The sequence below is a fragment of the Dorea acetigenes genome (assembly GCF_025567385.1).
Taxonomy (GTDB): domain Bacteria; phylum Bacillota; class Clostridia; order Lachnospirales; family Lachnospiraceae; genus Claveliimonas; species Claveliimonas acetigenes.
On record NZ_JAOQJU010000001.1, the window covers coordinates 173014 to 230684 of the forward strand.

Here is a 57671-nt window from a genome sequence, read left to right on the forward strand (position 1 = left end):
ATCACAGTGCATATCCGACATTTGCGTGAAAAATTAAAAGATACTTCTGATACCCCGAAATATATCAAAACAATTTGGGGAGTAGGTTATAAAATCTGAAAGGAGAACCCATGAAAAGAAAGCGAAAATTTGGGGTGTCAGTTCTTTTTTTGATTTATCTGGCACTTTTGGTTTGGATAATATTATTTAAGCTGCAATTCAATATCAATGATTTAGACACTGTAAGAAAGATAAATATTATTCCATTTTATTACGATAAAGAGATTGGAGTAGATTTTCACATAAAAGAAGTTCTTGAAAATTTATTGATTTTTGTCCCAATGGGCATATATCTGCAAATGCTTTTGTTTAAGAGCAAATCCTATTTGAAATTATTGATAATTGCTGGAATAAGTCTATTGCTGGAAATTACACAGTATATACTTGCTATTGGTAGTTCTGATATTACCGACCTGATTACTAACACAGCAGGCGGTCTTTTGGGTATTGCTTTATATTCTATTGTGGCTCGATTGCTAAAAAGTCGAGAAAAAGCAGATAAATTATTTTTGGTTATTGCTGTAATTGTGAGCACCTTCATAATCGGTCTGTTGGCACTTCTTTTATTTTTAAATTGATTGGAGGCGTGCTTATGAAAAAAAAGCAACTTACTACGGAAAAGCGGCTTGGAGTACAATTATATTTAGTACTATTTTTATATACTGTAACTGGTATAGGACTGGATATTTTGGCACAATTCATTTTTCCGAAATTCGATAGCAAAATTTTATCATGGCTATACTGGCGTATAGATATGATTTTTATTTTCTATCTAATCATTGGTTTTGTATGTATATTTAATTACTTCTGGAAAAAACCATGGGGATATTTGGATGAAGTTATTTCCGCAACACAGACAGTTTATGAGCAGAATGATCATCCTGTAGCATTGTCTGATCCCCTTAAAGAATTAGAGGAACAACTTAACCAGATTAAACTGTCTGTGTTGTTAAGCAAACAGGTAGCAAAAGAAGCTGAGGATAGGAAAAATGAAATTGTTATGTATCTGGCCCACGATATACGCACTCCCCTAACAACAGTGATTGGATATTTAAGTTTACTCCACGAAGCACCGGATATGCCTGAAAAACAGAAAGAAAAATATGTTCAAATTGCATTAAGTAAGGCTGAACGACTTGAAAAGCTTATCAATGAATTGTTTGAAATTACAAAATATAATGCACACACTGTCTCGTTAAAGAAAGAAAAGGTAGACTTACAGTGTTTGTTGGCACAGGTAGTTGATGAAATATATCCCTCTTTATCTGCAAAAGGCAATTCGGCTGCTTTTACGGTTGATGATGATTTAGTTGTATATGCTGATCCGGAAAAGCTGGCAAGGGTTTTTAGTAATCTTTTGAAAAATGCAGCGGCATACAGCTATCCTAATACAGAGATTATTATAACTGCAAAGCGTTGTGGTAATAGCGTTCAAATAAACTTTGAAAATCATGGGCGGACTATTGAACCTGAACAAATTTCTGGCATATTTGAAAAATTCAATCGCTTGGATGAAGCCCGCCTTTCTGATACAGGCGGTGCAGGATTAGGACTGTCGATTGCAGAGGAAATTATACGATTACATGGTGGAACCATTACTGCGTTTAGCGAAAATGAGATGGTGTCTTTTGTGATTATGCTTCCCATTTCTGATTAGGCATTTAGAAGTAAAATCTTAGGAATTTCTTAGGAGATTTTGTTCCATATCTTTGAGATTAAACTGTTTTTGTTCGGTACAATAGTTACTGAACAAGGACAGTTTTTTGTTTAAGAGAAAGGAGTACACCTATGGAATTAAAGATTGAACACATCAGCAAACAGTTCAAAGATAAAACTGCAGTCGATGATGTCAGCCTTACATTAACAACTGGCGTATGGGGATTATTGGGGGCAAATGGGGCTGGAAAAACCACTCTCATGCGAATACTTGCAGACATTATGACACCTAGTAGTGGTCGTATATCTTTGGATGGGAAAGACATTCATAAAATGGGAGCAGATTATCGCAATATCTTTGGCTTTTTGCCACAAGATTTTGGCTATTCCCGCGATTTTACGGTCAAAGACTATCTGGAATATGTTGCTGCACTAAAGGATGTGCCGCTCAGAGAAACCACAAAGAAAATCAACTATCTGTTGGATATTCTTACCCTTTCTGATGTGAAGCGAAAAAAAATTGCACAACTATCTGGTGGTATGAAACGTCGTGTAGGAATTGCACAGGCCATGCTGAATGACCCTAAAATTCTTGTTATGGATGAGCCAACAGCAGGACTTGACCCTGGAGAAAGAGTACGGTTTAGAAACTTCATTTCGGAATTTTCCCATGACCGTATTGTGTTGATTTCTACGCATATTGTTTCTGATATTGAATATATTGCAACTCGTAATGCGATTATGAAAGCTGGAAAGATTATTGATGTGGGAACAACAAGCGATTTGGTAAAACAGATTGAGGGGAAAGTATGGAGCTGTGCGATTCCTGCTCATAAGATGATGGACTATGAAATGCGTCTGAGGATTATCAATCAGCGAGGCGAGGACAATAATCAAATATCTATTCGTTATCTTGCAGAGCACTCCGAAGTAGAGGGTTCCATTCTTGCGGAGCCGCGTTTGGAAGATTTGTATTTATGGTTGTTTCCACAAGAAGATGTCGAAAGGGAGGAAAAATAATATGCGTTTATTTTGTTTAGAAGTAAAGCGTGTCCTGAAATCACGACGCACACTTATCTTAATTGCTGTGGCTCTGGTTATGTCTGTTGTTATGGCATATCTGCCGATTGCTTTTGAGTCCATAAATCGTCCAAACCCAGATGGAACAAAAACAGAACTTGATGGTATGGAGGCAATCGAATTTAAGCGTGATTTATATTCTGCTATAAATGGCGAAGTTACTCCAGAAAAAGTGAGTGAGGCTTTGAGAATTTATCAAAGTTTGATAAACGAATATGGTCCTATGGAAAGTGACACATTTCCGCTTTCTGTCAGTATTAAACAGATTGTACCTATTCGTCCATTGCTTAAAGCGTTGCCAGAACTATATGCTGATCCGTTAACTGGAATAGGACCTGATCTTATGGATATTGATCCAGAAGATGTTGCACAAAATTATTATCAGAAATGTGAAACTCATCTGGCAGATGTTATGAGGAATGAGCAACGCAATCATCCGGCCGCACAACAACAAGCCTTAGAACAATATAAAAAAGTCGATATGCCATTTCAACTTTATGCAGGATATTCCAAAGATGCGTTTGACTATGTTGAGCTTTATATTATGATTTTGGCAATTTTATGTGTTTCCATTATCACGCCTATTTTTTCTGGTGAATATCAATCAGGCGCGGATAGTATTTTGCGTTGTGCAAAGCATGGTCGTACCAGATTAGCTATTACAAAGATATTGGCTTCCAGTATGATTGTGATGGTTGTGTATACTATGTGTATTACACTGCACTTAGCAATTTCAGATATCACATTTGGAACAAATTGTTTACAATCTTCTGTTCAAATGTTGTTTTCTATTATTAACTTGCCAAACTGGGACTTAGCACAGATGCAGATTGTTATTTCGTTAGTAGGGTTGATATCTGTTTTAGCTTGTGTTTACTGTACTTTTTTTTTATCAGCAAAATGCAAAGATACATTGACGGTATTGTTGATTGCTATTGGCATAGTCCTTATTCCGACTTTTGCTTACACAGCATTAGGGGTAAATTGGATTTCAGCTATTTTTCCATCTGCGGGACTTGGTATGCAAAATAATTTTCTGTATCAACTTATCAATTTTAATTACCTACATATTGGGGGAATGAGTTTTTGGACACCGTATACTATATTAATTTCCGCATTGATTGAGATTCCTGTTTTCTTATTTCTTACAGTTCGAACTTATTGTAGGCACCAGATGTAAATATAAGGAAAAAGGGCTATATTCATAAAGTATAGAGGATTTATTACATCAAGTATCGAAATTGTTACATCAAAATATATTTTGGGGGATTTATTGATATAATCGGTTCATAATAAAAAATCCAAATGAAAGGAGTGTTTAGAGTGAAAGAGCAGAAAAAAATATCTTTAGAATCGCTGGTATCTGAAATCGAAAAAAATGGAAGAATTGGGCGCTTGGGTAAAGTTTTTAAGACAGAAAAAAATTATTATTTTTATGATACAGGAACTGGAAAAGTTGCCAAATTAAATTCGAACGTTTACATTGTACTGAAAAGTTTATTGGAGGGAATGCCAGTCGAAGATATTAAAAATCTTCAATTAAGTAAAAGTGAGTTTGAGGATGCAATTTCAGAAATTAAGTCGGCAATGGAAAATGAACATATTTTACAAGCTCCACCATTAAAAACGCTGACAGGTGATGCAGTAACAGAGTTAGATGATATTCTTGAAAATAAGGTTGAGAATGTTACTCTTGAAGTTACTGAAAAATGTAATTTACGTTGCAAATATTGTATTTATCATCCTTCTCATCCAGAATACAGGGCGTTCGGACATGAAAACATGAAATGGGATGTTGCAAAAAAAGCTATTGATTTTTTAAAAGAGCATTCCCAAAATGCAGAAAATAGGCACATTGGATTTTATGGTGGAGAACCTTTACTAAATTTTGAACTTATTGAAAGAGCAGTTGAATATGCTAAAAAATTATTTGGCGAGGATATGTCCTTTGCAATCACTACAAATGCAACATTGGTAAATGATAAGATCGCAGAGTATTTTGCCAAAAATAATTTCAATATTATTATTAGCTTGGATGGTCCTCAGGAAATGCACGATGCAAATCGGCTTATGGTTAATGGGACAGGTAGCTTTGAAAAAACAGTTATGGGAGCAAAAAAACTATTTGAAGCATTCCATAAGGAAGGAAAGAGTTCTAAGATTGGATTTAATATGGTTGTATCGGGACCAGGTTATCTTGAACAGTATACAAAAATTCAGGAGTTTATCGAAAAAAGTGAATGGATTCCCAAAGACGTTATGATTTTGACTGCAACGGTAGATCATGGACCGTCAGAGAGTGATTACTTTTTACCGCAAGGAAAAGAAGATAGATGGTTTATGGAAGAGTTTTATGAACCTTTAATGAAATGGGAAGAAGTGTATAAATCAAATCCAGATAATACAGAAAAAACTTTGTTTACGGATGGTTATATGGATAAGGGAATGATGATTATACACAAACGCTTGTTGACAGAAACACCTATTCAACAGTATGGAATGAATGGATGCTGCGTGCCGGGACAAAGAAGGATTTATGTCACTACAAAAGGTGAATTTTTACATTGTGAAAAAGTAGGAAATATACCTTGTTTAGGCAATGTGAATGAGGGATTTGATAAAGAAAAAATTAAGAAACTTTATGTTGAAGACTTTATAGAAGAAGCAAAAGAGTATTGTAAAGAATGTTGGGCAGTTAATTTATGTACATTATGTTATGTTAATTGCTACGATGCTAATGGATTACATCTTTCATATCGACATAATTCATGTCGAAACGAAAGAAAGTATTTGGAAGACAATTTAAGACGATATCATGCATTAATGGAGGCAAATCCAAGCGAATTGGAACAATATAATGAAATGGAAATTCATTAACAAAGGTAAATACGTTTATATTTACATAGATGTATTTAAATTACAAAGAAAGGAGGAATCGTTATGAAGTTTGTAAATCCAATTGGAAGAACACCTGGATCAGGAGTGCAGCCGAGAGCATGCATGTGTACTGATGGATATGCAGGTTACAGAGGCAATGATGATGGTTGTGTTCATTGTGGCTGTGGCTGTGGTGGCGAAGGAGAGTATCGTACAGGTAACAGAGTAAATGCTGTTGCTACATTCCGTTCTAGTACTCTCTAAGAGGTAGTAAAAACGAAGGCGTAGTACTATATGTGCTACGCCTTCACTATATAGGAGAAAAATCATGCTAAAAAAAATAAAAAGGAATATTTTTTTGATTTATTATACGATAAGATTAATTTGTAAAATATGTAAAGCAAAATTTATTCTGGCATTTATTTTGTCTATAATAAATGGAATTCTTCCTGTTTCGTCCTTATTGGTAATGCAACAGTTGTTAAATGAAATACAAAACAAGACACAATCATATCAATATGTGGTGTATCTTTTGATTTTATATTTCGGGCTAATTATCTCGGAATCGCTTTTACAGAATTTAGCAAGCTATAATTTAAACAATTTAAACAATCATTTAGTTTATGGAATAAATTACATTCTTATGAAAAAATGTGGGGATTTATCATTGGAAATGTTAGAGAGAACAGAAACATATGATATGATAAATCGTTTAGAACAAGAAATTGGAAATAAACCATATCAGACCATGCAAGGGGTATTAGGCTTAGCATCTAATTTAGTTTCGTTATTTTCAGCCGCAATGATACTACTTTCATGGAATCCAATTCTTGTGATTATAATGATTGCTGTGTCAATATTAATGTTTATAGGACAAATTTATGTTGGTAATAAAGAATTTCTAATGAGATATGAGCGCAGTGGAAAAGAAAGAAAAGCGTGGTATTATACATATTTACTTACACATGATACAGCATTTAAAGAGGTAAAAGCATATGGATTAAAAAAATATTTGCTGGATAAATATTGTAGCTTAGTCAAAACTTTCATAAAACAAGCCAATGAAATTGAAAAAACCAGAGCTGTTTTAAATATGATTATTTCGTTTATACAAGATATAGTTTGTATAATTATAATGATTATTGCAATATATTTGGCTTACGTAGGGAAAAAAATGATAGGAACCACTATGTCATATTTAAATGCTGTGTCCATGATGCAAAATGCTACAAATAGCATTGCCTCTAATGTTTATTCTATTTATAACGCAAATTTATATATACAATTACTAAAAGATTTTTTAGAAATAAAAGAAGGGGAGAATGCGTTAGGTGGTACAAAAGTAGATAATATAAAGACAATTGAACTAAGAAACGTATCTTTCGATTATCCTCAATGTAAAATGGCACTATCTACCATTAATTTAAAAATTAAATCAAACGAACAGATTGCAATTGTAGGAAAAAATGGATCTGGGAAAAGCACTTTATTTAAAATTTTATGTGGGTTATATAAACCTACTAGTGGGAAGCTATTTGTTAATAATCTTGATTTGGAGAATATTGATGTAAAGAGTTACAGGAATTGTATATCTGTTCTTTTTCAAGATTTTTTAAAGTATGAAGGTACATTGGAAGAGAACGTTTATATAGGAGATATTAGTACAGAAGTCGATGAAAATAAAATTAAAAATTCATTGTGCAAAGCAAACGTTGATTTTTTAAAAACCGAAAGAGGATACGAACTAAAAAGAGGATTAGGAAATTGGTTTGATGAAGGAGGTCAATTATCAGGTGGTCAATGGCAGAAAATAGCGTTAGCAAGAACCTATTATAAAAATGCAGATTTATATTTGTTGGATGAGCCTAGTTCCGCATTAGATGTAACAGCAGAAACCAAAATTTTTAAGAGTTTTTTTGAGGTGAGTAAAAATAAGATAGCAATATATATAACCCATAGAGTAAAAATTGCACAGGATGCTAATAAAATAATTGTATTAGATGGGGGTAAAATAGTAGGTATAGGAACACATGCAGAGTTATTGAAAAATTGTAGTGTATATCAAGATTTATATAATCAAGAGAACCTAAAAAATAAAGGGTAATGCATGATGCCTACTCTCCTTTTGGAAATAGAGAGAAATGCTGCTGTTCTAACATTTCCCAACAATTATTTATAGGATGAATATTCGGTGGATATGCACAACTTTAAAATTAGGCGCTTGCATAAAACGGAACATATCTAATCTGAAAAGTAAGAAGCATATTCATATTATTGTGAACTTCTGTGAAAATTAACGCTCGATTGAAACAACTGAGTGTTTTCAATGTTTCCATCGGATTTAAAGTAAAATTCTGAGAGTTAATTAACTCTACGAGGAATTATATAAAATTCACTGTAAACGGCTGAAATAAACTATTTTTAGAAAATGAGAGTTAATTTTTCAGGAAGTTCACAATTATAGAAAAGATGGCAGAGATAGAAATTATGTAAAAAGTAAAAATAACTAAAAAAGTGCCGGATGTTGGATATTTCGTTCGGTATTTCTTTCTGGAATGGGAACAGTTAGAAATTTATAAATCAAGAGGAGGCATACAGATGAAGTATGTTTTTCCAGAATATAAAGAGAATGTAGTTTTGGGCGATGGAAAACTGCAGTTAAATCCAATGTCCTATCAGGTTATTTACGAAGGAAAGGAAATAGATTTAACGCCCAGGGAATTTGAAGTTCTGTATCTTTTAGCCCAAAGGCCAAATTGGGTTATTCCAAAGAAGAATATCTATTGTTCGGTCTGGGAGAGTAATTATTATGATGATCAGATTCCGTACAAAACAGTGGAACACGTAGTATGGAAGATACGAAAAAAGATGGGGCATGATATTATAGAAACATTGATCAATGTAGGGTATAGACTAAAAAAGATGTAAAGGCAGGATAGTGTGAGTAAAAGTTTTTATATTCTGATTGAATTTTTGGGAGATACGCCATATAATATTGGCAACTATAAGAAAGCGCGTACATACGTCATTTGACTAAATATCACGTTGTAACTAGAAATTGAGATAAACTCTTACAGAGCTTTTGTGGACTATCCAAAGAAAAAGGAGGCTGACTATGAACGTATATGAAGAAATAGATCAGGAAACAATGATGTTGCTTTTAGATTCCTTGTGTAAACGGACAGTGGAGGGAAAACAGATATGGGAAAATATGGAGTATAATCCTATTTCCTTTTTACAGAAAGATATTTATGAAAAAGAAGGTACCTGTATATCACAAATGTTTGAAGCAACGACAGTGTTCAATAACATTGAATATGAATTAGAGCTTTCAGAGTCAATCGAACTTCCGTCTGGCAAGGGAGATATTTTTGGAACAATTTCTTATGAAACAGAAGACGGAAAAGAGAATACGTATGATTTCTCTTTGTCTTTTGATGTAGAGAAATATGATGATGCGAATGCGGAAGAATTGCAGGGGATTTTTGGGAGCTCAATCATTGTACAGTTTACAGATGCAATAGTGGGAATATTTGAAAATTCAGATGCGGTAGCTGAGGGATTTGCTTATGCAAGATACTATCATCAAACAGGAATTGATTCGGAATGGGAAACCAATCCTCTTGTGAAACTTGGTGAGAAACTGATGCAAGAGCACGCAATGCTGGATTTTCATAAAATAGTATTGGATACAGCTTCTAGGGAGCGTTTATTGAAACGGTAAGTAACGGGTTATAATAAGATACAACCAATCAATTTTTTGTGGAAACTATTGATATTTCTTAGGGTATCGCATATAATATAATTAAGCCAAAAGGTTTCGTGTAGCGGCACGTAAAAGCTGTACTGTGCCCGGGCAGGGTAATTACTGGGACTATTTGATACTCGGAAGGGTATTACGCCCACACCAGGGAGATACGGTGAGTCCGCGCCGGGGACTCAATGATACCGGCGACATTTTAGACATTCGGAAGGATGTCGCGGCTGACAGCCAGCATAAAACCGCTTTTTAAGATTATGGGCACTGGATAACAAAAAAGTTGTCCAGTGCTGTTTTTTTATACTATAGTGATGATTGGGAAAAGATAGATGGGAAAACAACAGGATAGAGAGAAAATTGTACAGGAGATTAAAGTAGCTGCTGATCTGTATAGGAAGCATTTAGTAGGTAAAAGATTTCTATATGTATTTGAAGGCAGATATATTGAGGTGCTTTATAAAGCTGCCAATTTTAGGCACTTGACAGGTGTGGCCACGAACCTTTCAGCAAAAAAGTTTTATAGTTATGCAGCAAAAAAAATGCTTCAGGCTTCGCAGATATTTTTTACACCGCAGCACCCTTTTTCATTGTGTAAGCGTAAGATTAAGCATATCGGACAGATTGCAATGCTGGCTGGCTCAGAAGGATTTATGCTGGAAGAGATTGTCACAGACACGAGAACTTATAAGTTTGGCACAACAGATCTTAATTTTACTCTATGCTTAAATAAAGAGTATGATGATAAGGGGCAGCAAAAGGGCGATTGCTTTGTAGTAGAATCGCTGCGAGATGAAGATTGCTTCTCTAAAAGTAGAACAGCATATACAGTAACTCATATTTTTTCAGCACCGAATGATGCGAAAAAATATACAAATTTACTGTTTTTAGATGAAAATGCAACGATAGACGGTCTTCCAGATGAAATTAAGAACATGCTGGATCAAACTTTATTACATAAATAAAAATGGAGCGTACAGGTCTTGGCGTATAGAAAATACTGCAGGATCTTTTTGCGAAAGAATTTTTAAGATATGAGAGAAAAGAGGTGCTTTCTATATGGCTACATCAAGTATCCTTACAGAGCTTGTGATTGAAGACCCCAAAAAGGCAGAAGCATTTATTAACGCACTGGAAATGTCCAGTCAAGAACCAGTATGTAGCCCGTCTGCCCCGTCCATTCCCATATTAGATAGTGTGGAAGATATACGGAGGTTCCTGGAAAGAAAAAACAAATAAGCCTATGTATTGGCAAATATCTTAGATGAATAGAAGCTATTGGAGAGGAGTCGATATGTGACGTTCTCTCCTTTTTTATGCCTAAATGAAGAGATAATGCAGTGCTTTTTCGTAAATGGTGCAAAAATCGTTTTCAACTCGTTCAGATATAATAAATCTCTAAAACCAAAAAAGGAAAGAAATGGTAATGAAACAGAAAAATCTTGCCTCCATAGTCCATTACCAGGGAAAGGATTTGTAATTATAATAGAGCCTGTAATCAACGAGGAGATAAAAGAATGCAGAATGAACTTTGTATTGTAGCAGATGCAATAAAAGCCTTGCGGGAAGCCAGGGGGCTGACCCAGGAGCAGCTTGCGGAAAAAGCAGATATTTCCGTATCCCATCTGGCAAAAATCGAAACACATGCCAGGGCCATGGGCATGAAAACTTATATCCGGCTGTTGGAAGCTATGGATATTCCCATAAAAGAACACTTCATGCACATGGGTACAGCGAAAAAAGATATGATGCTGAAGGAAAAGATCTGGTATCTGGTACAGGATTGTAATGAATGGGAAACCAGCCTTTTGATTTATTCGATAGAAGGAATTAAAAAAGGGTTAAAGGAATATCAGCAAGACAGCAGGAAGTGAGAATACAGACGGGGAGGAAAAGGGAAATGTTATCAAAAGAAAAGGTGGAAGCAGTATTATTTAAAATGGGAATGCCGGCCAATGTGAAAGGATTTGGCTATATTGTAGACAGTGTTTTGCTTCTGGAAGAAGACAGCAAGATTAAAACGACATATCTGTATTTTAAGGTGGCCCAGCAACATGGCACGACAGGACAGAGGGTAGAACGGGCAATCCGTCATGCGTTTGATATTGTCCGAAGCTGCAGAGGTGATTATGATGTGGTGAACCATTATATCGGTTTTATTAACTGTGCCAATTCTCCTTCCTTATCCATGCTTACAATGAAGATACGGGAAGAAGCACTGGAAGTACAGGAACCAAAACCGGAAAAGAAAGAAGAAAACGTAATTACAGGAATTACCGAAGCCCGGCTTCTGGAGTTAATGCGGCAGGCATACACAGAATTCTGGGCAGATATGATTATCCGGTTAAAGAAATAAAGAGAAATGCAGACAGAAAACAGTCTGCCAAAACACATCAGGGTTATGGTGTCTTTTGGCAGGCTGATGTTTTCAGCCGGAGAGAACCTTGAAAACTGAATATCGGTATGGTGATATTTTTTTGAAACAAACGTGTCATTTCTGACGCTAAAATATAGAAATATCTTAAAGGACACAAAACATTTCGGCACATTCTATTTTGTATGATGCAGGGTCAAGAGCTGTGCGAAGATACATTTGTCCGCAGTGGCAGCAAGTAAGGCAGAAAAGAAGCGGATCAAACAAGGAATCGTAGAAGATGAAGGAAAAGTGTGAGCAGCGCCCAGACATAGGCTGTTGGTGGCAGGCAGCCTGAAAGCCGAATGATAATGATACCTTTGCATAAAAACACTGCAACCAGGGTAGCGTCTGGGACATGCTGCAGCGAGAAAGGGGGCTGCAGGGTGTCAGGCGGCCAGCCGGGCCGGTCCTACATGCTCCCGTTCACACCGGGGTGAGAAAATGAAAAAATCATGCTGGCAGGGAAAGCCCTGCCGGTATGGTGTGTGAAACAGGTTCATTTTAGGGCTATGGGGAAACAACAGGTTTCCTCATAGCCCTGGAATGAAAACAGGAGCAAAAGAAAGAGGAGGCAGAGCAATGAAGAGAGAGAGGTTACAGAAACTGTTTTCAGAAGATAAAGAGATCTTTCAGGGAGGAATGCTGTTTCCTACATGGATCTGCAAAGGAAAAGAAGAGATAGAAAATAGGAATATTCCCCAGCGTGCGGCAGTGTATCTGGATATTCCCATTCCCTGTGCCGGGCTTTTGTATTATGAAAAAGAAAAAAGCCTGCATTACTGTGAACAGCAGACATACCAGGTGGTTACTTTGTTGGAAGGTGTAGGGTGTGATTATTCCATAGAAAAAGAAAACTGGCAGAGGCTGGCAGTGCTTGCACGAAAAGGCATGATTGATGTGATTGTGGTATCCGGACTCAGTAGGTTATCCTATTGTCCGGAAGAAATTTTACAGACAATGGAAATGCTCCAGTCTTTTCAGGTACAGATAGATTGTATCGGTTATGGAATTTTAGACTATGCCAGACTGAAACAGTATTTAATGCACACCTGGGAGAAACAGGAACAGTTTGAGCAGGAGTTAGATGCGTATCTGTGCAGTTGCTGTACTAGGGAAAGGATATAATGCTCTCGCGGGCAGAACTGCTGAAGATGCGGGAAATGACGTTTGAAGACATTGACCCGAAAGAGATACAAGATGTAGAGAAACTGAATATTGATGTAAAAAAGAGCAAACCGGAGAAGATCCGGGAAATCCTGGAGTCCGGAAAGAATCCTTATTTTCTGAAATATAAGGGGATCACCATAAAGATTGGGTTTGCTTCTACCAACCGTACCATAGAGGAAGCCATAGAAAGCCTTGTGCAGATGAAATGGTAAAGCCACGACAGGGATAGGGAAGAATGCGGATTGTTGGCAGATTACAGGGTGGACAAACCTTCTGGACTATGGTAGGATGATGGCAAGGACCCAGTAGCCTCTATCATTTAGGGAATCGGCTGACGAATCTAAATGATAGGAGCGAATACAATGAAAAATCAAATACTTAAAAAAATCTATCGTGCGGTTGTTTACCTGCGCCTTTCTGATGAAGACGGTGATAACAGGGAAAGCGACAGCATATCAAACCAGAGGATACTGATTCATAGCTTCCTGAAGAGCCACCCTGAAATTCAGGTGGTAAAAGAATGTGTGGATGATGGATATACCGGCACAAACTTTAACCGCCCTGGTTTTCAGGAAATGCTGCGTATGCTGGAAGAGGGGGAAGCAGACTGTATTATTGTCAAAGACCTTTCTCGCTATGGAAGGGACTTTTCCGGTGTTTTACAGTATGTGGAACGTATCCTGCCGAAAATGGGTGTGCGCCTGATCCTTGTCAATGACAATTATGACAGCCTCACGCCAAATCGTGATTTCCTTACCCTGAGATTTAAAAGTTTAATCAATGACCTTTATCCTGCGGATACTTCCAAAAGTGTGCGTTCCCATTTGTATGTCAAAATGACAGCCGGGCAGTGTGTAGCGCCTTTTGCTTTTTATGGTTATCTGAAATCCGAAGAGGATAAACATAAGCTGGTTATGGATGAAGTGGCAGCTTCTGTTGTACGGGATATTTACCACATGAAAATGCAGGGCTACAGCCTGACAGATATATCCGAAGAATTGAACCGGCGTGGGATCTTGACACCTCTTCGGTATAAGCAGGTGTATTTAAAACAGAAATTAAAGACAGGGTTCCGCTTGACGGAAAAACCGGTCTGGATGCCAACTATGGTACGTCGTATCCTTCTTGATGAACGCTATACCGGAGTGCTGATACAGGGAAAAACAACAACGCCAAACCATAAAGTAAAGGTTGTGATCCACAAAGAGGAAGCTGAGTGGATACGGTACGAAAATGCCTTTGAGCCGGTTATCAACAGACACCAATATGAAGTGGTAGGTAACCTGATGAAAATGGATACCATGAGAGGTGCAAAGGGGCTAGCGCTTCTTTCAGGCCTGGTAAAATGTGGGGACTGTAAAGAAAGCATGGTACTGAAAAGCCCAGATAAAGTTCACCACTATTATGTATGTTCGACTTCCCTTTATGAAAAGCAGTGCAGTTCCCATAGTATCAGTGAGAAAAAACTGGTAGGAGCTGTGACAGAGGCAATCCTGCATTATATTTCTGTTCTGATGGAGCTGAAAGAGATACTGGCGTATGTAAAAACTGCCTCAATCCCAAGACAGCGGCTTTTGGAAGAAGACAAAAAACTGGAGATGCTGGAAAAGGAGAGCCAGAGGATTTTAAACATTAAAGTAAAACTGTATGACAGTTTTGCAGAAGAAATCTTGGACCGGACAGAATTTGAAACCTTCAAAGCAAAGTATGACCAGTCTTTAGAGGAAATCCGGCAGGCAATGGAGTGCCAGCAAAAGGAAATCCGAAATTTGCAGGAAACCCTTGAAAAACAGCAGGAGTGGCTGGAATATTTTCTGGAATACCGAGACCGGACGGAAGTGGATCGCTTAATGCTGGTAAATCTGGTCAAACGGATTGAGGTATATGAGCAGAAGCGCATTATCATTCATTTTTGGTTTGAAGATGAATTTGAAAAGGTATTGGGACTACTGGAAACTGTAAACAGAGCAAAGCCGGACCGGAAAGTGGAAGCCTTCCTGAAAGGAAAGGGGGCGGAAGCAAGTGCCTAAGATAAGCAAAAGAGGACAGAAAAGACAAAGCAGCAAGCCGGAAATGAAGTATCTGAGAACCTATATTTATGTAAGGCTTTCCGAAAGGGACGGAGGGCATGGCAGAAGGGATTCCATTTATATCCAAAAACAGATCTGTGAAGACTACGCAAAGAAACACCCGGAAATGCTGGTGGTAAAAGTCTATGCGGATAATGGTGTGACAGGTACAACGTTCCAAAGGGACGCATTTGAAGAGTTGATGGAAGATGTGGCAAATAAAAAGGTTGACTGCATCATTGTAAAGGATTTTGCCCGTTTTGGAAGGGACGCCTTAGATGCTGTAGATTTGATTGATGTGATTTTCCCAACCTTAAATATCCGGTTTATTTCTGTTATGGACGAATATGACAGCGCAAACCCAGCTTGTGTAGAAAACAGGACCCCCAATATTTTGAAACACTTTATGAATGATTATTATGCCAGGGAAGTTTCAGAGAAACTGGTACAGGCACATCGGCTGTCCAGGGAACGGGGAGAGTTTTGGGGTTCCAGACCTCCTTATGGATACCAAAGAGCAGAGGAAAACAGTAAGAAGCTGGTGCCGGAACCAGAGGAATCAGAAATAATCCGGCAGATTTTTTACTGGTATGTGTTTGAAGAAATGTCAAGCTATGATATAGCAAGGGAACTGAATGGCAGAAAGGTATTAGGACCGGAAGACAGCTACCAGAAAAGGAAACAGGGAAAGGTGCCGGAAAAAAGGCGGTTATGGAGATCAGACGGTATCCGGAAGATTTTACAGAACCCCGTTTATATAGGTGCTGCTGTTTATGGGAAAACAAAACAGATGCTTGCGCAGAATATTCCCCTTCAGATGATACCAAAAGAGCAGTGGGAAGTGTGTGAAAATGCCTGGGAAGCAGTTGTTGAACGGGCGATTTATGAGGAAGCACAGAAAATTGCAAAGGAACGCTGGAAAGATACGTTGGATAACTGGGCTGCAAACCCAAAAGAAAAACAGGGGGCAGATGGTCCTTTTAAGGGAAGGATTTTCTGTGGACATTGCGGAAAACGCCTTGGAAGAAGCAGGAGCGGAGGCAATAAGAAACACAAATATATGGTTTATAAATGTCCTTCCTTTTCCCTTACAGATCATACGGAATGTTTCCGGACGGTGAATGAAATCTACATCAATCAGGCAGTCAAGGCAGCACTCCGTTACCAGATCCGGCTTGCTGTAGAAAGTAAGAAAACCTATGGTGCAGAGTTTTATCAAAAGCTGGAGCAGGAGGTGGCAGAAAAAGTAAAAAGTGCCAGACAGAAGTATGAGAAATATGGAAGAAAACTGGAAACCTTGTTTGAGCATTATGCTACCGGGCTGTTGGACTGCAAGGAATATCAGGAGATTAAATCAACCTATCAGGAAGAACAGCAAGCAGCCAGGCAGAATATGAAGCAGATACAGCTTCGTGGACAGCACCTGTTAGATCAAGTGAAGGCAAGAATGGACTGGACAGAGGAACTTCTAAAGTACCAAAGATTCCAGAAGATAGAGAAAGGGATTGCGGACCGTTTTATTGAAAAGATTACGGTATATTCCAAAGACTATGTGGAAATCGTGTTCTGGTTTGGGGATTTATTTGAAAAAGAGCTGGAAAAAGAACTGGCCAATATGGAAGGAGGCCTTCCGTATGCAGTGTGATTTTATTTTTGCTTATCTGCGTCTTTCCAGAGATGATAAAGAAAAAATGGAGGAAAGCAACAGCATTAAAAATCAAAGGCTCTTGATCCAGCATTTTGTAGAAAACCAGCCGGAGTTTGCAGGGGCAAAGCTTTTCTTCTTCGTAGATGACGGTTACAGCGGTACAACGTTTGACCGCCCGGAATTTAAGCGCATGATGGGGCTGATTACCAGGAGAAAACGGATCTGTATCATTGTCAAAGACTTGAGCCGCCTGGGAAGGGATACCATAGAAACACAAAACTATATCGAAAAAATATTTCCGTTCCTTGGGGTTCGCTTCATTTCAATCAATGATTTTTATGACAGCAGCCAGAAACCTTCCGAAAGAAAGGATACGGAGATTAAATTTAAGAACCTGATCAATGGGATTTATCCCCAGATTTGTTCCGACAATATCAAAAAAGTTATGAGGAAACAGGCTGAAATGGGACAATATCATGGTTCAATCCCAACATACGGATATTGCTTCCATGACGGTGTTCATACAAAACTTCATCTGGATACGGAGGCAGCTTCCGTTGTAAGGGGGATTTTCGACCAAAGGTTGGAAGGAAAGACCTATGCAGACATTGCCAGGGACCTGAATAAAAAAGAAGTTGAAACACCTACCGTATATCTTCAAAGGAAAGGCTGGGCGCCAGAAGCAAAGAAATCTGTGAAATTCTGGGACGGAAATTTAGTAAAGCTGATTTTGTTTAATCCGGTTTATGCAGGACTGACGGTAAGAGGGAAAACAGAAACCAGGGTTCCGTCAAAAAGAGAGTACCGATATATTTCAAGAGAGGATTGGATTTGCGTAAAAGGAGGACACGAAGCGATTGTGACGGAGCAGGAGCTTCAGAAGATCCAGGACATGGTACAGAAGGACAGAAAATATCATGGGTCTACACCGTCTTCTGAGAATATTTTTGCAGGCTTGATCCGCTGCGGGCATTGTGGTCGGAAAATGCGGATACGGACAGAATACAAAGAAAAGCCGATTTATTGTAAAAGTGTTACGACAGCCCCCAATGCTTCCTGTTATCCAAAGAAATATAAGCAGAAAGAGTTGGAAGAACTGGTGCTAATTATGATAAGACAGCAGGCAGCCCTTGCAGAGGATACCATAAAGCAGTTAAAGAAAGCCAATCAGACTTTGAATATTCCGAAACTCCGATATCGGAAAAAGCAATATGAAAAGAAGTTGGCGCTTTGTAAACAGGAGAAAATGGAATTGTATGAACAATATGCAGAAGAACAGATTTCCCTGAAGGATTACTTGGCACGAAAACAAACCTGTATGGAGAAGACAGCAGTTTATCAGCAAAAGATACAGGAGATAGAAGCAAAAATTTTAAAAGGGGAGGAGGAAAAACAAAAGGAGAAATCAGAGGGACTGCAACTTTTTGTAAAATATAAGGGATTGGAAGAGCTATCTTATGAAGTTCTGCATGAGCTGATTGAAGTCATAAATTTTTATGATCCGGAACATATTGAAATTGTATGGAAATACAGGGACGAATTTCTGGAAGCAGTAGGATAAGAAAGAACCGGGAGAGCTTATTGTCCTGGATTCTGGTAGAGAAAAAGATTTCATAAAAGAGGAGGAAAACGCTGCGGTGTCTTCCTCTTCTTTGTATTAGGAGAAAATTAGGCAAAGAAGATGGGGGAGGAGCCATGTATCTTGAAACATATTCTATGGAGGAACTGATGGAACTGATAGAAGAGAAAGGGTATTGCTCTGTGGAGGCAGTAGAAATCCTGAAAGAAATGGAACAGGCAAAAAAAGAGTATGATTTTTTACTCCGGGATTGTGAGGAAAAAGCATGGAAAACAGACCAGGTGGTAGTTGATTATTACCGGCATCTCTTAGAAGAATTGCGGAAAGCGTTGCCCTATGATGCTATGGGAGGGCAGAACACGATTCCGATTTTGGTGTTACAGGAGTTCCGTAAACCGGACATTGTAGAAAAGATCAGGGATTTTATTGGCTGTCAGGCTGGATTTTCTGATCATGATCTGTTACAGGAAATACAGAAATTTATGACCGTACATCTGGACCCGCAGGGAATTATTCTCTATATGGATGTACTGGGGAATCAGCCGGTGGCAAGGAATGCTTACAAACAGGGAGGACAAATGTGGTAAAAGAAAGAGTATTAGCGGTTTTTGACATCATTATGAAAATAAGATATAGGAAGATTATTGAAAAAGTGGTACAATAAAATATAAAGAAAAATAAGCATTAAAAGTAATATAAAAACCAAAGAAAATATGATAGGTTAATAATTTAACTTAGAAATAGAATACGAATGGAGATGTTTAAAATGGGTACATTGATACGTGAAAATAAAAGGAAAATAGCACTTAGTCTTAATATGGGTTTGTTGTTAATGGGATGTTTAATGTTAACGATTGGTGCATATCCAGCCTTATATAGTGGTGGAGCAAATGAAACACGTTTATCAATAGGAGCCACATGTATTGCATTTTGGTTTATTAGTTTTCCTGCTTTATCGAGAGAAACTAAAGAGAAAAAGATAGTTACAGTAAGCATCCATGCCATTACTGCATTTTCTGTTTTAATTATATTTTCTTGGGAGATACATTATATTCTTGTTAATTGGAAAAAGGGGTCTCACTTGGGAGATATAGGATTTTGCATAGGGGGCATAATCGTGTGTTCCTATTTGTGTTATATACTTATCTCGTTCATTAAAACATTTTATTTTTTAATACAGAAGGTAAGGAGATTACTGTTTCCTAATAGTACAAATCAAAATGTTTCCAGAATTGTACATCTGCTAGAAATGGCTTCTTCGTTAATAGTATCTTTAACAGCTTTTATCGGAAGTCTAACAGCTGCTTGTGTAGCAGTGCAAACATTTTTGGAACATATTTACTAGGAGAGAAAAGAAATTGGACAGATTGGTTATTATAGGAAATGGTTTTGATCGGGCACACAATTTGCCCACTTCGTATTATGATTTTAAGGAGTATTTGAGAATATATGCTCGTGAATTTTATGAAGCTATATGTAAATATATACCAGAAGAAGAATTGTGGTTTCAATTTGAAATGGCTTTAGGCGAATTAGATAAATATCAAGTGCAAGAAGAAAATGCTTCATATTATCTTGATTATGGTGATGAAAATTGGAAAGACAGTGCTAATCATGACTTTCAATTTATGGTTGAGCAGGATTTGGCATTTGCATCTTATATTCCATATTATTTTAAGAAATGGATTGAGCAAATAGATACAAACGTTTTACCTTTGGTATCAAAGCGTATAATAAATAATACGTGTAAGATTCTAAATTTTAATTATACGGATACATTAGAAAGAGCATATAAAGTACCTGCTGAGAATATTTTATACATTCATGGAAAAGCCCTGAGCAGTAAGAAACTTGTAGTGGGACATCATGATATTTCTACTTTTCAGTACGGAGCTGTTTCTCCATTTAATGCAGCGGAAGAACATGGAATATATATACAAGATGATGATGAAGATTTTAGAATAACTGAAACAAAAGAAATCATTAAAGCCTATTTTCAAAAGACATATAAAGATACGTTTGGTATTATACAAATGAATCAAAATTTTTTTGACTCTCTTATAAATATAAATGAAATATTTATATTAGGTCATTCGTTATCTTCTGTAGATATGGATTATTTTGTTGAGATTAGAAAGAGAGTATTACATTCGTGTAAATGGTATATTTCATATTTCTCAGAAAGTGATTTAGATAATATGGAATATTTTGCAAAAAGGTTAGATATTAAAAATTTTCAGCCGGTAATGCTAAGTAATTTATAATACGATTATACAGTCAGAAAAGACTAATAAAAGAAGAGGAAAACGCTGCGGTGTCTTCCTCTTCTTTTATTTAGAAGAAAATTTAGAAAAGAAAGAAGGGGAGAAGAGCCATGTATCTTGAAATATATTTTATGGAAAGACTGTGAAAAAGCTACCATATAATGCTATGGGAGGTCAGCACACGATTCCGATTCTGGTGTTACAAGAGTTCCGTAAACGGGATATTGTAGAAAAAATCAGGAATTTTATTGGCTACCAGGCTGGGTTTTCTGATCGTGATCTGTTACAGGAAATACAGAAATTTATTACCGTACATCTGGACTCGCAGGGAATTATCCTCTATATGGACGTACTGGGGAATTTGCCGCGTGCAAGAAATAGTTACAAGTAAGGAGGACAAATGTGGTAAAAGAAAGAGTATTAGCAGTTCCAGATACAAGCTTTTTTATTGCGGAGTTGCCGGAAGCAACCAGAAATATCATACGGAAAGATTTAGAGGAACATGCAAGGGAACATCATTACCGGCTGGAATGGGACCGGGAAAGTAAGGATTATGTGGCAATGAGCCGGAGATTTTGCGATATGGAAAACATTTATACGGATACATATCTGCATTTCTGCGAGACAGGCGAAGATATAGAACCCTATGAAAAAAGCCTGAAGCGGACTATTTCTATCAGGTTGTATCAAGATGAGGTAGAAGAGCTCTGTAGGAAGTCTGGAAAAGTTGGGCTATCAATCGGTGAACTATTTGAAAACTTTGTTGCAGATTTGATTTGTGGTACACATACCAATGGTTCTGATGAACGCATGTATATTGAGCAATGGTTTGACCGATGCTATTTCAGTATTATGCCAGAGGAAACATTTTTATCTTATCTGCTTGAAATGCAGGAGATAGACAGTGTTTTGGAATGTTGGGAAATCTTGCAGGAGTTGAAGGAGCTGGAAGAGCCGGATTGTTATGATAAAGAGGAACTGGAGATACAGCAGAACACTTTGGAAGAATATTTTCAGGAATATAGAACCTATACAAGAGAACCGACAGAAGACCAGTTGGAAGCTGCTATGGAAAAGGTGCTGGAATGGAATAAAGAAAGAGAGCATTTGTTGGAGGGAAATGTTCCAGAGAAGTCTTTGGGACGGTAGCCGGATTGGAGAAAGGAAGAAAACAGTGATAAGTAATGCGGAAAGAATTGTGTTAAGAAATATGTACCCACCGGGGTGTCGGGTAGAGTTGGAAGATATGGAAGCTGATCCGTATGTAAAACTGAGTCCCGGTGATTTAGGAACCGTACAGTTTGTAGATGATGCCGGACAGATTCATGTATCCTGGGATTGCGGACACAGCCTTGCTATGGTATTTGGTGTTGATCATTGCAGATGTATTATGAGAGAGGAACGTTTGCAGGAGATATTACAAAGAGTACAGGCTATGCCATTTGAGAGTTTGGAAAAAATGGAACTGTATATTACAGAAAAATTATCCGGAGCTTTCCCTAAAATCAGCTTTCAGGAGAAAGAAGGGCAGGAGGTTATTGCAGATATGGGAGTTGCCGCATTTATAAAGAAAGATCTTGGTGTAGCAATTCAATATGAAGCTGACAGTCAGCAACACATCTTTATAAAAAAGATGGAAATTCAAGGACAGGAATTGGAGAGGAAAAATCCTTTTCCAGTACAGAAGAAGCGATAAGAATGGTTTTCTTTAATTGCAAAAATCGACAATTTTTTTTGGATATTACTTGACAGGATAGGGGAAATCTACGCTGCTAAAGTCCATCAACCGTATGAACGATTTGGTAGAGGGATGCAGGATTGAAGGAGATATTCTGTTGGATGGACAGAATGTTTTTAAAGATATAGATGTGAATTTGCTGAGAAAGCGGGTAGGGATGGTGTTTCAGAAGCCGAATCCATTTCCTATGAGCATCTATGATAATATTGCATTTGGACCAAGAACCCATGGAATTCATTCCAAATCAAAACTGGATGAGATTGTGGAGAAATCTTTGCGTGATGCGGCTATTTGGGAAGAATGCAAGGATCGTCTGAAGAAAAGCGCACTTGGGATGTCCGGTGGACAGCAGCAAAGACTTTGTATTGCGAGAGCGCTGGCAGTCCAGCCGGAAGTGCTTTTAATGGATGAGCCGACGTCAGCGCTGGATCCGATCTCTACTTCCAAGATTGAAGACCTTGCGATGGAATTAAAAAAGGATTATACTATTGTCATGGTAACCCACAATATGCAGCAGGCAGTCCGAGTTTCCGATAATACGGCATTTTTCCTGTTGGGTGAAGTGGTAGAATATAACGATACGGAAAAGTTATTCTCCATTCCGGCGGATAAGAGAACAGAAGACTATATTACAGGGAGGTTTGGATAGAATGCGTAATAAATTTGATATGCAGCTGGAACTTTTGAATGAACAGCTTACCCATATGGGTGAATTGTGTGAGGTTGCCATTAACCGTGCGGTGAATGCACTGCAGGAAGGCAGTATGCAGCAGGCGTATGATGTGATAGAGGCAGATGAGGAAATCGATCATATAGAAAAAGATATTGAAAGACTTTGCCTGAGATTGCTTCTGCAGCAGCAGCCGGTGGCAAGAGATCTCCGGCAGATTTCTGCGGCGCTTAAGATGATTACCGATATGGAGCGTATCGGAGACCAGGCGTCGGATATTGCGGAAATTATTCTGACAGCGGGAGAATCTGAAGCAGTAAATGTAAAGAAGATTGGCGATATGGCTTCTGCGTCCGCCAGGATGGTGAGAGACAGTGTGTCTGCTTATGTAGAGAAGAATCTGGAGCTTGCCAGGAAGGTGATGGAAGCAGACGATATTGTAGATGAGCTGTTTGAAAATGTAAAGGAAGAAGTTATGCAGATGATTGTAGCAGGAAATAATGCGGGCAAAGCGATTGACCTGATTATGATTGCGAAATATCTGGAACGTATTGGAGATCATGCGACCAATATCGCAGAGTGGGTGGAATTTTCTATTACGGGAATCCACAAGGGACAGAAGAATGTTTAAGAGGAGAATCCGGCATGATATATTGTGTAGAAGATGACAGCAACATTCGGGAACTGGTAGTCTATACATTAGAGACCACGGGCTATAAGGCCCGTGGCTTTGAAGATGGAAAAGCATTCCTTGAGGCTTTGGCGCTTGAGACGCCAGAGCTTGTTTTGATGGATATTATGCTGCCGGGCGAGGACGGGATGGCGCTTCTTAAGCGCTTGAAGGCTTCTGCTAAAACCCAGGACATTCCGGTTATTATGATGACGGCGAAAGGTTCAGAATATGACAAGGTACTGGGACTTGATTCCGGAGCGGATGATTATGTGACGAAGCCATTTGGCATGATGGAGCTTATTTCCAGAATCAAGGCGGTTTTAAGACGTACAGAAAAGAATGCTATGAAAATAGAAGATAAGATTGTGTTGAACGGTCTGACGATAGATGTAAAGAAACATGAGGTGACGGTAGAGGGAGAGCCGGTAAGCCTTACATTGAAGGAGTTTGAACTTCTGAGAAGAATGATGAAGAATCTGGGGATTGTGCTGACGAGAGATCAGCTCCTGGAAGATATCTGGGGATATGATTTTGACGGAGAAACGCGGACGGTGGACGTGCATGTCCGTACCCTCAGGCAGAAGCTTGGAAAAGCAGGCGAACTGATTGAGACAGTACGCGGCGTGGGCTATAAGATGAGGGAGCAGGCATGAGACAGAAGATACAGCGGAGTATGGTGATTGTGATTGCAATTACGTTAGGGATCACGTATGTGCTGCTTACGGCAATCATTTACAGCAGAACGGTAAGACTGATGGAAGCAGAAATCAGGCAGGAAGCAGATTACATCTGCAAGGCAGTCGAAATATCCGGGCCGGGGTATCTGAAACAGTTGGATCTGGTACAGGAGAGTACCCGGATTACCTGGGTGGATGAAGAAGGAAATGTCCTGTATGATTCGGTAGATGAAGAAGGAAGGCTTGAGAATCATGCATCCAGACCGGAGGTGAAGAGAGCCTTTGAAGAAGGCAGCGGCCAGGATATCCGGAAATCGGATACGGTAGGTCAGAATATGTTCTATTATGCCAAGAAACTTTCGGACGGGACGGTGCTGCGTGTATCGAAGACGATTGATACAGTGGTTAGTTCGGCAATCCAGATTCTGCCGATTATGGCTGCTTTGGCAGTTCTGATGCTGATACTTGCGTGGATTCTGTCTAAGTGGCAGGTAGGGAGGCTGATTCGTCCGATTAATCAATTGGATCTGGAGCATCCGCTGAAGAATGAGATATATGGCGAACTAACGCCGCTGCTTGAGAGAATTGACCGGCAGAATCAGGAGAAGGATGCCGTTGCAAATATGAGGAAAGAATTTACGGCAAATGTATCCCATGAGCTGAAGACACCGCTGACTTCTATTTCAGGTTATGCAGAAATTATGATGAATGGTCTGGTAAGGCCGGAGGATATGGAAGGATTTTCCAGAAGAATTTACAATGAAGCAAGCCGGCTGATTGTATTGATTGAAGATATTATTAAGCTTTCACGGCTGGATGAAGGAAAAGTAGAGTTGGAGAAAGAAGAAGTCAATCTATACCGGCTGACAAGAGAAATTGTGCGCCGTCTTGCACCTCAGGCCGCTGCCAGAAATATTCAGATAGAGGTGATGGGAGAAGAAGTCCTGTATCATGGAATCCGGCAGGTTTTGGATGAGATGATTTATAATATTTGTGAAAATGCAATCAAATATAATAAAGTGGGCGGCAAGGTATCCGTGTGGGTGGGAAGTACCCTGAAAGGGAAGAAGATTATCGTAAGCGATACGGGAATCGGAATTCCGGAAGACCAGCAGGAACGTATTTTTGAAAGGTTTTACCGGGTGGATAAAAGCCATTCAAAGGAAAGCGGAGGAACCGGGCTTGGACTTTCTATTGTGAAGCATGGTGCAATGCTTCACAATGCGTCCATTCATGTAGAGAGTGAACTGAATAAAGGAACGAAGATGGAGCTGACCTTTTAAGGGCAGCTTTATTTTTTTGGGAATTATCGGGCATAGAGTCTGTACATTTTGGACAGATTTCGTTATAATTATCTATAGTGAAAGCAGGAAGACTGCGAAATGATGAGGAGGTTTTTTATGGAAATCAGAGAAGGGTATATGCCATACCTTGAGTACAAGACATACTACAGGATTGTAGGAAAGAAGACAGGGGATAAGAAGCCGCTTGTTTTATTACACGGCGGACCGGGATCTACACATAATTATTTTGAAGTGCTGGATCGCCTGGCAGAGGAAGATGGCAGAGAATTGATTATGTACGATCAGATTGGCTGCGGCGAGTCTTATGTTGAAAATCGTCCGGATTTGTGGAGACCGGAGGTATGGGTTGAAGAGCTGATTCAGCTTCGTAAGCATCTGGGACTTTCAGAGATGCATCTTCTGGGACAGTCCTGGGGAGGGATGCTTCTTTTGGATTATGTATGTAACTATAAGCCGGAGGGACTTAAGAGCCTGATTCTTTCCAGTACATTGCCTGCGTCCTGGATGTGGGGAGAAGAGCAGCACAGAATGATCAAGGAGCTTCCACAGGAAATGCAGGATGCTATTGAGAAGGCCACTTCTACCGGGGATTACAGCGATCCGGTCTATGTGACGGCTGAGACGGAGTATATGCTTCGCCATGCAGCAGGGGCAGTTACCGAAGACTCACCGGAGTGCTTAAGACGTCCGGTTAAGAAAGGCGGAGAAGCATATGTAGTAGGCTGGGGACCGAATGAATATACGCCGATGGGAACGCTTAAGGATTACGATGTAACAAAGCAGCTGAAGGATATTAAAGAACCTACGCTTGTAGTAAATGGCGGCAATGATCTGTGTACCCCTTATATAGCGAAGTATATGTATGACAGAATCCCCAATTCCAAGTGGGAATTATTCCAGTATTGCAGACATATGTGTTTTGTTGAAGACAATGATAAATATGTAGAAATGATGAAGGAATGGCTGAACGCTAACGACTAGAGAAAATGAATCTGAAGAATAACAGAGAGAGAATAAAAGGGTTTGTGCTGGCTTTTATGGCGGGGCTTTTATGGGGCGGCACAAGCCCTATTGCACAATTCCTGTTTGAGAGGAAGGGGGTCGTATCCTCCTGGCTTGTGCCATACAGGCTTCTTACAGCAGGAATTTTGCTTTTGGGATATGCGGTTGTGAAAAGGATGAATGTGACCGAGATGTGGAAGGATAAGAAAGATGCAGTTCGTCTGATTGCATTTGCGATTCTCGGAATGATGGGGATGCAGTATAGCTTTTTCAGTGCAGTGCAGGAGATGAATGCAGGAACTGCTACGATTTTCCAATATTTGAATCCGGCAATTCTGATTTTGTATTTTGCGGCCGTGTACCATGTAAAACCAAAGAAAAAAGAGATAGTGGCAGTACTGTGTTCCCTGGCAGGTATTTTCCTGGTGGCAACCCACGGGAATCTTCATGAGCTTACGGTTTCTCCGTTGGGAATTGTGCTGGGTCTGATTCTGGCAGTTACCACTTGTTGTTATGGAGTGATTCCTGTACCGCTCCTGAAGAAATTCCAGGCAGAGGCTGTGTGCGCATGGGCGATGCTGATCGGAGGAATTGTGCTGTCGGCAGCTATTCGCCCGTGGCGGTTCCGGACAGAGATTGATGCAGCGGTAGTAATTGGCTTCTTTGCCATTGTAGTGCTGGGAACAATTCTGCCATTTTGCTTTTATCTGGCTTCGCTGAAAAGCATTGGATCTGTCTATGCGGGACTTTTATCAGCAGTGGAACCGGTGGCGGCCACTGTTATTGCGTCTGTGTTTCTGGGAACATCTTTCCAGACAATAGATGTGGTTGGATTTGCACTGGTATTATCGACGATGTTTATATTGAATATCGGTTCTATGAAAGCATAGGGGAGGCTTTGCGGCATATACTTTTAAGTAAGAGTATAGTTTCGGAGTTCTTTATGCAAGAAAAAGAGAGTGGAAGATGGAAGCGTTACGGGACACTTACGCTGGTACTGATGATTGCGCTTATGGGTTCATTTAAATATTTGTCTGGCTTTCAGACAGTTTCCAGTAATGTAAACGGACGGGAGCTGCCGATATACAGCGTAGAGACAGATGAGAAAAAAGCAGCGTTGACATTTGACGTGGCGTGGGGAAATGAAGATACACAGAAAATCCTGGATATTTTAAAAAAATATAATGTGCATGCTGCATTTTTTATGACAGGAGAATGGGTAGAAAAATACCCGGATGAAGTAAAAGCAATTTATGCAGCAGGACATGATTTAGGCAATCACAGTGAGAACCATAAAAATATGAGCCGTTTGTCCGATGAGGAAAAAACGGAAGAAATTATGCGTGCACATCAGAGAGTCAAAGAATTGACCGGTGTGGAGATGAATTTGTTTCGTCCGCCCTATGGAGATTACAATGACGAAGTTATCCGGAATGCACAGGAGAATGGCTATTATACGATCCAGTGGAATGTAGATAGTCTGGACTGGAAAGATTATGGAGTGGACAGTATTGTTAAGGCGGTACTGGATAATAAAGAATTGAAAAACGGTTCCATTATTCTTTGTCATAATGGAGCAAAGTATACGGCTGACGCATTGGAAAGCGTGATTACAGGACTTCAGGAAAAAGGATATGAGTTGGTTTCGGTATCTGAGCTGATTTATAAAGATCATTATCATATGGATGTGACGGGAAGGCAGATAAAAGATTAAAGAAAGGGTATCCTATGGAAACAAGAATATCAGTAATCAGTATTATTATAAAAGATGACGAGGCGGCAACAGCCGTTAATGAATTGCTTCATGAGTACCGTCAATATATTGTAGGAAGGATGGGGATTCCATATCGTGACAGAGGTGTGTCAATCATCAGTGTTGTGATAGACGCGCCGGGAGAAGTAACCAGTGCTTTGTCAGGAAAGCTGGGAATGCAGCATGGAGTCAGTGCGAAGACATTAACGGCAAAATTATAGACAGAGAGTTTTTGTTAAATGATGCCAGGGTCAAAAGGTCTTTCCCACTTATGAGCAAGCTCACGTGGGTTCAGACCTTTTGACCCTGGCATCACTAAATCCTTGTAATTCCGTTTTGTAATTCTTCCGCCCATTTCTGCAAATTGTAAGTTCTTCCACCGAATAGTTTCAGGATTACTCCGGTGGGATGATTGTCATTCGCGAATGCATTAGCTTCGTCTGTGTCAACGTGCATTGCAAGAGCAAATTTAGGGCTGACTCTGACAACAACATCGGCGAATATCAGGGAACGCTCAAAGCTTTCCATTATGACAAAAACTTCGTCATTATCTTTTACGTTCATCTGGATTGCCTGAACCGGAGTCATGTGGATGTGCCGTTTGGCGACGATGACGCCGTGGTCAATATCCAGAGAACCGCAGGGACCGATCAGAGTACAGCCGGGAGTGCCTTCCGTGTCTCCTGACTGGCGGATCATGCCCTTGATTCCAAGTTTGCGGGAATCTGTCATGGAAATTTCCACCTGGGTTTCAGGCCGGTGAGGACCCAGAACCGCTACATTTTCAAAGGATCCTCTGGGACCCTTGACGGTGATTCTTTCCTCGCAGACATATTGTCCCGGCTGGCTTAAATCAGCCTTATAAGTAAGTTCTGCATCCTTGCCGAAGAGGATTTGGAAATCCTCTTCGCTGATATGTATATGCCTGGCGCTTGTTTCAATAGGTATCGCAATTCCCATTGTTGTAATACTCCTTTATAAATCGGATTATTTGCGGTATGCGAAAAGCGGAAGACCGTCTTTGGTCGGAAGTTCTACATGTCCCTGGGTCAGCGGACGTGCGTATTCAACGAATGCAGCGCTGATGTCAGAACCTTCGTTGATGATCCATTCAGCCGGAACAGGTTTTTCTTCATTGCAGATAATGTTCACATCTGCGGTGCCATAAGACAATTCATAAGGCTGGCTTCTGTGGCGGATAAATGTAATCATTTTTCCGGTCTCGCCTGCTAATGCTGCGTGGACGCCATAGCTTCCGGCATTGATGGATTCGTTAAGGTCAACACTTGAGAGCATTGAGCAGGAGCAGCGCTGGCATACGTTCAATTCGATAGAACGTACTTTTACACCCAGTTTTGCTTTTACAAGGTTCTCAAGATATTTGCCGGAACCAGTCAGCATCTTGTGGCCAAAGTTATCGGTACCAACTTCGCTTGCAAATTCACAGATAAAGGTTCCTTTGCCATCATTAATACCTTCGGAAATACATACAACGAGGTTTGGCGTGGTTTTCAGAGCTTCTTCCACTTTAGCGACAAATGCATCCTGGTCAAATGCAACTTCCGGGAGGTAAATTAATACCGGGTTGTCTCCCTCGAATTTGCGGGCAAGCACGCTGGCAGCCGTCAGCCATCCGGCATGTCTTCCCATGATTTCTACGATAGTTACGGATTTTTTGTTGTCATAAACAGAAGCGTCTGTTGCAATTTCTCTTACGGTTGTTGCAACGTATTTTGCTGCACTTCCGAATCCCGGGGTATGGTCTGTTTCTACCAGGTCATTGTCAATTGTCTTCGGAACACCGATAAAACGAATGCTGCTGTCAACCTTTTCTGCGTATCTGGATAACTTGCTTACAGTATCCATAGAATCATTTCCGCCGATATAGAAGAAATAGCCGATGTCCAGCGCTTCAAATTTCTGGAAAAGCGTCGGATATACTTCGTTATCCAGTTCTTCCGGGAGTTTATAACGGCAAGAACCTAAGAAAGCGCCCGGCGTGGTACGCAGAAGTTCTAATTCATTCGTTTCTTCTAAAGATTTCATGTCCATATAATTATCATTTAAGAAACCTTCAATACCATTTACCATACCATAGACATGTCCGATTTCATCGGTTTTCTTAAGTCCTTCCGAAACAACACCATACAGGCTTCCGTTAATAACTGCAGTCGGACCGCCTGATTGTCCGACAAGAAGATTTTTCTTTGTGCTCATGTTTGACCTCCAATTTTTTTCATATATTATTTACTATAACGGAAAATCTTCTAATTTACAATGATATACGAAAATATTTTACAAAGTTTAAGTTGGAAAAAAAGTAAGAATGCATTATACTGTAAGAGGTTATCGAACCAGGGAGGAGAAAATCATGAAGTATATTTCATTTGCAATTCCGTGCTACAATTCAGCCGCATATATGTCCCACGCTATTGAGAGCATTCTTCCGGGCGGAGATGATGTGGAAATTATCATTGTAAATGATGGTTCCAAAGACGATACGTCAAAAATAGCACATGAATACGAAGAAAAATATCCGGAGATTGTCCGGGTGGTTGATAAAGAAAACGGCGGCCATGGGGATGCTGTCAACTTTGGGCTTAAGAGTGCAGCCGGGAAATATTTTAAGGTAGTGGACAGCGATGACTGGGTAAAGGAAGAGTCGCTTCATCGCATTTTGCAGACATTGAGAAATCTCGAGGAAGAGGGCAAGGAAGTGGATATGCTGATTGCCAATTATGTGTATGAGAAGGAGGGAGCCGCGCATAAAAAGGTAATCCATTACCGGAATGTTTTGCCGCAGGATGAGATTTTCCGCTGGTCGGATATCGGGCATTTTCATATGGATCAGTATATTCTGATGCATTCTGTGATTTACCGTACAGATATGCTGAAGCTATGCCAGCTGAGTCTGCCGAAGCATACGTTCTATGTAGATAATATTTATGTGTATTATCCATTGCCGCACGTGCGGAAAATGTATTATATGGATGAGGATTTTTATCGTTATTATATAGGAAGAGAAGATCAGTCAGTTAATGAAAAAGTTATGATAAAGAGGATTGACCAGCAGATATTTGTGACAAAAACGATGATTGATATGTATCAGATGCGAGAGATTGCAAATAAAAAACTGAGGAACTATATGGTTAATTATCTTGCGATTATGATGACAGTTTCTTCTATATTGTTAATCCGTTCCAAAGAGCCGGAGAATCTGGAGAAGAAAAGAGAATTGTGGAAATATCTGAAAAAGAAGGATATGAAAACTTTCCTGCGCATCCGCTATGGGATTCTGGGGCAGACCATGAATCTTCCGGGAAAACCGGGAAGAAAAATTTCTTCTTTGGCTTATTCGGTGGCAAGAAGGCTGATAGGATTTAACTAAAGAAAGGAATATTTTGACCGTCATGGCATACACTACTGTTAGCGTTAATTCGTGTACAGAAGGAACGTCGTTTCCTGTACATGGATACGAAAAACAGGATAAGGAGTGTATATCATGGCGGTTGATTTTAAGTCAAGCAAAACGAAAGAGAATCTGATGAAAGCATTTGCAGGAGAGAGCCAGGCGAGGAACAGATATACCATTGCGGCAGAAACAGCAGAAAAACAGAATATGCAGGCGATAAGCAGTATTTTCCGTTTTACGGCAGAGCAGGAGCGCGCCCATGCGCAGCGATTTTACGAATTACTCAGAGAAATGGAGGGAACCACGGTTGAAATTTGCGGAGGATATCCGGTAGATACTTACGAGTCCATTTTGGAATTGTTGAAATCTGCAGAACACAACGAAATGGAAGAATTTGAAGATGTCTATCAGTCATTTGCCATAGATGCAAAGGAAGAAGGTTTTTTGGAGGCTGCCTCTGCATTTTTCCAGATAGCCGAGATTGAGCATATTCATGCAAAACGGTTTGGGAAATTAAAATCTTTGCTTGAAAATAACGAGTATTTTGAAGGAAATTACATGGGTGCCTGGATGTGCCTGAATTGCGGGTATATTCATGAAGGAGGAAAAGTGCCGGAAAAATGTCCGGTGTGCAGGCATGATAAGGGTTATTTTATTCCACTTGATATGGCGCCGTACACAGATTCGGATATGCTTTAACAGGAAGCAATTTGGTGATATGTCAAGAGGAAAATGAAAAAGATTTTTTTGGAAAAGGGTAACCTTAATAGACCTACGGTCTAAAAGAAACGTAAGTTCGATATATGGTGTGGATTACCTACTCTTTTCCGGAGAGTAGAGTTGGCCCTTGTCCAGCAGACCGAAGAGCAGACGTATAAATTTACGGGAAGTCAACGCGAGTGCTCGTTTATGCTGATGGTTTCTTGTTTCAGCATATTTCTTGTCATAGAAGGCTTTGTATTCGGGGCAGTGTCTTATTACGCTTCCGGTAGCTTCTATGATGTAGTAGCGCAGATATCTGTTGCCAGCTTTGCTCATGTGTTTGTCCTCCGCTACGAAGTCGCCAGAGTCATTATCGTTCCAAACGATACCGCAGTATTTTGCGAGAGCATTGGCATTCGGAAAAGCCTTAATGGAACCCATTTCGGCTAAGATACCGGCTGAATAAACCTTACCGATTCCGGGAATGGAATTCAGTACCGTGTACTCGTCAGGGTTTAGTCCCTGAACTGTTTGAAGGATTGCTTTATCAATCGCTTTCAGTTCTTTCTCAAAAGAACTGATACAGTTAAATGAAGAAGCGATTGAGATAGTAAGTGGCTCATAGAGGCATTTGTCAAGCCGGTATGAGTTGCGGGCTGCAGCCTGTAAGATTTTTGCTGTTTCTTCTGGATCAGCAATACGACCTTTGCTCTTAGAGTTGATAAAAGCGACGAGGCATTCTACTGATGAGTTTACGATATCTTCATTCGTTGTGTACTCAGTAAGAATAGCTTCGGCTGTGGCACCATATTTGTTAGCGAATGGATGTTGTCCATCACGAAGTAATGCATATTCACTGAACTTGAGATAAATGTTGTTAAGCATGTAGGTCTTTTCTCTTGCGATACATTCAGTGATATGCATACGGTGTCTGGTAAGCCGCTGTAGGGCAAGGTATTGGGAACCGCGCCATGGCTTGATTGCAATACGTCCTACACGTGCAAAATCAGCGATCACATAGGAATCTATGCCATCATTCTTTCCAATGTCGTTAAAGGACTTCTTGTAGTTCTTAACTTCCTTTGGATTGAGACAGTAAACCCTGACCGAGAATGGTGCAAGCAGGTCGCTGGCAGAAAGATAATTAGCCAGATGGACACCATAGAAACCAGTGGATTCCATACCGATAACAACGTATTTGAACGAATGGTTATGCGCTAACACATCAGAAATCATCCGTTCTATAAGAACTGCACCTTCCTGAGTGTTTTCTACAGGTTTCATCTTGATGTAGAACTTCTCATGGAAATCAAGTGCAGAAATAACATGAACACGGGATGCAATGTCAATCCCAACAAACAGAGTTGAGAGGTAATCAATATGTTCTTTCACGGATCATCACCACCTTTCGATAAAAATGAAGAAGAGTAATCATGGCTTATCCCAGATCACTACGCCGCCCTAAACCTCGCGTTATGAGCATTACCTGGCAGAAATACCCTGCTGGTGGCTAGATACCAGGATGCAGCATTTGTGTAATAAGTCTTAGCGTAGTATTAGGGTTGCATGCTTTCTTGGCAATAGCAAACGCTTTGCAGGAGTGACGAAGCAATAACCATAGCTACAGTTCTTATGGAACTTATTGTAACATCTGGGACCATGACTATAAAGTAACTTATTAACCAATAGACAGAGAATGGATGAACCAGCATGATTGAAGAAGAATCTTCGGAAAGGATGTTTAGAATTATCCTTCTGTCTAATCAAAAAAGAATAAGTCTGCAAGCTGTTTTCTTGCTTACAAACTTATTATACGAGGAGTAACGAAATATGGAGATTATAAAAACAACTAAGCTTACAAAATACTATGGTAAGGCAAGGGGCATCACCCAGCTTGACCTGACAGTAACACAGGGCGAGTTTTTTGGCTTTATCGGTCCGAATGGTGCAGGAAAATCCACGACAATCCGGACGTTGCTTGGGTTGATTGCCCCTACATCAGGTAGTGCAATGATATTTGGGAAAGATGTCACAAAAGAGAAGGAAACCATTTTGCAGAACATCGGTTATCTGCCCTCAGAGGCATTATTTTATCAAGGGATGAAAGTGAAAGATGTATTGAAACTGTCCGCTGATTTGCGGAAAAAGGATTGCACTGCTGAATCAAAGCTGCTCTGTGAGAGACTGCGGCTTGATACAGACCGAAAAAATGATGATCTGTCATTTGGAAATAGAAAGAAGGTCGCTATCGTCTGTGCTTTACAGCATCGGCCGAAGCTGCTTGTGCTGGACGAGCCGACAATCGGACTGGATCCGCTGATGCAAAAAGAGTTTTTTGACATTTTACGGGAAAGAAATAAGGAGGGTACAACGATTTTCCTGTCAAGCCACATTCTTTCGGAAATTCAGCACAATTGTACCCGCGCGGCAATTATCCGTGACGGCCGAATCATTGCGTGCAATAGTGTAGAAGCTCTCTCAAAAACAAGTGTAAAATGTATTACGGTTCATGGCAGCGTTCCCTTAGAGCGCTTGAGCGGCGTTCGGGATAGAAAGGATACTGAAGGCTCCGTTCGTTTCCTTTACAGTGGTGCTATGGACAGCTTGCTCCGCGTGCTATCCTCCGTTCAAGTGGACGATCTTACGATTACAGAGCCGGATCTTGAGGAAATATTTCTGCATTATTATGAAAAGGACGGTGAGACGGTATGACACTTGTAAAACACGAGCTGAAGCAAGGGAAAATTTTGTTTATGATATGGACGGCCGCTATTGGCTTTCTCCTTGTAATCTGCGTTTTTCTATTTCCGGAAATGAAGGGACAGATGGAGAGTGTTAATGATGTATTTGCTTCCATGGGGTCTTTCACCGAGGCATTCGGTATGGATCGTTTGAACTTTGGATCACTCGTTGGATTTTACGCTGTTGAATGCGGCAATGTTTTAGGCCTCGGCGGTGCATTTTATGCAGCACTTTGTGCAGCGGGTATTCTCAGCAAAGAAGAAAAAGATAAAACTGCGGAATTTCTGCTGACTCATCCTGTCAGCCGGAAAAGAATTATTACGGAAAAGTTGGTTGCTGTACTGCTCCAAATCACAGCGATGAATATCATTATCTATGCTGTTGCTGTCGGTTCCATAGCTGCTGTCGGTGAGGAAATTCCTCTAAAAGAAATTAGTCTGTTGCATCTTGCCTATTATCTGCTTCAGATTGAGCTGGCAGGGATTTGCTTTGGCATTTCGGCATTCCTTCGCAAAGGCAGTGCGGGTGCAGGACTTGGTATTGCCGCAATGATGTATTTTTTAAACCTGATTGCAAATATTGCTGATGTCGCTGAACTTTTGAAATATATAACACCGTTTGGATATTGTGATGGCGCTGATATCGTGACAAATGGCAGGCTGGACGGAGGAATGGTCGCCATTGGTGCCGGTATAGGAATTGGGGGAATCATGATTGCCTATCTGAAATACACGAAGAAAGATATCCATTAAAATACAACAGATAATTGGCAGCAAGAGAAAACGGTGTAACTCTTTTTACTGAGTTACACCGTACCTTACATAATTATTATTTCATAACCGGATGGGTTAAAATAGATTTTACGTGGTCGATTTCCTGCTGGGATGCCTTTTCAGCAGGAACATAGTAGCTTTTTTCCCGTGCGACCTGATAAAGTTTTTCCTGTGACATTTCACATTCATTGCGAAGCTGTTTCAGGCACTGTTTCAATTCCATGTTTTCTGTCTGCGGAATCATTTCGCCGAAACGTGTCAATTCGCCATTGACACCGGTCAATGCGTCGACAACCATAGTTTTTTCGTTTAACATGCTGTACCCTCCTTATAAAAATTTCATAAGATCTTGTTTGTTCTTCATTGCGGAATTTGCCGCATCCTGAAATAATTTTTTGATTTCCGGATCTTCAGTCTGACTTGCATATTCTGTCATTTTGCAGTGGGATGTGTCGTATCCGCCAATCAGATGGCGAAGGTTCTGTAAGTCGAGAACAGATAAATCTGCCATAGCGTATTCCTCCTTTAGCTGGTTGATATTTACCTGGTTAGTATCTCGGAAAAGGGAAAGAAATATACGGTGGAAAGAATTTTTTTTGAAATGAAAATATGATACAATGTTGATGAAATTCATACGAACGGAGGGAAACAGATGAATGTTGGAATATTAGGAGCAGGCCGTATCGCGGTAGCGATGGCACAGACATTAAATGGAATGGAGGATGCATGTGCTTATGCGGTTGCATCAAGGGATATCAGGCGTGCAGAAGAATTTGCAGAAAAGAATCATGTGGAGAAAGCCTATGGTTCTTACGCAGAAATGCTCATGGATGATAAGGTGGATCTGGTGTATATCGCCACTCCGCATTCTCACCATCTGGAGCATGGGAAGCTTTGTATTTCCTATGGAAAGCCGGTGCTTTGTGAGAAATCTTTTACGGCAAATGTGAAGCAGGCGAAGGAGCTTCTTGCTTATGCAAAGGAGAAAAATGTATTTATAACGGAAGCAATCTGGACCCGCTATATGCCTTCCAGAAAATTAATTGCAGATATTCTTAGCAGCGGTGAACTTGGTGAGTTGAAAGGACTCAGTGCAAATCTGGGCTATGACGTGGTGGATAAAGAGCGCATGGTAAAGCCGGAGCTTGCCGGAGGAGCGCTGCTGGATGTGGGAGTGTACCCGCTGAATTTCGCAAGTATGTGTTTTGGAAATGAGATTGAGAAGATTACATCTGCCTGTGTATGGTCGCCAACTGGCGTGGATGCTCAGGATGCTATGATTCTTACTTATAAAGACGGGCGTCTTGCAACGCTTCACGCAGGAATGCTGGCGGCGACAGAACAGTATGGAATCGTCTATGGGACGAAAGGCTATATGATTGCTTATAATATCAACAATGTGGACAGGATTGAGATTTTTTCATCTGACAGAAAATCTATCCGCACAGTGGAAGTGCCAAAACAGATTACCGGGTACGAATATGAAATCCGGGCATGCATGCGGGCGCTGGAAGCCGGAATGCTGGAATGTGAAGAGATGCCCCACAGTGAAACGCTTCAGATGATGGAATGGATGGATAACATCCGTGCCGACTGGGGACTTCGCTATCCCTTCGAGTAACCGGCAGCGACGAAACGAAGGAACAGATTCCGCATTTCCCGCGAAGTTTTGTACATGCATTCCGGATGCCATTGAACACCTACGGCAAAGGGATGATCTTCCACTTCGATGGCTTCAATGATTCCATCGGAAGTTCTTCCGCTGATGAGAATCTGGCCGCCGGGTGTGTGGACGGACTGGTGATGGAAGCTGTTGGTATAGGTAGTTTCTCCACAGATGCTATGAAGAATACTGCCGGGTTCAAAAGAAACTCTATGGGAGACGTCGCTGCGCCGGATGGAGCGCTGCATATGCGACAGCGTAGTTCTCGGAATAAGAGTGTTATCCTGATAAATGGTTCCGCCCAGGGCGGTATTTAATACCTGCATACCGCGGCAGATGGCTAGAACAGGTTTTTGCAGTGAAAGGACATATTCCATGAAAGAAAGCTGGAATATGTCCGTTTTTATGTCTGTGACGCCGGAGGCATCCAGCGGTTCTTCATCAAAGAAGATGGGAGTAATGTCGCCGCCGCCGCAGAAGAGAAAACCGTCGCAGACAGAGCCGTATTGCTGATAATCCAGATGGATGTCTGTGCTGTGGAAGGGGAGGATGGGAAGCAGGAGGGGAAGAGCGCCGGAGCGTTGGATTGCCTCGATGTAATTCTGGCTGACGAATTGTCTTTCATTTTCAAATCCGCAGGTGATAATTCCAATAACAGACTTCATAAATCTCCCTCCATGTAATATGATATAGAATGATAAATGATATGAGAAGGAAATGGAAAATATGAATCTGATTGATATGCACTGTGACACGTTATGGAAAATGATAGACTTAGACAAAAAAGGCAACTTATTGCATAATGATTGTGCGGTTTCTTTGAGTAAGCTAAAAGAAGCAGGCTCAATAGCGCAATTTTTTGCCTGCTTTGTGTATCTGCATGCTCTGCCGGGAGTGACGGCAGAAGAAAAATACGATGCTGGGTTCAGGCACGTGTTAGAAATGGCGGAATATCTGAAGAAGGAAGTGGGCGCCTGCCCGGAAAAAATGGTTTTCTTAAAGGAAAGAGCAGCGCTTGCCGGAATGCAAAGGGCAGAAGCGGAAGCAGAGGAGGAGAAAAAGATTGGAGCCTTTCTTACGGTGGAAGAAGGCGGCATTTTAAATGGGCGGATGGAAAGGCTGGAAGAGCTTAAGAAACAAGGGGTCAGTCTGATGACGATTCTGTGGAACTATGAAAATTGTATCGGATATCCTAACAGCAGAGATAGAAAAGAAATGGCGTCCGGGCTGAAACCTTTTGGAATAGAAGTGGTAGAAAGAATGGGCGAATTAGGGATGATTGTGGATGTATCCCACGCTTCTGACGGTACCTCATCGGATGTATTGAAATACGCGAAAGGTCCGGTCGTGGCGTCTCATTCTAACTGCCGTGCTGTCTGTAATCACCCAAGAAACCTTTCGGATGATATGATTCGCAGACTGGCGGAAAAAGGAGGCGTTGCAGGGCTTAATTTTTATGGCTGTTTTCTGGACGGAAGCAATGAATCCAGGATGGATGCCATGGTAGAGCATTTGAAACATATGGTAAAGGTGGGTGGAAGCGAGTTTCCTGCCATTGGTACCGATTTTGATGGTTTTGACGGTATGGAAAGAATGGAGATACCGGATATGGGACAAATGGGGTGCCTTGCGCGGGCGCTTGAGAAAGCCGGATTTACAACGAGGCAGATCGAGAAAATCTGGTCAGAAAATGTACTGCGGGTATTAAATGTGCAATGAGTTGCCTAAAAATAACGGTTGCAATTATGGAAACTATATGATATTATTGTGATACAAACGTGTGAGTCCTATGTATGAAAAAAGATATGTTTAGAGTATATGAAAGGGGGAGAAGACAGTGAACCAGATTATTGCAGAATATTTAAAGGTAGCAAGGAAAGCCGGAGGATATACGGAGGGTTCTATGGCAGAGCGTCTGGGAATTTCCCGGGCGGCATATATGAAATATGAGACGGGAGAGCAGATTCCGGATTTGGAAATGTTGTGCAGGATAGGAGAGATATTTCGTGTTGGCAGAAAAGAAGGGAAAAGATCGAATCCCTGTCGGGTAGCCGGAATGGTGGAAGAGTCAAAAGCACAGTATGGCTGTCAGGGAGAGGAATTATCAATTGAGGAGTATTTTGCGTTGGAACGCTGTGGGGAATATGAACTGGTAGAAGGACGGTTGGTTCACCGTAATGCGCCTGGATATGAGCATCAGAGAATTGCCTTGCTGTTTTCTATGTCGCTGGAGCAGTATTTGCAGGAGCATTGCAGTAAATGTGTGGTTGTTCCTGCACCGTTCTGTGTAGTTCTTGACGAAGAAAGAGCCGTGGCAGTTCAGCCGGATATATCTGTTATCTGCAGGCGTGAATTGATTAAGGATGATATCTGTTATGGGGCGCCGGATATAGCAGTAGAGATACTGTCACCGGCAACAGCAGAGTATGATATGTTTGAAAAGCTTGCGCTATACAGAAAATATGGTGTTGGGGAATATTGGATTGTGAATCCTGGGGAGCGGAGGGTGATATTGTATGATCTGGCGGCGGACAGTGCCCCTGTCATTGCTTCCTTTGAGACATCCGTTCCGTCATTCAGAATAAAGGGATTTTCGCTGAGACTGGATGAGATGATATAAATAAAAAGGCTCCGGCAGGATGTGGTTTTATACATCCTGTCGGAACCGGAGCTTTTTGATTTCTTTTATTTGCCTTCTACTTCCTGCATTTTCATTGCACGAACCTTTAACGGAAGACCGAACAGATTAATGAATCCGCTTGCATCGTGGTGGTCATACAATTCGCCTGTGGTGAAGCTTGCCAGGGATTCGCTGTACAGGGAATATGGAGAAGTTGTTCCGGCTTTAATGATATTGCCCTTGTAAAGCTTGAATTTCACTTCGCCGGTTACATATTCCTGTGTGCTTTCAATAAATGCCTGAACTGCTTCGCGCAGAGGTGTGAACCATTTTCCTTCATATACAATCTGGGAAAGTTTATTACCCATCTCTTCTTTTACTTCATAAGTAGCGCGGTCTAATACCAGCTCTTCAAGCTGCTGGTGTGCTTCGTAGAGAATGGTTCCGCCGGGAGTCTCATATACTCCGCGGGATTTCATGCCTACAACACGGTTCTCAACAATATCGCAGATACCGACGCCGTGCTTTCCGCCCAATTCATTTAACTTGCGGATAATATCAGAAACTTTCATCTCTTCACCGTTAATGCTCTTCGGAACGCCTTTTTCAAATGTCATAGTAACATACTCGCCTTCGTCCGGGGCTTTCTCCGGTGTAACACCGAGAACAAGAAGATCATCGTAATTTGGTTCGTTTGCAGGATCTTCCAGTTCCAGTCCTTCATGGCTGATGTGCCATAAATTACGGTCACGGCTGTAGCTGTGGCTGGCATCAAACGGAAGGTCAATGCCATGCTGCTTACAATATTCGATTTCATCTTCACGGGACTGCATGGTCCACACATCCGTCATTCTCCACGGAGCGATGATTTTGAGGTCAGGAGCCAATGCTTTGATACCAAGTTCAAAACGAATCTGGTCATTGCCCTTACCGGTAGCGCCGTGGCAGATTGCGCTGGCGCCTTCTTTTCTTGCAATTTCTACCAGCCTTTTGGCAATTGCGGGACGGGCCATGGAAGTTCCCAGTAAATATTTATTCTCGTATACAGCGTGTGCCTGTACGCAAGGTACGATGTAGTTATCGCAGAAATCATCTACAATATCTTCGATATATAATTTGGATGCGCCGGATAATTTGGCACGCTCTTCCAATCCGTCAAGCTCTTCGCCCTGTCCGCAGTCGATACAGCAGCAGATAACGTCGTAGTCAAAATTTTCTTTCAGCCATGGAATAATAGCAGTCGTATCCAGTCCGCCTGAATATGCTAAGATAACCTTCTCTTTCATAGTAAACGCCTCCTAAAATGCAGTGCCTGACGGCACGAATCTTCTTTTTTATGTATTTGTTTTTTATGCAAAAACTACTATACACCATATCTTATAAATATGCAACAAGAAAATGAAAAATCTTTATTAAAGTGTATATTATTCAATAATTATGCATAAAAATTAGTTCGCATGTATATTCATGCAATTTGTGGAAATATTTTTGCTTGACAAATAAGAATATTTGTATAAAATAGTTAGAAAATAAGAGAACAGGATTCTTTGATGGGAGTGATCAACATGAATGAAATTGACAGCTGTAAGTGCAGCAAAAATATTTGTGTGACAGGCTCTGCTTTACTTTCTGTAAGCAGTGTTGTTTTTGTGCCGTGTTTCCCGTGCCCCTTAGGGGTAGTCATGGCATAAAATTCAATACTGGGTTACGGGAAAGAATATGTTTGTAATTGAGAAGGAATAAAGGCAAAACATATGCTTTTGCTTTTATTCCTTTTTTATATTTTATAAAAGCAGAAAGGGTAAGATCATGAGAAACAGAGAAATGTTAAAGGATAAGAAACGGATTGTAATCAAGGTAGGAACATCTACTATCACTTATGCGGAGACAGGCAATATTAATCTGGAGAAGCTGGAGAAATTTGTGCGCATCCTGATTAATCTGAGGAATAAAGGGAAGGAAATTATTGTGGTGTCATCGGGTGCGGTAGGAATCGGAAGGAATGTATTGGGAGTAAAAAGCGGTGTGAAAGACCGGGCAGTGCGGCAGGCGTGTGCGGCTGTGGGTCAGGGAAGGCTAATGATGATGTACGAAAAGCTGTTTGCAGAATACAGCCAGCTGACAGCGCAGGTACTATTGACGAAAGAGTCGATTATGAATGAAATGTGCGCACAGAATGCAAGGAATACTTTTGATGAATTATTTGCTATGAATGTGGTGCCGATCGTAAATGAAAATGACGCTATCTCCGTGGATGAGGAAGCCTATGGGAATTTTGGAGATAATGATACGATGGCGGCTTATGTAGCGTCCTTGGTGGATGCAGATCTGTTGATCTTGATGTCGGATATTGAAGGGTTGTATACGGATGATCCGAAGAAAAATCCCCACGCCCGTTTTGTTCATACCGTAGTAAAAATAGATGAAGAACTGGAAAAAATGGGAAAAGGCGCAGGGAGTGACCTGGGTACGGGCGGAATGGCGACGAAGATAGAAGCGGCAAAAATTGCGGTAAATTCCGGGGCGGATATGGTGATTGCCAATGGACAGAATATTTATACGATTCACGATATTATGGCAGGCAAGAAAGTGGGAACCTTGTTCTTGTCCGGCGAGAATGCCTTGGAAATGGAAAATTCACTGGCGCCTGAGCGAGAGCAGTACCGGAGGCTGGCGAAGCGGAAACGCAAAGAGACATTGAGTAAGAAAAAGGAAAATTATCAGGCAGGAGGTATGGATTATGAGTTACATGGAAGCAATTGGCAGGCAAGCTAAGGAAGCGGAGAAGAAGGTACGGATTTTAGGGCAGACGGAGAAAAACAGAGGACTTCGTGCGGCAGCGGAAATGCTGTGTGCCCGGAGCGGATTTATTTTGGAGGAAAATGAAAAAGATGTTGCCATGGCAGAAAAGCGGGGGATGAAAGAGTCTTTGATTGACCGGCTAAGGCTTACGTCGGAGCGGATAGAGGCAATGGCGGAAGGGCTGATGCAGATTGCGGATCTGGAGGATCCGGTGGGAGAGATTGTCTCTATGAAGACAAGACCTAACGGGCTTCGGATTGGGAAAAAGAGAGTTTCCCTGGGAGTTGTGGGAATTATCTATGAATCCCGTCCCAATGTGACGGCAGATGCATTTGGCCTGTGTTTTAAGAACGGGAATGTGACGATCTTGCGGGGCGGAAGTGACGCTGCCTGTTCTAACAAGGCGATTGTCCAAGTAATACGGGAAGGGCTTGTGAAGGAGAATTTACCTGAGACAGCGGTGCTCTTAGTGGAAGATACGAATCGGGCGCATGTAACGGAGATGCTTCGGATGAATTCCTATATTGATGTATTGATTCCGCGGGGCGGGAAAGGGCTGATCGACCATGTAGTGAAAAATAGTACCGTTCCGGTGATAGAGACCGGAACCGGGAATTGTCATGTTTATGTGGACGAATATGCCGATCTTCAGATGGCGGTAAATATTATTGATAACGCCAAGACCCAGCGAACGGGAGTCTGCAATGCCTGTGAATCTCTGGTAATTCACAAAAATATTGCAAAGGAAGCTATTCCTGCAATCTATGAACGGCTCAATAAAAAGCAGGTGGAAATCCGTGGAGACGAGGCGGCATGTGCAATCCAGCCGGGGATTCTTGCCGCATCAGAGGAGGACTGGGGTACGGAATATCTGGATAAAATTATTTCTATGAAAACGGTTTCTTCTATAGAAGAAGCGATTGAACACATTAATACTTACAACACCGGACATTCGGAATCTATAATTACAGAAAATTATACAAATGCGCTGAAGTTCCAGGATGAAATTGACGCGGCGGCAGTTTATGTAAATGCTTCCACGAGATTTACGGATGGATTTGAATTTGGTTACGGTGCGGAGATTGGAATCAGTACCCAGAAGCTCCATGCGAGAGGACCGATGGGATTGGAGGCGCTGACTACAATAAAATATATTATATTTGGAAACGGACAGATAAGAAGATAGTGAAATTGGTGGGCGGGTGTGTTACAATTCATAGAAAGAACCGGAATTGTAATGGAAGTACGGAGAAAACACCATGAATGAGAAAAATATGACGGAGTTGTCACAATACAATTATAACGAGGCGGCAGGGGAGGACCGATCAATTCAGGAAGCAATTGCTTTCCTGGAACATGCAGATATGCGCACGCCCTGGGAGAAGATTGAGAAATTTTCACATGGAAAGGAACTGCAGAAGCTTTTGGTGGAGGGATTGCTGGAGCATGACCCAAGCCAGAAAAGGGAGTCTGTCGCGCGGCGTGTAAGAGGCTGGATGAAGTATACCATGAACCAGACAATTAAGAAAAAGGATGCCATTGAGCTTTGCTTTATCCTGGGACTGTCTGTAGAGGAAGCGGATGAATTTGTCGCCCTTGTTTCGGAAGAAGGACTGCATTGGAGAAGCCCGGATGAAATTGTATACATTTTTGCCCTAAAACAGGGAATGAGCTATCAGGAAGCGCAGAAGCTGAATGAAGAGATGAAAAGAAAGCTTTCAACCGTCAGAGAATCCAGGGAACCGGCACAGGACAGTTTCACTCCGGTGATCAGGGCAGAGGTTGCGGCGCTTCGCACCAGGGAGGAGCTGGAAGATTATCTGACAGAAGCCGTGCCGAGATTGGGCCGCTGGCATAACAATGCTTATAAGCTTTTTATGGAAATGCTGGAAATCCTGGAGCATCCGGAACTGGATGAGATAGAACGGCGGGCGGAGGTTTTTGAAGAAGAAAGGCTGACTGCCCGTGATATTACAAGGGAATATTTTTATGGGGATCATGTGCTGTATGCTAAGGAGCAAGTCCGTGCCGGTAAGAAGAAGGAGGATTCCGGAAAGGAGAAGCTTACCTTCACAGAGATTCAGAAAAATATAAGCAGCGGATGGCCGGACGATGTGGCGCTGTCAAAGATGCGGAACCGGAAAATGGATGTGACGCGGAAAGTATTGATTTTGCTGTTTTTGGCAACGGATCCGGGAAGCCTGCCGGAAGATGAAGAAGACTTGGAGTGGGAACCTTCCGGGGAAGAAAGTTTTGAAGATCTGTACTGCCGCCTGAATGATATGCTGCTGCAGTGCGGCTATAGAGCGCTGGATCCGCGTTCTCCTTTTGATTGGATGATTCTTTATTGTATTCACGAAGGAGATATGGTGGATGTGAGCGCCAGGCTGAGGGCTATGATCCGGGCGATGTTTGGTGAAAAAGAGTAATCGCGGAAATGATTTTCAATTTCTGGTATCTGTAAATGGTATAGTTAGAAAAAGCAGGCTTTTGTAACCAGATGAAATACAGATAAAAATAGGATTAGATAGAATATGGATAACAGGATTTGCTTAAAAGCAGGAACATGTCTTTCATTTCCGGGAATGGAATGCCGGGTAGAGTCTTTTGTGGGGAAAGGTTCCAATGCGATGGTGTATATAGGGACTTATCCGGATGAGCAGTGGAAAGACTTGCGGCACCGGGTCTTGATTAAGGAACTGTTCCCGTTCCATCCGCAGGGAATGATATTCCGGGATTCGGAAGGAAATGTGTGCTGTACAGAGGAAGCCCGGCCACTGATGGAACTTCACAGGCTTAGTTTTCAGAGGGCAAATGAGATTCATTTACAAATACTGTCAGAGTATCCTGCTGACATTGACGCCAATATCAATACATTTTCACAGAATCAGACGCTGTATTCTGTTCTGGGATTCTCCGGAGGCAGAAGCCTTGATAAAGAAATGGAACAGGAGACAGGAACGCCGCTGGCGGTTTACGTCCGCAGGATGATGGGAGCTTTGGACGTGCTGGAAGCCTTTCATAATTCCGGGCTCCTGCATTTGGATATCAGCCCGGATAATATCCTTTTGATAGGAGAGGGAAAAAGAGAGAGAATTTCCCTGATTGATTATAACAGCGTACATACATTGGAGGAAATACGGCAGGGTGGGAGCTTTTATTATAGCGCCAAGGAAGGATTCGCGGCGCCGGAGATACGCTCGGGCAGGAGTTCGGCGATTGGGTACGGAACGGATTTGTATGCGCTGACGGCCGTTTTTTACCGGATGCTGACAGGCAGGAACCTGACTGTCCTGGAGACGGTGCGGGGGCAGGTTCCGGATATATCAGATGCTCCCTGTCTTGCAGATGCGCCGGAGACGGTGCGCAGTATGGTAAGAAAAATCCTGAAACGAGGGTTGGCGGCGACGGTTTCCAGAAGATACCGGGCGGCCGGACAGATGCGGCAGGATTTAGAAGAGCTGATGGATCGTATCGAAGGAAAAGGCATTACCCACCCGGCTCTTTGGGAGACCGGGCGGGCGAACATTTTACGGGCAATCAATTCGAATTCAGCTCTGAGGTACATTAAAGAGGAAGAGAAGTTGTACCCGGTTGTGGGAGAGACGAAGAGCGGAGAAAGAATTAGTTCGGAAGAACTGCTGAGCCGAATGCTGTCTCCGGGTGGCAGCTCCTTTTTTCTGCTGGGAGACGGCGGAGCGGGAAAGACTACGGCACTCTTGCGGGCGGCATATTTGCAGCCTGCAAAGTATAGCGGGGCGGAGCCTGCGGTCACCTATCTGTCCCTTTACGGATGGACAGAAGGAAAATCAGACTATATAAAAAACAGGATTCTGGAAAGTCTTAAGTTCAAACCGGAAACAGACAGTATGGAATTGGCAAGGCATGAATTGGTAAGGTTATTGTCTGTGCCTATGTATACACGATTTGGGGAACGTCCCCAATTATTGATTCTTCTGGACGGGCTGAACGAAATTTCCGGAAATACGAAAGAACTTTTGCAGGAAATCATGGAACTGTCTGCGATGCCGGGAACCAGAATCCTTCTTGCCGGGCGCAGCGACATAGAGGCGGTTCCCTTTCAGAGAATACGGCTAAAACCGCTTGAGAAAGAAGAAGTCGGGAAGATTCTGGGAGAAAACGGGATCCTGCAGCCGGAAGCAAAAGAGATGGCAGAGCTGCTGCGGTCGCCGATGATGTTATCCATTTATATCAGGACGGTAATCAGCCGTGGGAAGCAGATATTCATTCATTCTCAGGAAGAATTGCTGGATAGTTACTTCGCGGCAATTTTAGATAAGGAAATACGGGAACTTCCGCCGGATGCAAAAGAGCGCTGGCAGACGGAGGCAGCGCTCTTCTTTGTGCTGCCGGAAATCGCCGGACTTATGGAAAGGAAGGGAAGAGAGCTGTCTGCGCAGGATATGCTTCCTGCCCTGGAGAAATGCTATCGCCGCATGGGAAAGAGGATGATGACGGGAATTTTCCCGGAATGGATTGGGCATATCGCCGACATCCGCGGTGAAAGTAAAAATGCCGAAGAGTGGTATGGCACGATGGTACATGAGATACTTTTTCGGAGGCTGGGGCTGCTTGTGCGGGATGAAACGGGACGCTATCGGATGTCCCACCAGTTGATCGAAGAGTATTTGGCTATAATTCACCGGGGGTTTGAACGGAAATTTGCCCGCAGGGAAAGAAGGCAGAGGCTGCTTTTAATCCTTACTTGTGTGCTTTGCCTTGGAGGAATATATCACTGGGTGTATCTCCCCTTATTAGCGCCGGGGCAGGAGGAAGTAAAGACGCCTTATGATGAGGCACTTTCTGAAAATGTGTTGGATGCTGCGCTTTCTTCCTATATGGCGTGTGCGGATCAGTATGAAGCGTTTTTGGGGCTGCTGGAAGTCCTTTCCGCAGAAGCTGCCGACGCAGAAGCGGATGGCGGAGATGGGGACGGTGGAGAGACAGACGGCGGGACTGCATACGATAAGGCGCTGCAGGATTGCCGGGACAGCCTGGACAATGACTATCTGCCGGAAGCGGCAAGAACATCCGGGTATCTGGAGAATCTCCTTGCATCCGGGGAAGTTATGCCGTGGTCCGGAAAGCCTTTGGAAGAAGAAGCCTGCCGTGCGCTGTATGATTTACCGCGGGAGCGGGCGGAAGAATATGCAGGATATCTGGATATCCTGGTCTGGGCAAGAGAAAACAAGCAGGCGTGGGAATATTTTGGAGAAGAATATGTACAGGCGCTGGGACAGTGTTTACAGGCGGATGCTGATTTGAACGGAAAGTATTATAATCTGGTGGTTGAGCCGGAGCTGACGGCAATGGAGCAGAGTGATTCCGAAGAAGAGCGGCAAAACGGTACGCGATACCGGAAAGCTGCCGCACAGGCAGTACAGCAGGGGAACATTACGAAAGAAGCAACGGCGGATTTAGAGATTTATAAAGAAGCGCAGAAATCTGCCCTGCGGGAGTTAAAGAAAAATGGGCTGACAGCGCTCTTTGAGGATAGAGAGGATTGAACAGATGGAGAAGACGCGGAAAATACGGTTATGGATTATGGTAATGCTTCTGACTTTGACGGTAACGGGCTGCAGCGAGGCAGGGGAAAGCTCTGAGGAGGAGCTGACGTCTAATTTGGAGAACGGAAAGAATGAGACGGAATCCGGGACAGAGCAGGCGGTACAACATCTGTTAGAAGTGTGGTCGGACTATCTTCAGACATTGGATCAGATGTATGCCAGCCAACTGTGGGCGATGGATTATGTGGATGCTTATCTGGAAAGCGGAAGCTGGGAAGACCTTGGGAAGGCGAGGACCGCCTGCATCACATCGGCAGGTTCTCTGGAAGAGCTTGCAATGACAGAAGAGGATTTGACAGAAGAAGAATACCTTACACTGGCAGAGGCGGGAATTGACGCAGAATATCAGTCGCTGGCGTTTTCCGGCCTTCCGGATGAGCTGGATGATGCACATCTTGTTATCAGAGAGAGAGAGCTGGAAAGTCTGGAGAGTGACGTGTTCTATAAAGATGCGATGGAAATGCTGGAAGAGGAAGTATCTGTACAGAGGAAAAAGATTGCCTGTATGGGAGATTATGCCTGCGCTATGACGAATTATCTCCTGCTGACGGTTCAGGATTATACAGATGAACAGAGCTATTGGAATACAGTACAGAAGGAATATCTGGCATTAACGGCGGGTGGTCCGGAATGGAAAAAGACGGAGGCGGAAGTCCTGGAAGCCGGAGACAGTAGTCTTGATGCATATGAAGAAATCTCTCTGGAACATGCAGAGCTTCTTTCCCGTATGGAAGCAAATTTATATGAGACGAAACAAAAGGGGCAGAGCGGAGAAGAAGCTTTGGAAGAAGCTGCATTTCTGATTCAGGATACGCCGGATTTCCTTCCGGCGCCGGAATGGTATGATTCAGCGCAGGCAGGGTATGCCAGCTTCCGGAAGGGGAAAGACGGCAGTCTTATTTACCCGGAATCCGGTGATGAACTTGAGGGCGACGGCTTCGGAGTCTATATGCAGATGGAAGGAATCAGCAGGGAGGAGACAGTGGCCTACATGGCGGCGGCGGAGCAATATGCAGACACCGTGAAAGAAGAGGAAGATGTATGGCAGATTATTATGCCGGGGTATGAAGTGCAGGTGGAGTGGGAAGACCAGGTTGTGACGGTAATTTTTTATGGAGAGGATGTAACCTTTGTGCCGGAGTGGTATCTTTCGACGTGACGGGGTAACAGGTTATTATAGGATTTGGGGAAATGCATCCCAATCTGTCAGAAGATGGCAGGTTGGGATGCATTTTTTATAGGTGGAAATGATTTTCAAAACAGATGCAGGCAAGCGTATATACTGATGTCGAGGTCAAAAACCCCAACTATGATGCTTAAGCAAAGGAAATATTTTCGTTGCGATTAGTACGTATTTACGATATAATTATAACGATATTAAGTTATACAGAAAGGATAAAATGTGATGCGAGGAACAAGGGCGGGGAAGTTGAGACAAAGAGCTGCAAAGAAAGCGCTGTCCGGCGTTGTCAGCGTATGTATAGTGCTGACGGTTTTTTCTATTTTCTTTCTTCCGGCGAGGGCGGAGGATTCCGACGAAGAAGTGACGGATATGGTGGATGATGCCTGCCGGGGTGTTGTCCGTGTTTATTCAGAGCGGGGAAATATGCTTGGCGCCGGGAGCGGATTCGGCATAGGGGTTCCGGGGGAGGAAACGGATACATTTATCACGAATATGCACGTTGTGGGAGATCCGGAAACGGGTAAGCTGTGCGATAAAGTGTATATTATGCTGGATGATGAGGCGGTAAAAATGGAGGATGGCGGCGGAAGCTGGATTCCGGATTATGACCATATGATAGCCTGCGAAATTGTGTATGCGACGGGCGGCTATCCGGATTTTGCAATTATAAGGGCAGAGAGAAAAATGGAAGGGCGGATAGCGCTGCCGCTGCTGCCCAGTGAAGAGATGCAGCGTTCAGATACGGTGTACGCGCTGGGATTTCCGGGAAATGGCGACGGCGTAAACGGATATACTTACCAGGCTGCGGATGTGGAAGATGTTATTGTTACCAAAGGGACGATTTCCCGCTTTACTGTCTGGGAAAATGGCTCGGTGGATACGAAGATTATCCAGCATGAGGCTCATATCAACCATGGGAATTCCGGCGGGCCTCTTATTACAGAAGATGGGGCGGTTATCGGTATCAATACTTACGGCTTTGGAGGACAGGAAGCGTCGGAATATTCAGCGTCGGTATATATTGATTATGCAATAGAGAAATTGGATGAATTGGGAATCTATTATGAACTGCAGGGAGAGAACCAGAAAGCAGGAAGCACAGGCATTTACAGATGGCTTGTCATTGCGGCAGGTATTGTTGTTATCGCTGCGTTGGTGATTGTTTTTCAAAAAAAGCGGGCTGCGTCTGCGCCGCAACCGCAACCCGCGCCTGTGCCAAAACCATTGGAAGACAGTGGCTACCGATTGCAGGGAGTGGCAGGTGTATTTGCGGGAAAGAGATTTGCAGTGGAAGCCGGAGGGTGTCTCCGCCTTGGCAGAGATGCTTCTAAAAACAAGCTGGTTTATCCGGCAGGAACAAAAGGCATCAGCAGTATGCACTGTGAACTTTATTTCCGGGGAGGGCAGGTGTACCTCCGGGATATGGGGTCTTCGTATGGTACGTTTCTGAAAGGAAGGCGCATACCGCCTAACCAGGAGATTCCGGTACATAGAGGCGATACTTTTTATTTGGCGGATCCGGGACAAAGCTTTGTGCTGGACAGGAAGAGATAAAGGGCGTAAGGGTACGTGGTAAATAAGGAGAAGCATTATGGGGAACGAGCAATTTTATCAGAAGCTTGCACAGGATGCGGAGATTAAATGGAAAGATATCTTCTCGGAGTGCAGAAGGAAACATAGCAGGGAAGAGCTGGAATATGCCCTTTTGGCGGGGACGACACTTAACAGTGCGACAGAAGCAAATATGCTCCAGAAATGGAGAAAACCGTGGGTATTTTACCCGCTTTTGAAAGCCGGAGCTGCTCTGATTGTACTGGTTTACGGTTTGCTCTTTGTCAATTTGAATATGATAGGGAATGTGACTTCCGGATTCTTATTGATGATGACGGCAATCCCGCCTTTTGTGATGCCGGTTATTATCATGATTTTCATCTGGGAACTGAATATTCCCAGAAATCTGTCTATATATGAATTGTTCGGGTTTTTTTTGGCGGGAGGGCTGCTTTCCTTCCTGGGAACGTCGGTCATGTTTGATTTTGTACAAAGCGGCCCCGCGAAGCTGGCGGCTTTCCGGGAAGAGCCTGCGAAGCTGGCGGCGGCGCTGCTTATTCTGTATTTCTTTTCAAAGAAAAAGAAAGTCTATGGATTGACCGGGCTGGTGATTGGCGCTGCGGTGGGCGCCGGGTTCGGCAGCTTTGAATCCATTACATATGCCCAGTCGGCGGGTGGGATACAGGACATCGTCGGAAATCAGATTCTCAGGGGGATCTATGCATTGGGCGGGCATACGCTTATGTCTGCGCCTTACGCGGCGGCTGTTGCTTTAGAAATGAAGGATTCCCGGTTGTCCTGGAATTGTATCTGGAATAAAGATTTCCTGGTGACTTTTGGAAGTTCGGTTCTTCTGCACTATATCTGGAATTCGGATTTGTCTGATTTTGGAATCCGTAATCCTTCCGGGACACTGGCTTTATGTAAAAATATTATTGTTATTATCTTTTTCTGGATCGAACTTTTATATATGGCGAGAAAGTGCCTGCGGCAGGCAGTACTGATTGGGAGTGGGAGCCGTGGGAAAGGCGGCAGCGCAGGCAGCAGGAAAGCGGCGGCGACAGGAGCAGGCAGCAGGAAAGTGGCGGCTGCAGGAGCAGGAAGTATCCGGATTGAATGTACCGGAGGAGCCATTCGGGGAGCGGTATGGCAGTCAGAGGGAGCGGATATATTGATGATTGGCAGAGATCCGGATCTGGGATTTCATATTCCCGGCAAGGCGGGAGGCGTCAGACGGAGACATTGCTGTATCCGGAAAACGTCACAGGGATGGATTCTGCGGGATATGGATTCTACTTATGGGACTTTTATAAATGGCAGTCAGAAACTAATGCCGAATGTGGATTATACGCTTCACTCGGGCGATATGATTTATCTGGCAGGAAAGGAGAATGCATTCCGGGTGAGCATTAAGTAAAGATTATGGAAAGATAAAGAGAAAGGAGAAAGTGAAAGGCAAATGAAGAAGTTACTGAAGAAAAGTATTTTCGCCGGAGTGATGGCGCTTGCAGTTATGCTCACAATCTTTCGCGGAGACGCTCTGGAGAGCCGGGCAGCAGGCAAGGAAGAAACGCTGATGTTGATTGGCGGATACGATGATGCAGGTGATGTGGTATGTGTGGTACCGGCGTTTGCAGTAGATGAGGGCGACAGCATCCTTATTATTGCAGGAATTTATGATTATGATGAATGCGATCAGATCAGGCTTGTTGGTTCCGAGGTGGATCTGGATATAACGGATGTGGAAATCACTTACAATGATTCTTTGAATATCGTTTTCTGGCAAGTCGAAAACACAGGTGAATTTGATCTTCCGCAAGACGCCTGCCCGGTTCAGGGGGAGACGGCAGAGGTTGTCTATATGGGCATGGACAGTAATGATGAGCCGACTATTGAAATGAGCGAGATCACATTAGAAGACTGGCAAGGTGATCTGGGATTGGTTGTGGACGGCCTTCCCGATAATATTGGAGCTTATCCGGCGGTTGTGCTGAACGAAGCCGGAGACTGTGTGGGAGCGGTTATTGAAGAAGATACGGTAATCGCTCTGTATGGAGATGCTGACGATTTCTATGGAGAAGGAGCCGGCAGTGAAGATGAGGATGAAGATGAGGAAGAACCGGATGCCCCGGAGCCGGATGAACCAGAGGAACCGGATGTCCCGGAGTCGGATGGTTCGGATGGACCGGATAAAAAAGAAGATTCTGACAAAGAGGCTCAGATTTTCATCATTGCAGGAGTTCTTCTTTGTGTGGGGGCGGCTCTTTTGTTTCTGGCATGGAAAAAGAAGAAAAAGACAGAGTCTGGTCCGGCAAGACAGAATCCGGCAGATCCCGTTCCGGTAAATCCCGCTCCGGTAAATCCCGAGCCGGCAAATCCCGAGCCGTGGTTCCGGCCGGAAGACATATCACCGACGGAGCCGCCGGACATGGAGGATATCGGACCAACTACACCTGTGGATCCGGTACCGCAGAAAACCGGGCTGTGGCTTGTGGCACAGGGAGGTTATATGAACGGGAGAATCTATCCGATTGAAAGAACCGGCATCACAATAGGGCGGGATATATCGAATATGGTGAATTATCCGAAGGACACACGCGGAGTCAGCCGTACACATGCTAAGCTGTACTGGGATCAGAATCATCTGATGCTGATGGATTTGAACTCAACAAGCGGTACCTTTATACAGGGATTCGGAAAATTACAGCCGATGCAGCCGGTTGAAGTGTCTGCAGGAAGTGTGTTCTATATTGGTGAGAAGAAAAATGCTTTTGTAATTAAACAATGAAAAAGGAGGAAATGAATTATGGAATTTAAACAATGCAGTAAAGGACATTTTTATGACCCGGCAATAAGCAGTACATGCCCGGAGTGCGCGGAGGAGGAAAGGCTTCTCCGTCAGCAGGAAGAATACGTATATTCCGGAAACCCAGCCGATTATGATGAAACGCAGCCTGCTTCAGGAGAAGGTTACGAAGACCTGTCTCATAGGCGAGGAGTGTCTGACGATAACCGGACTCTGCCGCTGGAGAACGGAGACGGGCTTAAAACGGAAGATTTTGTTCCGCACAATGGTGTGGAAATAGATACAGGCAAGACGCTGCCTCCAGATACAGATGATATTCCGGGCTTTACTCCGGTGGTGGGATGGCTGGTCTGCGTAGACGGTCCTTCTAAGGGGACAGATTACCGGATACGTACAGGATATAATTATATTGGACGCGAGGAAAATATGGATATCTACATTAAAGGCGACATAAAGATCAGCAGAGAAAAACACGCAATGGTTGTATATGACGATGAAGAACGTGTGTTTTTCTTTGGCCCGGTAGATGGGAAAAGCGTTGTCCGCGTCAATGGGAAGTTGGTTACAATTCCGGTAGAAGTGCATAGCTATGACATAATAAAAATAGGAACTACGAAATTAATGTTTGTGCCGCTTTGTGGAGAAAGGTTTAACTGGGATGTATGATGGCGGAACTGTATTAGGTATTATAGGAAAAATACTGAAAGAACTGGAATCGGGAAGGCTTCCGAGGAGATTTCCGGCGGAAGGTAACTTTGTAATGTCCAGGAGTACAGTAATGGCGGTTTCAGTTCTTGTTATTCTGGTTCTGGCTTTTGCCGCTGCGCTATTTGCATGGCGGCTGAAAAAAAGAAAGCGAGCGGAAGATAAGAAGGGAAGGAGCGTCGATGAGATTGTACATACAGAAGAGCTGCCTCCGAAGAAGGTGGGAAATCCTGTGGGCAAGGTACATCATATCGGAAAACGTGCGAACCAGCAGGATAGCTTCGGAGTAATGGAAGTGGAGAACGGTATGTTTGCTGTTGTTGCAGATGGCATGGGAGGGTTGTCGGATGGCGATAAAGTCAGCCAGAAAATTGTCCTTACTATGCTGCAGGATGCGTCAGAGCTTACGAAAGGGCAGATGGGGAAACGGCCGCTTTATACTATGGTTTCCCGGGCAAACCGGGAGGTTCTGCGGATGCTGGCGGCGTCTCCGGGAAGCAGAAGCGGCTCTACCGTGATTGCTGTCCTGACGGAAGGAAGCAGTTTTCAATGGATTTCCGTAGGGGACAGCCGGATCTATCTGTATCACGCAGGACAATTGATGCAGATCAATAGTGAACATATTTACGAAAAGGAATTGTTGAAACGGGCAGTAAACCAGGAAGTTTCTTTTGCAGAAATACAGACGGATAAACAGAAGAAAAGAATTACCAGCTATATTGGAATGGGAGAGATCAAGCATATTGAAGGCAGCCTGAACCCGGTTAAGGCGCAGGCGGGGGATAAGCTTCTCCTGATGAGCGACGGAGTGTTTAATACGCTGCCGGAACGGGAAATATGCAGGATTCTTGAAATGGCGGAAGATGCGGAGGAAGCAGCGGAGGTTGTGAAGAAACAGGTGCTTGCGCGTCAGAATCCCAGGCAGGACAACTTCACAGCCGTGATTCTGGAACTTTGACTTTGCGGAGGAAAATATGGGACAGGAAAGTCGTTGTATTCATTGTATGCAGGGCGTTGTTTTGCGGGGAGTGTGTACAAGCTGTGGAAAACCGGAGACAGAGGACGCCCAGCGTCCGATAAATGCGCTTCCGGTCAGATATTTATTGGGACAGAAGCAATATGAGCTTGGCAGAGTGCTGGGAAGCGGGGGATATGGAATTACCTATCTTGCATGGGATCAAAAAGGAGAACGCCGGGTCGCTGTGAAAGAGTTGTTCCCGGCGCATGCGGTACGGCGCGGAGAAAATGGACGGGACGTAGTGGTAACGCAGGGGCAGCAGCAGTATTTTCAGCATGTGAAACAAAGGTTTTGTGAGGAAGCGCAAGCCTTATACGGGCTGAAAAATGTTCCGGAAGTTATAGACGTCTATCGTTTGTTTGAGGAGAACGGAACGGCTTATTATGTGATGGAATATCTGGAAGGTATGGATTTAAAAAAACACCTTCTGAAAAACGGAAGAATGAGCTGGGGACAGATTACGAATCCTCTCTGCATGATTCTGCGTGCGCTGTATGCGCTTCATGGCAGGAATCTGATTCACAGAGACATCAGCCCGGATAATATTTTCATGCTTAATGACGGCAGGGTAAAGCTGATAGATTTTGGCTCGGCGCGGAATTATTCAGATTCTAAGTATATGACAACTATTTTGAAAGCACGGTTTGCCCCTTATGAACAGTTTGAGGCAAATGGGAAGCAGGGACCGTGGACGGATATCTATTCTCTCAGCGTTACAGTGTATTACGCTCTCAGCGGCATTCTGCCTCCCAGGGCAACAGATCGTTATATTGCGTGGAGGATGCAGTCCGGGGCGCCGGACATGGTGAAACCAATCCGGGAGCTTTGTTCCGACATACCGCCGAATGCGGCGCAGGCATTGCACAAAGGGATGGCGCCTGCGGCGAGCCAGAGATATCCGTCAATCCGGGAATTTGCAGAGGCGCTTTTCCCGGGGAAAAATATTCTGACGGCCGGGAAACCTGCTGTAATCGATAACCGGCAAAGAGTGGGAGCCTGTATGAAATGTGTTGACGGAATCATGGCAGAAAGGCAGTATTCTCTTCAAGCCGATATGCTGGTAACGGTTGGGCGTGACAGCAGGTGCCAGCTCAGATATCCGCCGGATAGTCAGGGAATCAGCCGTCGGCATTGTTCTTTTATTATGGATAAGAGAGGGAAGGTCTATGTCCGGGATGAGGGTTCTACCTATGGGACGTATCTGAACGGAGCCCGCTTAAAGCCCATGGCATGGTATCTGGTTGGCAGCGGGAGCCGGATAAGTTTTGCGAAAGAGACATACAGTGTCATCTGTAGTTGAAGGAGGTAAAATGAGCGATATTTCAATCTATGGCTATACCGATATCGGAGGGCGGAAAGAAAACGAAGACTCCGGCGATATTCGTATTTATGGGAAAAATCTTGTGGCAGTCATTGCAGATGGACTGGGCGGACAGGGAGAAGGAAAGACCGCCTCAGAGACGGCTGTCAGCCGTTTGCTTGCGTGCGGCAGTAAAGAAGGATTCCCGGGAACGAAAGAAGTAAGCAGAGCCTTTTGTGCGGCAAATGAAGCCATTTTAAAAAAGCAATTAAATCAGTTCCATATGAAGACGACGGCAGTGTATCTTTGTATCTGTAAAAATCAGGCGATCTGGGGACATGTGGGAGATTCCAGGCTGTATCATTTCCAGGATGGAGAGCTCTGCCATTATACCCTGGATCACAGTCTCTCCCAGATGGCAGTGGCGCTGGGGGAGA

Annotated in this window: 58 protein-coding genes and 1 pseudogene (2 of these 59 only partly in view); 52 read left to right on the forward strand and 7 right to left on the reverse strand. The window is 42.6% G+C overall.

The genetic code is table 11. The annotated features are described in order from the left end of the window. From vanR to OCV99_RS01080, 33 genes and pseudogenes are all read left to right on the forward strand, one after another. Positions 1 to 99, forward strand: the final stretch of a protein-coding gene (gene vanR, locus OCV99_RS00920) for a VanR-ABDEGLN family response regulator transcription factor (RefSeq protein ID WP_055056055.1). It extends 597 nt beyond the left edge of the window; only the last 99 of its 696 coding nucleotides appear in the window; its start codon lies off the left edge, out of view; its stop codon occupies positions 97 to 99. A gap of 11 nt (positions 100 to 110) precedes the next feature. Then, positions 111 to 617, forward strand: a complete 507-nt coding sequence (locus OCV99_RS00925) for a VanZ family protein (protein WP_055056054.1) — start codon at positions 111 to 113, stop codon at positions 615 to 617. Between the two features lie 14 nt (positions 618 to 631). After that, positions 632 to 1696, forward strand: a complete 1065-nt coding sequence (locus OCV99_RS00930; RefSeq protein WP_055056053.1) for a sensor histidine kinase — start codon at positions 632 to 634, stop codon at positions 1694 to 1696. A gap of 131 nt (positions 1697 to 1827) precedes the next feature. Then, complete coding sequence (locus tag OCV99_RS00935; RefSeq protein WP_055056052.1) at positions 1828 to 2715, forward strand: ABC transporter ATP-binding protein; 888 nt, start codon at positions 1828 to 1830, stop codon at positions 2713 to 2715. A gap of 1 nt (position 2716) precedes the next feature. Then, positions 2717 to 3955 (forward strand): ABC transporter permease subunit, encoded by a 1239-nt coding sequence (locus OCV99_RS00940; protein ID WP_055056051.1) that lies wholly within the window; start codon positions 2717 to 2719, stop codon positions 3953 to 3955. Positions 3956 to 4098: 143 nt separating this feature from the next. Then, positions 4099 to 5652 (forward strand): radical SAM protein, encoded by a 1554-nt coding sequence (locus tag OCV99_RS00945; RefSeq protein WP_227159163.1) that lies wholly within the window; start codon positions 4099 to 4101, stop codon positions 5650 to 5652. Positions 5653 to 5775: 123 nt separating this feature from the next. After that, complete coding sequence (locus OCV99_RS00950; protein ID WP_242856411.1) at positions 5776 to 5916, forward strand: Apre_1838 family putative sactipeptide bacteriocin; 141 nt, start codon at positions 5776 to 5778, stop codon at positions 5914 to 5916. A gap of 64 nt (positions 5917 to 5980) precedes the next feature. Beyond that, complete coding sequence (locus tag OCV99_RS00955; RefSeq protein ID WP_055056049.1) at positions 5981 to 7756, forward strand: ABC transporter ATP-binding protein; 1776 nt, start codon at positions 5981 to 5983, stop codon at positions 7754 to 7756. 494 nt (positions 7757 to 8250) lie between these two features. Next, on the forward strand, positions 8251 to 8580 hold the full coding sequence (locus OCV99_RS00960; protein ID WP_055056048.1) for a winged helix-turn-helix domain-containing protein: 330 nt from the start codon (positions 8251 to 8253) through the stop codon (positions 8578 to 8580). Between the two features lie 187 nt (positions 8581 to 8767). Then, positions 8768 to 9376, forward strand: a complete 609-nt coding sequence (locus OCV99_RS00965) for a hypothetical protein (RefSeq protein ID WP_055056047.1) — start codon at positions 8768 to 8770, stop codon at positions 9374 to 9376. A 365-nt stretch (positions 9377 to 9741) separates the two neighbouring features. Beyond that, the gene (locus tag OCV99_RS00970; RefSeq protein WP_055056046.1) at positions 9742 to 10374 is read left to right on the forward strand and encodes a PBECR4 domain-containing protein; all 633 of its coding nucleotides are present in this window, start codon (positions 9742 to 9744) and stop codon (positions 10372 to 10374) included. Between the two features lie 94 nt (positions 10375 to 10468). Then, positions 10469 to 10648, forward strand: a complete 180-nt coding sequence (locus OCV99_RS00975; RefSeq protein WP_025578814.1) for a hypothetical protein — start codon at positions 10469 to 10471, stop codon at positions 10646 to 10648. Positions 10649 to 10926: 278 nt separating this feature from the next. Then, entirely contained in the window at positions 10927 to 11283 is a 357-nt protein-coding gene (locus OCV99_RS00980) for a helix-turn-helix domain-containing protein (protein ID WP_025578817.1), read from the forward strand. 26 nt (positions 11284 to 11309) lie between these two features. Beyond that, positions 11310 to 11765, forward strand: coding sequence for a sporulation initiation factor Spo0A C-terminal domain-containing protein (locus OCV99_RS00985; RefSeq protein ID WP_025578820.1), 456 nt, complete (start codon positions 11310 to 11312; stop codon positions 11763 to 11765). A gap of 639 nt (positions 11766 to 12404) precedes the next feature. Beyond that, positions 12405 to 12950, forward strand: coding sequence for a recombinase family protein (locus OCV99_RS00990; protein WP_025578821.1), 546 nt, complete (start codon positions 12405 to 12407; stop codon positions 12948 to 12950). A gap of 35 nt (positions 12951 to 12985) precedes the next feature. Beyond that, positions 12986 to 13204, forward strand: a complete 219-nt coding sequence (locus tag OCV99_RS00995) for a DUF6870 family protein (RefSeq protein WP_147419244.1) — start codon at positions 12986 to 12988, stop codon at positions 13202 to 13204. A gap of 150 nt (positions 13205 to 13354) precedes the next feature. After that, positions 13355 to 15022, forward strand: a complete 1668-nt coding sequence (locus OCV99_RS01000) for a recombinase family protein (protein ID WP_055056045.1) — start codon at positions 13355 to 13357, stop codon at positions 15020 to 15022. After that, entirely contained in the window at positions 15015 to 16706 is a 1692-nt protein-coding gene (locus tag OCV99_RS01005; protein WP_055056044.1) for a recombinase family protein, read from the forward strand. The genes OCV99_RS01000 and OCV99_RS01005 overlap by 8 nt, the downstream gene beginning before the upstream one ends. After that, positions 16696 to 18270 (forward strand): recombinase family protein, encoded by a 1575-nt coding sequence (locus tag OCV99_RS01010; RefSeq protein WP_055056043.1) that lies wholly within the window; start codon positions 16696 to 16698, stop codon positions 18268 to 18270. The genes OCV99_RS01005 and OCV99_RS01010 overlap by 11 nt, the downstream gene beginning before the upstream one ends. A 134-nt stretch (positions 18271 to 18404) precedes the next feature. Then, a complete protein-coding gene (locus OCV99_RS01015; protein WP_055056042.1) occupies positions 18405 to 18875 on the forward strand; it encodes a hypothetical protein in 471 nt (156 codons plus the stop codon). 179 nt (positions 18876 to 19054) lie between these two features. Beyond that, positions 19055 to 19633: a hypothetical protein gene (locus tag OCV99_RS01020; protein WP_044961781.1), complete on the forward strand. Its 579-nt coding sequence runs from the start codon at positions 19055 to 19057 to the stop codon at positions 19631 to 19633. Between the two features lie 13 nt (positions 19634 to 19646). Beyond that, positions 19647 to 20552: a bacteriophage abortive infection AbiH family protein gene (locus OCV99_RS01025; RefSeq protein ID WP_021651973.1), complete on the forward strand. Its 906-nt coding sequence runs from the start codon at positions 19647 to 19649 to the stop codon at positions 20550 to 20552. 142 nt (positions 20553 to 20694) lie between these two features. Beyond that, complete coding sequence (locus OCV99_RS01030; protein ID WP_055218782.1) at positions 20695 to 20943, forward strand: hypothetical protein; 249 nt, start codon at positions 20695 to 20697, stop codon at positions 20941 to 20943. Between the two features lie 11 nt (positions 20944 to 20954). Further along, a complete protein-coding gene (locus tag OCV99_RS01035; protein ID WP_022462583.1) occupies positions 20955 to 21701 on the forward strand; it encodes a hypothetical protein in 747 nt (248 codons plus the stop codon). Positions 21702 to 21726: 25 nt separating this feature from the next. After that, positions 21727 to 22248, forward strand: coding sequence for a DUF4314 domain-containing protein (locus OCV99_RS18335; protein ID WP_416386355.1), 522 nt, complete (start codon positions 21727 to 21729; stop codon positions 22246 to 22248). A gap of 61 nt (positions 22249 to 22309) precedes the next feature. Further along, a pseudogene (pstB, locus tag OCV99_RS01045) lies at positions 22310 to 22939 on the forward strand (phosphate ABC transporter ATP-binding protein PstB); the annotation flags it as partial. Between the two features lies 1 nt (position 22940). Beyond that, positions 22941 to 23591: a phosphate signaling complex protein PhoU gene (phoU, locus tag OCV99_RS01050; protein WP_158367297.1), complete on the forward strand. Its 651-nt coding sequence runs from the start codon at positions 22941 to 22943 to the stop codon at positions 23589 to 23591. A 14-nt stretch (positions 23592 to 23605) separates the two neighbouring features. Continuing rightward, the gene (locus OCV99_RS01055; protein ID WP_158367299.1) at positions 23606 to 24286 is read left to right on the forward strand and encodes a response regulator transcription factor; all 681 of its coding nucleotides are present in this window, start codon (positions 23606 to 23608) and stop codon (positions 24284 to 24286) included. After that, positions 24283 to 25593 carry a sensor histidine kinase gene (locus OCV99_RS01060; RefSeq protein WP_158367302.1) on the forward strand — a complete coding sequence of 437 codons (1311 nt, stop codon included), beginning with the start codon at positions 24283 to 24285 and terminating at the stop codon, positions 25591 to 25593. Before OCV99_RS01055 ends, OCV99_RS01060 begins: the two co-directional genes overlap by 4 nt. 117 nt (positions 25594 to 25710) lie before the next feature. Then, positions 25711 to 26595, forward strand: a complete 885-nt coding sequence (gene pepI / locus OCV99_RS01065; RefSeq protein WP_158367305.1) for a proline iminopeptidase — start codon at positions 25711 to 25713, stop codon at positions 26593 to 26595. 5 nt (positions 26596 to 26600) lie between these two features. Continuing rightward, the gene (locus OCV99_RS01070) at positions 26601 to 27506 is read left to right on the forward strand and encodes a DMT family transporter (protein WP_158367308.1); all 906 of its coding nucleotides are present in this window, start codon (positions 26601 to 26603) and stop codon (positions 27504 to 27506) included. Between the two features lie 53 nt (positions 27507 to 27559). Further along, positions 27560 to 28330 (forward strand): polysaccharide deacetylase family sporulation protein PdaB, encoded by a 771-nt coding sequence (pdaB, locus tag OCV99_RS01075; protein WP_158367311.1) that lies wholly within the window; start codon positions 27560 to 27562, stop codon positions 28328 to 28330. A 14-nt stretch (positions 28331 to 28344) separates the two neighbouring features. Next, positions 28345 to 28590: a TM1266 family iron-only hydrogenase system putative regulator gene (locus OCV99_RS01080; RefSeq protein WP_158367313.1), complete on the forward strand. Its 246-nt coding sequence runs from the start codon at positions 28345 to 28347 to the stop codon at positions 28588 to 28590. Between the two features lie 94 nt (positions 28591 to 28684). Here OCV99_RS01080 and pduL read toward each other — a convergent pair whose 3' ends face one another. Both pduL and OCV99_RS01090 read right to left on the reverse strand, forming a co-directional pair. Beyond that, on the reverse strand, positions 28685 to 29329 hold the full coding sequence (pduL, locus tag OCV99_RS01085; protein WP_158367315.1) for a phosphate propanoyltransferase: 645 nt from the start codon (positions 29327 to 29329) through the stop codon (positions 28685 to 28687). Between the two features lie 27 nt (positions 29330 to 29356). Further along, complete coding sequence (locus OCV99_RS01090) at positions 29357 to 30586, reverse strand: 6-phosphofructokinase (protein WP_158367317.1); 1230 nt, start codon at positions 30584 to 30586, stop codon at positions 29357 to 29359. A gap of 154 nt (positions 30587 to 30740) precedes the next feature. On the opposite strand from OCV99_RS01090, the gene OCV99_RS01095 reads away from it, so the two are divergent. Together OCV99_RS01095 and rbr are read left to right on the forward strand one after the other, a co-directional pair. Beyond that, a complete protein-coding gene (locus tag OCV99_RS01095) occupies positions 30741 to 31757 on the forward strand; it encodes a glycosyltransferase family 2 protein (protein ID WP_158367319.1) in 1017 nt (338 codons plus the stop codon). Positions 31758 to 31871: 114 nt separating this feature from the next. After that, positions 31872 to 32480: a rubrerythrin gene (rbr, locus tag OCV99_RS01100; protein ID WP_158367321.1), complete on the forward strand. Its 609-nt coding sequence runs from the start codon at positions 31872 to 31874 to the stop codon at positions 32478 to 32480. Between the two features lie 114 nt (positions 32481 to 32594). On the opposite strand, the gene OCV99_RS01105 is transcribed toward rbr, so the two are convergent. Then, complete coding sequence (locus OCV99_RS01105) at positions 32595 to 33875, reverse strand: IS110 family RNA-guided transposase (RefSeq protein WP_158367324.1); 1281 nt, start codon at positions 33873 to 33875, stop codon at positions 32595 to 32597. Positions 33876 to 34313: 438 nt separating this feature from the next. Here OCV99_RS01105 and OCV99_RS01110 point away from each other — a divergent pair, with 438 nt between their 5' ends. Both OCV99_RS01110 and OCV99_RS01115 read left to right on the forward strand, forming a co-directional pair. Then, positions 34314 to 35195, forward strand: coding sequence for an ABC transporter ATP-binding protein (locus OCV99_RS01110; protein WP_158367327.1), 882 nt, complete (start codon positions 34314 to 34316; stop codon positions 35193 to 35195). After that, complete coding sequence (locus OCV99_RS01115) at positions 35192 to 35977, forward strand: ABC transporter permease subunit (protein ID WP_158367330.1); 786 nt, start codon at positions 35192 to 35194, stop codon at positions 35975 to 35977. Before OCV99_RS01110 ends, OCV99_RS01115 begins: the two co-directional genes overlap by 4 nt. Positions 35978 to 36053: 76 nt before the next feature. Here the strand turns inward: OCV99_RS01115 and OCV99_RS01120 are convergent, their stop codons facing one another. Continuing rightward, positions 36054 to 36314, reverse strand: a complete 261-nt coding sequence (locus OCV99_RS01120; protein ID WP_158367333.1) for a spore coat protein — start codon at positions 36312 to 36314, stop codon at positions 36054 to 36056. A gap of 12 nt (positions 36315 to 36326) precedes the next feature. Beyond that, the gene (locus OCV99_RS01125) at positions 36327 to 36509 is read right to left on the reverse strand and encodes a hypothetical protein (protein ID WP_158367336.1); all 183 of its coding nucleotides are present in this window, start codon (positions 36507 to 36509) and stop codon (positions 36327 to 36329) included. Positions 36510 to 36650: 141 nt separating this feature from the next. Here OCV99_RS01125 and OCV99_RS01130 point away from each other — a divergent pair, with 141 nt between their 5' ends. After that, positions 36651 to 37619, forward strand: coding sequence for a Gfo/Idh/MocA family protein (locus tag OCV99_RS01130; RefSeq protein WP_158367338.1), 969 nt, complete (start codon positions 36651 to 36653; stop codon positions 37617 to 37619). Here the strand turns inward: OCV99_RS01130 and OCV99_RS01135 are convergent. Then, on the reverse strand, positions 37604 to 38326 hold the full coding sequence (locus OCV99_RS01135; RefSeq protein ID WP_158367340.1) for a gamma-glutamyl-gamma-aminobutyrate hydrolase family protein: 723 nt from the start codon (positions 38324 to 38326) through the stop codon (positions 37604 to 37606). The two genes, OCV99_RS01130 and OCV99_RS01135, sit on opposite strands and share 16 nt — an antisense overlap. A gap of 52 nt (positions 38327 to 38378) precedes the next feature. On the opposite strand from OCV99_RS01135, the gene OCV99_RS01140 reads away from it, so the two are divergent. Continuing rightward, the gene (locus tag OCV99_RS01140) at positions 38379 to 39380 is read left to right on the forward strand and encodes a dipeptidase (RefSeq protein WP_317247543.1); all 1002 of its coding nucleotides are present in this window, start codon (positions 38379 to 38381) and stop codon (positions 39378 to 39380) included. A gap of 118 nt (positions 39381 to 39498) precedes the next feature. Continuing rightward, a complete protein-coding gene (locus OCV99_RS01145) occupies positions 39499 to 40281 on the forward strand; it encodes a Uma2 family endonuclease (protein WP_158367343.1) in 783 nt (260 codons plus the stop codon). A gap of 65 nt (positions 40282 to 40346) precedes the next feature. Here OCV99_RS01145 and OCV99_RS01150 read toward each other — a convergent pair whose 3' ends face one another. After that, positions 40347 to 41567, reverse strand: coding sequence for an argininosuccinate synthase (locus OCV99_RS01150; protein ID WP_158367346.1), 1221 nt, complete (start codon positions 41565 to 41567; stop codon positions 40347 to 40349). A 523-nt stretch (positions 41568 to 42090) separates the two neighbouring features. Between OCV99_RS01150 and proB the strand changes: the two genes are divergently transcribed. From proB to OCV99_RS01210, 12 genes are all read left to right on the forward strand, one after another. Then, the gene (proB, locus tag OCV99_RS01155; protein ID WP_158367348.1) at positions 42091 to 43056 is read left to right on the forward strand and encodes a glutamate 5-kinase; all 966 of its coding nucleotides are present in this window, start codon (positions 42091 to 42093) and stop codon (positions 43054 to 43056) included. Then, positions 43022 to 44269, forward strand: a complete 1248-nt coding sequence (locus OCV99_RS01160) for a glutamate-5-semialdehyde dehydrogenase (RefSeq protein ID WP_158367350.1) — start codon at positions 43022 to 43024, stop codon at positions 44267 to 44269. Before proB ends, OCV99_RS01160 begins: the two co-directional genes overlap by 35 nt. A 73-nt stretch (positions 44270 to 44342) precedes the next feature. Continuing rightward, complete coding sequence (locus tag OCV99_RS01165; protein WP_158367351.1) at positions 44343 to 45512, forward strand: hypothetical protein; 1170 nt, start codon at positions 44343 to 44345, stop codon at positions 45510 to 45512. Positions 45513 to 45617: 105 nt separating this feature from the next. Continuing rightward, entirely contained in the window at positions 45618 to 48611 is a 2994-nt protein-coding gene (locus OCV99_RS01170) for a protein kinase domain-containing protein (RefSeq protein WP_158367352.1), read from the forward strand. Between the two features lie 4 nt (positions 48612 to 48615). Beyond that, positions 48616 to 49830: a hypothetical protein gene (locus OCV99_RS01175; protein ID WP_158367354.1), complete on the forward strand. Its 1215-nt coding sequence runs from the start codon at positions 48616 to 48618 to the stop codon at positions 49828 to 49830. Between the two features lie 246 nt (positions 49831 to 50076). Then, positions 50077 to 51408, forward strand: coding sequence for a trypsin-like peptidase domain-containing protein (locus tag OCV99_RS01180; protein ID WP_158367356.1), 1332 nt, complete (start codon positions 50077 to 50079; stop codon positions 51406 to 51408). 37 nt (positions 51409 to 51445) lie between these two features. Further along, positions 51446 to 52822: a PrsW family glutamic-type intramembrane protease gene (locus OCV99_RS01185; RefSeq protein ID WP_158367358.1), complete on the forward strand. Its 1377-nt coding sequence runs from the start codon at positions 51446 to 51448 to the stop codon at positions 52820 to 52822. A 42-nt stretch (positions 52823 to 52864) separates the two neighbouring features. Continuing rightward, the gene (locus OCV99_RS01190) at positions 52865 to 54193 is read left to right on the forward strand and encodes an FHA domain-containing protein (RefSeq protein WP_158367359.1); all 1329 of its coding nucleotides are present in this window, start codon (positions 52865 to 52867) and stop codon (positions 54191 to 54193) included. An 18-nt stretch (positions 54194 to 54211) separates the two neighbouring features. Further along, on the forward strand, positions 54212 to 54877 hold the full coding sequence (locus OCV99_RS01195; RefSeq protein ID WP_158367361.1) for an FHA domain-containing protein: 666 nt from the start codon (positions 54212 to 54214) through the stop codon (positions 54875 to 54877). A 112-nt stretch (positions 54878 to 54989) separates the two neighbouring features. After that, a complete protein-coding gene (locus OCV99_RS01200; RefSeq protein ID WP_227192196.1) occupies positions 54990 to 55874 on the forward strand; it encodes a PP2C family protein-serine/threonine phosphatase in 885 nt (294 codons plus the stop codon). Positions 55875 to 55890: 16 nt separating this feature from the next. Next, on the forward strand, positions 55891 to 57234 hold the full coding sequence (locus OCV99_RS01205; protein ID WP_158367365.1) for an FHA domain-containing serine/threonine-protein kinase: 1344 nt from the start codon (positions 55891 to 55893) through the stop codon (positions 57232 to 57234). Positions 57235 to 57244: 10 nt separating this feature from the next. Continuing rightward, a protein-coding gene (locus OCV99_RS01210; RefSeq protein ID WP_158367367.1) for a PP2C family protein-serine/threonine phosphatase crosses the window boundary here: on the forward strand, positions 57245 to 57671 show its 5' portion. The gene runs 296 nt beyond the window's last position; only the first 427 of its 723 coding nucleotides appear in the window; the start codon lies at positions 57245 to 57247; the stop codon falls past the right edge of the window.

Coding starts and splice junctions, on each gene's coding strand:
- OCV99_RS00925 (WP_055056054.1), top strand. CDS start 111: ATGAAAAGAAAGCGAAAATTTGGGGTGTCAGTTCTTTTTTTGATTTAT.
- OCV99_RS00930 (WP_055056053.1), top strand. CDS start 632: ATGAAAAAAAAGCAACTTACTACGGAAAAGCGGCTTGGAGTACAATTA.
- OCV99_RS00935 (WP_055056052.1), top strand. CDS start 1,828: ATGGAATTAAAGATTGAACACATCAGCAAACAGTTCAAAGATAAAACT.
- OCV99_RS00940 (WP_055056051.1), top strand. CDS start 2,717: ATGCGTTTATTTTGTTTAGAAGTAAAGCGTGTCCTGAAATCACGACGC.
- OCV99_RS00950 (WP_242856411.1), top strand. CDS start 5,776: ATGTGTACTGATGGATATGCAGGTTACAGAGGCAATGATGATGGTTGT.
- OCV99_RS00955 (WP_055056049.1), top strand. CDS start 5,981: ATGCTAAAAAAAATAAAAAGGAATATTTTTTTGATTTATTATACGATA.
- OCV99_RS00960 (WP_055056048.1), top strand. CDS start 8,251: ATGAAGTATGTTTTTCCAGAATATAAAGAGAATGTAGTTTTGGGCGAT.
- OCV99_RS00965 (WP_055056047.1), top strand. CDS start 8,768: ATGAACGTATATGAAGAAATAGATCAGGAAACAATGATGTTGCTTTTA.
- OCV99_RS00970 (WP_055056046.1), top strand. CDS start 9,742: ATGGGAAAACAACAGGATAGAGAGAAAATTGTACAGGAGATTAAAGTA.
- OCV99_RS00975 (WP_025578814.1), top strand. CDS start 10,469: ATGGCTACATCAAGTATCCTTACAGAGCTTGTGATTGAAGACCCCAAA.
- OCV99_RS00980 (WP_025578817.1), top strand. CDS start 10,927: ATGCAGAATGAACTTTGTATTGTAGCAGATGCAATAAAAGCCTTGCGG.
- OCV99_RS00985 (WP_025578820.1), top strand. CDS start 11,310: ATGTTATCAAAAGAAAAGGTGGAAGCAGTATTATTTAAAATGGGAATG.
- OCV99_RS00990 (WP_025578821.1), top strand. CDS start 12,405: ATGAAGAGAGAGAGGTTACAGAAACTGTTTTCAGAAGATAAAGAGATC.
- OCV99_RS00995 (WP_147419244.1), top strand. CDS start 12,986: ATGACGTTTGAAGACATTGACCCGAAAGAGATACAAGATGTAGAGAAA.
- OCV99_RS01000 (WP_055056045.1), top strand. CDS start 13,355: ATGAAAAATCAAATACTTAAAAAAATCTATCGTGCGGTTGTTTACCTG.
- OCV99_RS01010 (WP_055056043.1), top strand. CDS start 16,696: ATGCAGTGTGATTTTATTTTTGCTTATCTGCGTCTTTCCAGAGATGAT.
- OCV99_RS01015 (WP_055056042.1), top strand. CDS start 18,405: ATGTATCTTGAAACATATTCTATGGAGGAACTGATGGAACTGATAGAA.
- OCV99_RS01020 (WP_044961781.1), top strand. CDS start 19,055: ATGGGTACATTGATACGTGAAAATAAAAGGAAAATAGCACTTAGTCTT.
- phoU (WP_158367297.1), top strand. CDS start 22,941: ATGCGTAATAAATTTGATATGCAGCTGGAACTTTTGAATGAACAGCTT.
- OCV99_RS01055 (WP_158367299.1), top strand. CDS start 23,606: ATGATATATTGTGTAGAAGATGACAGCAACATTCGGGAACTGGTAGTC.
- OCV99_RS01060 (WP_158367302.1), top strand. CDS start 24,283: ATGAGACAGAAGATACAGCGGAGTATGGTGATTGTGATTGCAATTACG.
- pepI (WP_158367305.1), top strand. CDS start 25,711: ATGGAAATCAGAGAAGGGTATATGCCATACCTTGAGTACAAGACATAC.
- OCV99_RS01070 (WP_158367308.1), top strand. CDS start 26,601: ATGAATCTGAAGAATAACAGAGAGAGAATAAAAGGGTTTGTGCTGGCT.
- pdaB (WP_158367311.1), top strand. CDS start 27,560: ATGCAAGAAAAAGAGAGTGGAAGATGGAAGCGTTACGGGACACTTACG.
- OCV99_RS01080 (WP_158367313.1), top strand. CDS start 28,345: ATGGAAACAAGAATATCAGTAATCAGTATTATTATAAAAGATGACGAG.
- pduL (WP_158367315.1), bottom strand. CDS start 29,329: ATGGGAATTGCGATACCTATTGAAACAAGCGCCAGGCATATACATATC.
- OCV99_RS01090 (WP_158367317.1), bottom strand. CDS start 30,586: ATGAGCACAAAGAAAAATCTTCTTGTCGGACAATCAGGCGGTCCGACT.
- OCV99_RS01095 (WP_158367319.1), top strand. CDS start 30,741: ATGAAGTATATTTCATTTGCAATTCCGTGCTACAATTCAGCCGCATAT.
- rbr (WP_158367321.1), top strand. CDS start 31,872: ATGGCGGTTGATTTTAAGTCAAGCAAAACGAAAGAGAATCTGATGAAA.
- OCV99_RS01110 (WP_158367327.1), top strand. CDS start 34,314: ATGGAGATTATAAAAACAACTAAGCTTACAAAATACTATGGTAAGGCA.
- OCV99_RS01115 (WP_158367330.1), top strand. CDS start 35,192: ATGACACTTGTAAAACACGAGCTGAAGCAAGGGAAAATTTTGTTTATG.
- OCV99_RS01120 (WP_158367333.1), bottom strand. CDS start 36,314: ATGTTAAACGAAAAAACTATGGTTGTCGACGCATTGACCGGTGTCAAT.
- OCV99_RS01125 (WP_158367336.1), bottom strand. CDS start 36,509: ATGGCAGATTTATCTGTTCTCGACTTACAGAACCTTCGCCATCTGATT.
- OCV99_RS01130 (WP_158367338.1), top strand. CDS start 36,651: ATGAATGTTGGAATATTAGGAGCAGGCCGTATCGCGGTAGCGATGGCA.
- OCV99_RS01135 (WP_158367340.1), bottom strand. CDS start 38,326: ATGAAGTCTGTTATTGGAATTATCACCTGCGGATTTGAAAATGAAAGA.
- OCV99_RS01140 (WP_317247543.1), top strand. CDS start 38,379: ATGGAAAATATGAATCTGATTGATATGCACTGTGACACGTTATGGAAA.
- OCV99_RS01150 (WP_158367346.1), bottom strand. CDS start 41,567: ATGAAAGAGAAGGTTATCTTAGCATATTCAGGCGGACTGGATACGACT.
- proB (WP_158367348.1), top strand. CDS start 42,091: ATGAGAAACAGAGAAATGTTAAAGGATAAGAAACGGATTGTAATCAAG.
- OCV99_RS01160 (WP_158367350.1), top strand. CDS start 43,022: ATGAGTTACATGGAAGCAATTGGCAGGCAAGCTAAGGAAGCGGAGAAG.
- OCV99_RS01165 (WP_158367351.1), top strand. CDS start 44,343: ATGAATGAGAAAAATATGACGGAGTTGTCACAATACAATTATAACGAG.
- OCV99_RS01170 (WP_158367352.1), top strand. CDS start 45,618: ATGGATAACAGGATTTGCTTAAAAGCAGGAACATGTCTTTCATTTCCG.
- OCV99_RS01175 (WP_158367354.1), top strand. CDS start 48,616: ATGGAGAAGACGCGGAAAATACGGTTATGGATTATGGTAATGCTTCTG.
- OCV99_RS01180 (WP_158367356.1), top strand. CDS start 50,077: ATGCGAGGAACAAGGGCGGGGAAGTTGAGACAAAGAGCTGCAAAGAAA.
- OCV99_RS01185 (WP_158367358.1), top strand. CDS start 51,446: ATGGGGAACGAGCAATTTTATCAGAAGCTTGCACAGGATGCGGAGATT.
- OCV99_RS01190 (WP_158367359.1), top strand. CDS start 52,865: ATGAAGAAGTTACTGAAGAAAAGTATTTTCGCCGGAGTGATGGCGCTT.
- OCV99_RS01195 (WP_158367361.1), top strand. CDS start 54,212: ATGGAATTTAAACAATGCAGTAAAGGACATTTTTATGACCCGGCAATA.
- OCV99_RS01200 (WP_227192196.1), top strand. CDS start 54,990: ATGGCGGTTTCAGTTCTTGTTATTCTGGTTCTGGCTTTTGCCGCTGCG.
- OCV99_RS01205 (WP_158367365.1), top strand. CDS start 55,891: ATGGGACAGGAAAGTCGTTGTATTCATTGTATGCAGGGCGTTGTTTTG.